Origin of the sequence: Paracoccus onchidii (assembly GCF_028294535.1) — a bacterium.
GTDB lineage: Bacteria > Pseudomonadota > Alphaproteobacteria > Rhodobacterales > Rhodobacteraceae > Paracoccus > Paracoccus onchidii.
The window spans coordinates 56,907-112,717 of the sequence record NZ_JAQBIE010000013.1 but is presented as its reverse complement, the minus strand read 5'-3'; the positions used below and the strand labels follow the sequence as shown (position 1 = coordinate 112,717).

Sequence of the window (55,811 nt, the reverse complement as noted above, 5' to 3'; positions counted from 1 at the left end):
GTCCGACAGGGCCGAAAAATATCGGGGCCGCGACTCTTGTGTCACAGAATCGCCGAACTTTCTGACTTCGCGTGATGGCGGTTGTATCGTGAACGGCCTTTTGCCAAGACCATCGACAGGCAATCGGGCAAGAACATCGGCCCGCCCCAACAAAGGCAATGACATTTGGCACGACATAACCCCCCTTCGGACACATCGCTGCGCATTGCGGCCATTGTCGTGACTTATCGGCGGCTGGACAAGCTGCGCGACACGGTGACACGCCTGTTGTCCGAGCCGATCGACCACCTGATCGTTTTTGACAACGCATCCGGTGATGGAACGGCGGAATGGCTGGCCCAGGTGGATGATCCGCGGCTGATTTTCCGATGCAGCGATCGCAACCTGGGCGGAGCGGGCGGTTTTTCCGCCGCGATGCAGGAAGCCCGCGATCTGATCGATGCCGACTGGACGGTTGTCATGGATGACGACGGACGGCCCTTGCCCGGCGCAATATCGGCATTTCGAAAAATGGATCTGGCCGGTTGGGATGCACTGGGTGCCGCCGTGTTTCATCCCGACGGCACGGTCTGCGAAATGAACCGCCCCTATCGCAATCCCTTCTGGCGTGGCCATGAATTTCTGCGCACACTTGGCGGCAAGGGCCGCGCGGGTTTTCATCTGCAGGATGATGCCTATGCAGCGAATGCACCCATGATCGAGGTCGACATGTCCTCATTCGTGGGCCTGTTCCTGTCACGCCACGCGCTTGATGTTGCGGGTGTGCCGGATCCCCGGCTGTTCATCTATGGCGATGACCAGCTGTATACGCTGAACATGCGGCGCAAGGGGCTGAAGATCGGTTTTGCCCCCCGGATCAGATTCGAACATGACACCGAGGCCAAGCAAGGATCGTCCGGCCTGATCCTGTCTCCGCTGTGGAAGGTGTATTACATGTATCGCAACGCACTGATTGCCTATCGGGTCGCGGCCGGGGCCTTGTTCTGGCCGCTGGTGCCGGTGCTCTTGATCAAATGGCGGCGCAAGGCGCGCGATTATGGCGCCGAGGGAACCAGATTTCGCAAGATTTTGTCGGTTGCTGTCCGGGACGGTCTGGCCGGACGGTTAAACCGCAGCCATGATGAGGTTCTTGCCCTGTCGCAGCAACCTTGCGACCCGGCGGATCGCTGAACGAAATTCTTGGGCCGTGGATCGGGGCGGATGCAGATTTTACTTGTCGGAGCAGGACTGTCGGGCGCGGTAATCGGGCGCTTTCTGGCCGAGGCGGGGCATCAATGCCGCATCATAGACCGGCGCCCCCATATCGGCGGAAACTGTCATACCCGGCGTGACGACGAAACCGGCGTGATGATGCATGTCTATGGCCCGCACATCTTTCACACCGACGACCGGCAGGTCTGGGATTACGTCAATCGCTTCGCCGAATTCCTGCCCTATCGAAACCGCGTCAAGACGACGGTCGGGAACAAGGTCTTTTCGCTGCCAATCAACCTGCTGACCATCAACCAGTTCTTTGGCAAGGCACTGCGCCCGGACGAAGCGCGCGACTTTATCGCATCGCGGGCCGACCACAGCATCACCGATCCCGTCAGCTTCGAAGAACAGGCGCTTCGATTTGTAGGGGCGGATCTCTATGAGGCGTTCTTCAAGGGCTATACGGAAAAGCAATGGGGCTGTTCGCCCAGGGATCTGCCTGCCTCGATCCTCAAACGCCTGCCGGTCCGCTTCAACTATGACGACAACTACTTTTTCCACCGGTATCAAGGTATGCCGCGTCAGGGCTATACGCAGATGATCCAGGCGATACTGGATCATCCGGGGATCACGGTTGAACTGAACACCGATTTTTCGCCGGACATGAGCAGACAGGCCGACCATGTCTTCTGGTCCGGGCCTCTTGATGGCTTTTTCGATTACCGCCTGGGGCGGCTGGGATACCGGACACTCGATTTCGAGCGTTTCACCTATGACGGCGACTATCAGGGATGTGCGGTGATGAACTATGGCGACCGCGCCGTGCCCTATACCCGCATTACCGAACACAAGCATTTCAGCCCCTGGGAAGACCACAGGCATAGCGTCTGCTATCGTGAATACAGCCGTGCTGCCGGCCCGGACGACATTCCCTATTACCCGATCCGGCTGGTGCGCGAAAAAGCCCTGCTGGAAGAATATCTGACCAAAGCCCGCCAGACGCGTGGGGTCACATTCGTCGGGCGTCTTGGCACCTATCGCTATCTGGATATGGACGTGACCATCCGCGAGTCGATGGATACGGCGCAGATGTTCCTGACCCACCTGAAAAATGGCAAGGCCATACCCGCATTCCTGACCGACGCATGACCCTGCCCCTGCGTGCCTTATTCGAGATGGCTGGCAATCGCACGCGCAAGCGCGAAGGCGCGTTGTTCCAGAATGACCGGTGTTTCACAAACATAGGTCAGCGATTTCTGCCTTTCGACAAAGACCCGCTGATCCCAGTCCAGCGCCTCTTCTTCGGCGTCGATCGCATCGAAATCAGGTGATGCGGCCGCCTCGAGCCGGGCCATGGCCTCTCGTCGTTCTTCGATCTTGCGGGCAAGCTGCACCTGCTTGCGGCCATATCGTGCGATCCCGCGGATCAAGGCCGTCCGGTCCGGCTCGATCCGTTCGAGAACCGCAACCATCAAGGCGGTCAGCCCGTCATTGTCGGATGTATCGGCAAAGCTGGCGATTTCGCTTTCTGCGGTTTCGATGGGCATCCTGCGCTGTTCCAGCCGGTCGGCCAGATTGCCGATCAGATCATCCTGCGCCAGTTGATTGATACGATCATCGGGTATCGGGCCGCTCCACATCTGACCCAGGGAAAGATGCGGCTGCTTGCGCTGAATGCAGGGCCAGTCAGGATCCGTCCCATCCGCCGCCATGGCCTGACCTGCAAACAGGGCCACGCATATAACCAGTGCCGTTCTCATGCCGTTCCCCCTTGTTTCCTCCAACGTCCCTTGCCGGGATCATACATGAATATCGCCAGACCAAAAAACAGCACCAGACACCCCAGAACCACCGCCAGAGACAGCCAGTTCACCTGACAATACAATGCGAAACGGATCAGCTCGACGGCATGGGTGAACGGGTTGAACGCGCAAATATCATGAAGCAGGGTCGAACTTTCACGCATGCGCCACAGAGGATAGAGCGCCGAAGATGCGAAGAACATCGGGAAGATCACAAAGTTCATCACGCCGGCAAAATTCTCCAGCTGCCTGATCGCCGATGACAGGAACAAACCCATCGCCCCCAGCATCAATCCCGCCAACATCAACGCGGGAAGAACGGCCACATATCCCAATAGCGGCGGGCGTATATCCCACAGCCAGGCGATCGCCAGAAAGGCATAGACCTGGATGATCGACACAACGACACCGGCCACCAATTTTGACCCCAACAGGAACCAACGCGGAAACGGGCTGACCAAAAGGGTTCGCATCGCCCCTGTTTCGCGGTCATAGACCATCGACAGCGACGACTGCATCCCGTTGAACAACTGGATCATCGCGCACAGGCCCGGCGTCACATAAACCTCGTATAGCACATAGGTTTCATAGGGCGCGGTGATCGACAGGCCCAGAACCGCGCGAAACCCGGCCGCGAAGATGAACAGCCACACCAGCGGGCGCACAAGCGCCGCAAGAAAACGGCCGCGCTGATTAATGAAACGCAGGGCCTCGCGGCGGGTTATTCCGCAAAATGCAATCAGCCAGGCCCGCACGGAAAACCCGTTCATGCCGCAATCCCGGTCAGGTCCAGAAACGCCTGCGTCAAACCCCGTGAGCCCGCGATCTCCGCCGCAGGACCTTGCCGCAGAACCTGCCCCTCATGCAGGATCACCAGCCCGTCATCCGGTTGAATTTCATCCAGGATATGCGTCGCCCAAAGAACTGATACCTGGCCCTGCCGAACCAGACGGCGCGTCAGCGAAAGAACCTCGGCGCGCGACTTCACGTCCAGCCCGACCGTCGCCTCATCCAGCAACAACACATCAGGACGGTGAATAAGTGCGCGGGCAATTTCGGCGCGGCGCTGCTGACCGCCCGACAATGACGACACACGATGCCCCAGTCTTTCGCCCAACCCGACCTGGCCTGCCAGTTCGACGATGCGCGAGCGTGCGTCGGAGCGCGCAATACCATGTAGGCTGGCATGATAGGCGAGGTTTTGCATGACGGTCAGGTCCGCATCCAGCGCCCGGCTTTGAAACACCACGCCCAGCCGCGCCAAAGCCCGGGATGGCTGACGGCGCAGGTCATGACCCGCGACCCTGATCCTGCCCGAATTGTTGTCGTAAAGTCGGGTAATCAGCGAAAACAACGTGGTCTTTCCGGCGCCATTCACCCCCAAAAGCGCGGCAAAGCTGCTTTTGGGGATGGTGAAGGAAACCTCCTTCAGCGCCTGAACCGGACCAAAACTATGGCTGACCCGATCAATGTCCAGCGCGTTGTCGGACATTTCAGCGGATGTTGAAGACAGCTTGCTGGGTTTCACCCGATGATCCCGGGATCGACAGGGTATACCGCCCCGGAACGACCGCCACAAAGCTCATCGTGGCGGTGCCTGCATCGTCGAACTCAAGGCTGTGCACGCCCATCGGGCGGATCTCTATATCTTCAATGACGATTTCATTCACCCAGATTGCCCGAAAGAAATCCCCGCCCGACAGTGCAAGTTCCTGGCTGCCATCGGCATTGATGTCCAGCCGGTAATACCCACCGGATTTCAGGCTGTATTCCGCCGTTGCAACCGGCTGGCCGGCAGCAAGGGTCAGGGGCGCCAATTGGGTGCGGTTGTCACGCGCCAGAACACCGGGAAAACCGTAGTCGAATTTCGCTCCGGCCTCGTGAACCCCGGCATCCTCCCCGCCCTCGTCGTCGTCATCATCGTCGTCATCCTCTTGCGAGGCTTCGACTGCGGTTGCGGCCATGTCGTCGTCGGTGGACTCGGCAATGGCTTGTTGGGCAGTTGCGGCACCAGCCATGAATGCCATCAGCATAATGTAACGGATCACTTTATTCCTCCTCTTCGGTAAGGCTTCAGTCCGGCGCGACAACAACCCCCCAGGGCTGTTGGCCAACGGCGACCGATTTTACGACCTTTGCTGCCTCGACATCGATCACCGAAACATCGTTCGAATTTCCGTTTGTCGTGAACAGGTATTTCTCATCCGGCGTGAAGGCCATCTGCCAGACACGTTGCCCCACCAGCAGATAATCCTGCACCTCGTCGGTTGCGCCATCGATCACCGCCACCCGGTTCGCGGGACCCAATGCAACAAAAACCCTGGCGCCATCGCTGCTGACCCTGACACCGACCGGTTGGATCGCCTCGGGCAGCACGCCGGGGATCTCGAATTCGATCTTGTGTGAAATCTGCTGTGTGGACGGGTCTATCACACTGATCGTTCCGCCGATTTCAGAACTGACATACAGCTTGCTGCCGTCATGGTTGTATTCGGCGAAACGCGGACGGGAATCGACAAGCACATTCCCAAAGATCTCAAGCGTATCCGTATCAATGAAATGCGCCATATTGGTCGTTTCCGACGTATTGATGACAACCTTTCCATCGGGGCTGACCCCCATCCCTTCGGGTTCGACACCGACCGGTATTTCAGCCAGAACCTGATGGGTCCTGGTATCGACAACGGTCACAAGGTTGTCGTCTTCATTGGCCACATACAGCGGATTTCCGGATGGATGCAGCACGAACAGCTCGGGGTCCGGCCCCGAAGGCAATGTGTGCAGTTCTTCCATCGTCTGCGGGTCGAACACGCGCACGATATCATCATCGGACACGCAGACATACAATTCGGACCCATTGGGGCTGATCGTGATCCCGCGCGGGCGGTTTCCGACCGGATAGGTTCCGATCACCTCCAGGGTATCGCTGTCCAGCACCGTGACGTCATTGCCTTTTTCATTGCTGACAAACACCCGGTTGGCAAAGGCCGGGGTCACTGACAAACAAAGCCCGATCACGATCAACGGTTTCATTTCGCCTCCGCAAAGCTGCATTCGGTTTCGGGCCGGTCGATGCCCAATGTATCCAGCCGGCTCGTTTGGTGAAGATACTGCTCTTGCGGGCTGACCGAAGTCATCAGCAAGCCCGTGCTCAGCAAGATCGGCTGACGCAACTGATGGTCCCAATCACGCAGGGTCAGCTTTTGGCCCTTGAACCCGGCCACCTCGAATTGCTCCGACAACAGATAGTCGCGCAATTCCCCTGTCTCGCTGGACCCGCTGCGGGTCGCAGCCTCGCCCAGCATGCGCAGGGCCAGCCATGTCTGATAGTCAAGTTCACGCATCGGCCGGTTGGCCAGCGCTTCGAACCGGTTCTGGAACTGGGATGCGCCCCATGCTTCCATGGCAGGATGCCAGCTGCGCGGCACCAACCCCGCCGAGCCGGTGATCGGCCGCGGATCCCAGACCTGATAGGGCAGATAGGCCGCGAAAACATCCGCGTCATCTGCCGCCACGACAACATCATGTTCCGCCGCGCGCTGGGTAAAGACGGGCATTTGCTTTTGCACCTGCACATGCCCCGAATCCGTGCGCCTGGCCCCGCCTGTATCCTCGTATAACCGTTCCTCGACAATCCTGGCGCCGAACTTGGCCGCTGAACGGCGATAGGCATTCGCCAGATCGATGTCGCTCTGGTGGCTGCCCTCGATCAGGAACCAGCGTGTCCAGTTCTTCCACATCAGGAACTGCGCCAGCGCGTCGGCCAGCATCGCATGACTGGGCGCGACGTGAATGGTGTTGAACCGGCAATCGCGACCGCGAAGATTGTCGCCCCGCGCCGCCGCATTCAACACAGTCACGCGATCGCCTGCCTGATCGGCCAAAGACAAGGTCAGGCCGTCATCCGCCAACAGGACGACAAAACCGATATCGTCCTCGATCAGACGTTCCAGTTCGTCTGCGGCCGTATCGGGGGTGGCGACAACCTCTTGAGCTGTGAATTTCTGACCCATGAAGCGCCCGGTCGTGTCATTGTCCTCGATCGCCAGACGCGCACCCGCAAAGCCCAGATCCTCGGTCGCCAGTTCCAGGCGCGAGGTCGGCGGCAATTCCTGCCGGTCAACGCGCAGCACCGCCGCGCGAATGACCTCGGGCGTGGCTTGCTGTGCCATTGCCGGCAACGCCAGCATCCCGGCACCTGCCAGAAAAGCTATGATTCCCCTGAACATTTTTCCTCACTCCCTGTTTCATGTTGGGGTGCGTCGCCACGTGGAACAAGACGGTTTTTCTTCCCGACATCACCGGGAATTTTTCCCTCAGTCTTTGGTCGTATGGACGATTTCGCCCCGGACGATCATGGTCAGAGGCAAAATGCGGGGAGAAAGGGTTTACATGTTCAAAGCGATATTCAGCATGGCGCTTGCTGCCGGACTGGCCTTGGCAACGGGCGCGGCGGCCCACGGACCGTCACGCCAGAAAACCCAGATGACCATCACACTGGATGCCAGCCCCGCCGAGGTTTGGGACGCGATCGGAAAATTCGACGATATGGGATGGCACCCTGCCGTGGCTTCGACGGAAATCACGCCCGAAGGCGCCCCGATCGATGTTCCGGATGAATCGACCCGTATTCTGCATCTCAAATCCGAAAGCGGCGATCCGACGATCACCGAGCAATTGATGAAGATCGACCCCGACAAGATGATGTATAAATACATGATCACCGAGGTTGCCGTCGAGGTGCTGCCCGTCACCAATTACTCGGCAACCATTCAGGTCAGCGACAATGACGGCAAGGCCGAGGTCATGTGGAAGGGCGGCTATTATCGCGGCTATCCCAATAACGATCCCCCTGAAAACCTGAATGACGAAGCCGCAATCGCTGCTGTAACTGCCATCTACCAGGCCGGTTTCGATGCATTGGCAGAACGGTTCGGCAAGGTCGAATAGGCTGCCATGCGGCTTTGGTTATGGGCATGGCTGGTGATCGCGTCCCCGGCACAGGCCGGGGATCTTGCCTTCATAACCTCGCAGAACGGCAATCAGGTTTCGATCATCGATCTGCAAACCCGGACGATCATCGCCAAAACGATACTGGCCGATGCCCCCGCACCGGTTGCCTATGATCCTGCCAGCGCACGGGCCTATGTCATCGCAGCGGATAGCGGACGGCTGTCCGTGATCGATGAAACCGGCACGCTGATTGACCACAGGGATCTTGGTTCCGGTGCCTTCGGTATTGCGGCGATCCCCGATGCGGGCCTGTTGGTCACCGATTGGTATGGCGACCGCGTGATGCGCCTGGACATGAATCTGGCCGAAATCTGGGTCGCGCGAACCGGACGCATACCTTCAGGCGTTGCGATCAGTGAAGACGGCGCCCTTGTCGCCACGGCCGACCGGGATGACAACGCGATCAGCCTGTTCGCCGCCGAAACAGGCAGGTTCATTCGCAAGATTTCCACCTTCGGCGAACATCCGTTCGCGGTGACCTTTCACGACGGCAAGCTGTTCAGCGCGGATGTTCTGGGTGACGCGGTATCGGTCATGGACCCCGGATCCGGTGCCTTGCTGGGGCATGTAGACACCGGCAAGCGCCCCTATGGCATCGCATTTTCCAGCGGGTTGGGCTTTGTGACCAATCAGTATTCCGGCACTGTCACGGTGTTCGACCCCGAAACCCTGACAGCGGTCGCCAGCATCGATGTCGGCGACTATCCCGAAGGCATCGCACCAATGCCCGATGGAAGCGGCGTTGTCTTGGCCAATTGGGATTCCGATACGGTCATGGTGATCGACGGTGATGATCTGGCTGTTGCCGCCGAAATCGAGGTTCCCGCCGGGCCGCGGGCATTTGGCCGGTTCACGGGACGGCAGGTTCTGCCCTGACCAGATCCGGCCCCAAATTGGCCTGCCAATCATCGATTCCACCCGGAAACCAGTTGACCCGTTGGTATCCCAGTTCAACGGCACGCTTGGCGGCATTCCAGCTCATCCAGCAATCGGCCCGGCAAAATATGACCAATGCCCTGTCGGGATCATCCCGCGTCAGATCGGCAAGCCCATCTGCCAACCGCTGCGCCTCGGCCGGGGTCAGTTTTTCATATCCGGTGTTCCACAGCCAGACGGCGCCGGGAATGGTGTCGTGGCGCGGCTCTTTCCAGATCGTGCCCTCGGGCAGACCATCAGGCTTGACCGTTCTTGGATAGACATCCACGAAACCCGCGCCGTCATTCCATAGCACAAGCGCCTCTTCGGCACCGATCACCTGCGCCCCGCTCAGGCTGTCGGGAACGGCGGCAAGATAAGGCTCGCCCCTGAATGTATCAGGTTCGGGCACCTGCCCCGCGACCGGGCTGACAATTGCGACACATAGCGCAATTGCCAGCCGGATCACGGCAACATCTCCTTGCCGTAATCATCGACCAGGGGAACACCGGCATCGCGCAACAGCGCATTGATGTCTTCCTGATGGCGCCGGATCAGGCTGTTCAGCTGACGCTTCCATTCCTGTTCGCCCGGCCGCACCCCCATGGTGATCCGATAGAACATTTTCGGGCCGCCCTGTTCCTTGAGCAAGGGGGTGAATTGCAGCTGTGGATCATCCTTGATCCGCGGACCGGCCAATGGTCCCCACAACACCGCCGCATCCAGATCGCCATCGCGAACCCCCGCGATCATCTGCCCGACCGGATCCTTGACCCGACGGTCCACGAACAGATCCCCGCCGCGCATATCCTTGGCCAGCCCGGCACGCGCCATGATCGTGGCCGGTGGACTGCCTGCAATGACCCCGATCGGATGGCCAGCCAGCGCCGGATCGTCCAGATGATCGATTTCGGCAAGCGGGCTGTCCTTTCGTGTGATGATGCCGAATACCGATGTGTAGTAATGATTGGTGTTCTGCACCAGCTCATCACCCTGAGCATATCCCATCACCACATCACAGCTTCCGGCACGAAGGGTCTTGGTGATGAACCCCATTCCCGACGGGAACCAGCTATAGGTTACGGGCAGGTCCAGCCACCCCCCGAACTGATCGGCAAGGCGGTTCTCGAAACCGCTGCCGTCACGCATCGACATCGGAGCATTGGCCGGATCGGCACAAACACGGAAACTGGTGGTCGAGCGCAGATCGGCCACTTGCGCCAGGGCGGGCTGCCCCGCGCTAAACAGGCCGATCAGCGCGCCGGTGATCAATCGCAACATGTCACATCGACATGCAGGAATCTTCCTGCTCGCGGAACTCATCCGATTTCGGTCCTTTCTTGGCCGGTCGCCCGCGCGGCAAGTCATCAGTGCCGCGTGCCAGAAGGTAAGCATAGATATCGTCGATGTAACACCAGACATTCTTGTTGGTGCCAAAGGCCGGCATCACCTGGTTCTGCGCGGTATTCACCTCTTGCTTGCCCGATGCGACAACCTGCTGGAAATCATAGTAATCCATGCGCAGAACCGATTCCTTCAATGCCGGCGCATAGGTCGACCCCTCGCCATCGGGGCCGTGGCAAACATGGCATTCCGCAGAATAGCGCCGATAGCCGTTGAAGGTGGCAAAATCGATGGCACCTTCATCATCGAACTTGTAGGTCGGAATCCCCTCGGCATTATACCAGCGGCCGTATTCCTGATAATCGGGCGTGATATCCATGCCATTTGGCAGGGTCGTGGTCTCGGACTGCGCGGCGGCCTGTCCGGCCAGCAGCACGGCAAATGCCAGCGCCGCAAGGCTGGTGGTGGCGTTCATTATTGATTTCCTCCCTAGGTTCGGACCTGTCTGCTCTCCTCAGGCAGAACCGCCCCAGTTTATCGCTGGGGCGGTCCCTTCACAGATCACTTTTGTCTTTGCGAAACGAAAGTATTAGCCTTCGCTGGGTGCATCACCGGGCAGTTCGAACACGGTCAGCTGACCACCAAGCTCGGTGTAATCGCTCAGTGAGGCATAGCCGCCGACCGCACCCAGGCCGTCATTGGGATTGGTCAGGCCCGCCGCCAGACCGATCCCGGCCCAGCCACCGACACCAGACAGGATGCCGATATACTGCTTGCCGCCCTGCACATAGGTCATGACATTGCCGATGATCCCCGAAGGGGTCTTGAACTTGTACAGTTCCTCACCCGTTTCGGCATCCACGGCCTTCAGATAGCCTTCCAGCGTGCCATAGAACACAATGTCGCCCGCGGTTGCCAGCGCCCCGGACCAGACCGAGAACTGTTCGGGCAGCGACCATTTGATCTCGCCCGCGACATTATCCCATGCGATGAAATTCCCCATGCCACCATGACTTTCAGGTGCGGGGAACATCGACAGGGTGGCGCCGACATAGGGCTGACCTGCGGTATAGGCCACGCGGAACGGTTCGTAATCCATGCAGACATGGTTCGTCGGCACGTAGAACAGGTTTGTCTTGGGCGAGAACGCCGCCGGTTGCTGGTCCTTTGATCCCAGCGCCGCAGGGCAGATGCCGGTTGTGTTGGTGTCTTCGCCATTTTGGGCGGTGGAATATTCCTCGACCACGGCCGGACGGCCATAGTTTTCGGATTCCGGGTCCATATCGACGCCGGTGGTCCAGTTCACCGCCGGATCGAATTTCTCGGCCACCAGCAATTCACCGGTCTCGCGATCAAGCGTATAGCCCAGACCGTTGCGGTCGAAATGGGTCAGCAGCTTGCGCGATTCACCATCGATTTCCTGATCGGTCAGGATCATTTCATTGACGCCGTCGAAGTCCCATTCGTCATGGGGCGTCATCTGATAGAACCATTTGGCCATGCCGGTATCGGCATCGCGGGCCATGATCGTCATCGACCATTTGTTGTCGCCGGGACGCTGCGACGGGTTCCAGGTCGAGGGGTTGCCGGTTCCGTAATAGACGAGGTTCAGGTCCGGATCATAGGAATACCAGCCCCAGGTCGTGCCGCCGCCAATCTTCCACTGATCGCCTTCCCAGCTGTTCAGGCTGCTGTCAGGGCCGACGGGCTTGCCCAGATGCATGGTGTTTTCGGGGTCAACCAGCATTTCATCATCCGGGCCGGTCGAATACGCTTTCCACGCCTCGGAGCCGTCGGCCAGATTATAGGCCGTGACGCGCCCACGCACGCCGTATTCACCACCCGAAACGCCGACGATCACCTTGTCCTTGACCGGCAGAACCGTGGCAGTGTTGGTTTCACCGATGGCGGGATCGCCCGTAACGATCTTCCATTTTTCCTCGCCCGTCATCGCATCCAGCGCAACCAGCGTCGTATCGGCCTGATGCATCAGGATCATGCCATCGGCATAGGCCACGCCGCGATTGACGGTATCACAGCACATCACCGCAATGACTTCGGGATCCTGCTGTGGTTCATACCGCCAGACGATCTTGCCGTCATTGGCCAGATCCAGCGCAAATACCTTGTTCGGGAATGGTGTATGCACATACATCATGTCGCCGATCACCAGCGGGCTGCCCTCGTGGCCGCGCAACACACCGGTCGAGAATGTCCAGGCAACGCGCAGGTCCTTGACGTTGTCCTTGTTGATCTGGTCCAGCTCGGAATAACGCGTATTGGCGTAATCGCCGGTCTGGATTGCCCATTGTTCGGATTTGGCCATTTCGGCCATGACGCTGTCATTTGCATAGGCCGTGGCACTACTCAGCAGCAGCGCCGCCGCGGCACTGTTCAGCAGGTATTTCATCGATGTGCTCCTCCGCTCTTGGATCGAACGCCGCGGGTTCTCCTCCGGCCACGGCTCTCCATTTCATCAGTGTTGGCCGCACATCTGCCTGCGTCAATCCGCCGCCCTGCCACTTACCCCTAAAGTCTGATGGGCAATTCGGCAGAGCGGACGGGAACTATTGGCAAAATTACTCAGGCCAGCCGTTCGGCATGCCAAAGCACGTGATCGGCCATGAAGGTCTGCACGAAGAAATAGCTGTGGTCATAGCCGGGCTGCATCCGGAACTGGCCCGGCTGGCGGCGCGCCATCATCGCCTGTGCCAATGCCTCGGGCTTGAGCAGGTCAAGAAACTGGTCGCTGCTGCCCTGATCTATCAGGACTTCGCCCGGATAGCCCTTTTCGGTCATCAGGATTGTCGCGTCATGCGCCCGCCAGGCAGCCTTGTCATCGCCCAGATAGGCCGAAAGCTGTTTCCTGCCCCAATCCGATTCCGTCGGGTTGGCAATGGGCGCAAAAGCCGAAACGGATCTGTAGCGATCGGGATGGGTCATCGCGATTGTCAGCGCGCCGTGGCCGCCCATTGAATGTCCGGTAATTCCCATCGCATCGCGATCAATCGGAAAGTTGTCGCCAACCAGTTCGGGCAATTCATGAACGATATACTGCCACATCTGGAAATGCGGCTTCCACGGATCCTGGGTCGCGTTCACATAGAACCCGGCGCCCTTGCCCAGATCATAGGCGTCATCGTCGGCAACATCGTCGCCGCGCGGCGACGTGTCGGGAAACACGATGGCAATGCCTGCCTCGGCACACCATTCCTGTGCGGCAGCCTTGGTCATGGCGTTTTCATGCGTGCAGGTCAGCCCCGACAGATACCACAGCACCGGAACACGGCCATGCTGTGCCTCTTCGGGCAGGAACAGGGCGAATGTCATCTCGGTGCCCGTGGTTTGCGATTTGTGGCGATAGACGCCCTGCGTCCCGCCAAAGCTGCGGTTTTCGGAAACTGTCTCGATGCTCACGCGATGCCCCTTTCAGAAAATCTAAATCCCTATCTGCGCCCCACAAAACCCGTGACCCGCACCAAGAGCAACGCGAAAACACCAGATGCCACACAAAGGGACGAGGGCAATCGTGTCCGTGGCGACACGAAAACGACAGAGGGGCAGATTTGCAGGCAACCCGACGGCGAAATCTTTTGCTTTGACGCGCCGTGCTGGAATGATGGCCACATGACCCAACATATGCACCAACGCGTTCCCCTGGGCGGCCTTTTGGCCGTGATCTTGTCCTTCGGCCCATATCAACAGGCCGAGGCATTCGAGTTCTCACAATTCATCGACCCGCAGGATGGCCGGCTTGATGCATCCGAATTTCTTGAGAAAGGCGGGTTCATTCCCGTGCCGGTCATCATTACCGAACCGGCTGTGGACGGTGGTTTCGGCATAATCGGGCAATTCATCCGAAACCCCGATACGCCGGGCGATCAACCCACCCGCACCATGTTCGGCATTGCACGCACCGGAAACGAGTCCACCGCCGGAGGTATCCTGCGCAGCGGCAGCATGTTTGACGGCGATGTGCGATACAAACTGGGCTTCGGGGCCGCCGATATCACCTTGCCGATCTTTCCTTTCGGCCTCAGTCAGCCAATCAACTATGAAAACATGACCTATGGTCTGTTCGGAACGGCACGGATGCGCTTGGGCGATAGTGACTTCTGGGCCGGCCCGCGCCTTATCTATCGCCAGGCGGACCTGTCACTGTCCTCAAGCCGAGGATTGACGCCCGAATTCGAAAGGTTACGCGACAGGGTCGATGATCTTCTTGATGTCAAACGCTATGCCGCGGTGGGGGCATCGCTGCACTATGACACACGCAACAACCCGTTCACCCCGACCGATGGCGTGAACGCGGTCCTGAAATTCGACGCCTATGGCAAGGCGATCGGAAGCGACGCGAATTTCACCAACACGCAGTTTGCAATTTCCAGCTTTGCCGATCTGGGCGCTAAGTGGGGCATGGGGATTCTGGGCACGGTCAACATGGTCGACGGAGATTCACCGTTCTTCATTGCGCCCTCCGTCGATTTGCGCGGCGTTCAGGCCGGACGATATGCCGGCGATGCCGCATTCAGCACCGAAGTCGAATTCCGTCGCCAGCTGACATCGCGATGGGCTGGCGTCGCCTTTGGCGGCTATGGCGAAACGACGGTCAGCAGTTCCGATATATTCGAGGCAGAAGACGGAATCTGGACCTATGGGGCGGGTATCCGGTATCGGATTGCGCGCAAGCTGGGACTGGATGTCGGACTGGATATCGCCAAGGGGCCGGAAGAGCATATCGTCTATATTCAGTTCGGCCACGCCTGGTCGCGCAGCATGGATTGAGCGCAACCTTGCCAATGAAGATGGCAGGGCCATCCGGCCCCGCCACCCCAAGGATCACTTCAGTTCATCGACCGAACGGATGACCTGACCCAAAAGACCGTAATCCAGCGCCTCTTGCGTGTTCAGCCAGAAATCGCGCTGCGTGTCCTGTTCGATCCTGTCGAGCTTCTGCCCCGTCGCATCGGCAAAGATCTGGTTCAGGCGGTCGCGCATCAGGCGGACCTGTTCGGCCTGAATCATCATGTCCGAGGACGTGCCGCCAATACCACCCGAGGGCTGGTGGATCAGGAAGCGCGTGTTGGGCAGGCAGTAGCGGTTTTCCTTTTCCGCGCCGACAAAGATCAGCGCGCCGGCACTGGCCACCCAGCCCGAGCCGATGGTGCGGACGGTCGGACGGATGAACTTGATCACGTCATGGATCATGTCGCCCGATTCCACATGCCCGCCAGGCGAGGAAATCAGCATGTTGATCGGATCATCGCTTTCTTCGGCCAGGGCCAGAAGATGGGCAACCGTGCGCTGCGCCAGCTTGTCATTGATTGCGCCGGCAACGATCACCGTGCGCGATTTGAAATACAGCTTGCCGATATTGTCGCCTTCGGGAAGGCCCAGGCCACCATCCTTGCCGCCCTGTTCGGGGCGATCATCGTCATCATTGTCGTCATCATCGTCCAGCCACTGATGGCGCATGGGCCTGCTCCTTGCCTTTTTCTCATAGCGACGGCGGGACCAGCGGCCCCGCCGTTCTTTTACCTAAGCAGCCGTGAAGGATCAGTAAAGCACGACCGAACGAATCGATTCACCATGATGCATCAGATCGAAGCCCTTGTTGATGTCATCAAGCCCCATGGTGTGGGTGATCATCGGGTCGATCTCGATCTTGCCGTCCATATACCAATCGACGATTTTCGGCACGTCGGTGCGCCCGCGCGCGCCGCCAAATGCCGTGCCCTTCCAGACCCGGCCGGTGACCAGCTGGAACGGGCGGGTGCTGATTTCGGCACCCGCAGGCGCGACGCCGATAACGACCGATTGCCCCCAGCCGCGATGGGTGCATTCCAGCGCATCGCGCATGACCTTGACGTTGCCCGTCGCATCAAAGCTGTAATCCGCGCCACCAATGTCGTCGAACGGGGTTTTCGTCATCTCGACGATTTCCTGAACGACATTCTCGACATTCTTCGGATTGACGAAATGGGTCATGCCGAAACGCTCGGCCATTTCCTTCTTGTCGTCGTTCAGATCGACACCGATGATCATGTCGGCACCGGCCATGCGCAGGCCCTGAATGACGTTCAGGCCGATCCCGCCCAGACCGAAGACAACGGCCTTGGCGCCGATCTCGACCTTGGCGGTGTTGATGACGGCGCCGATCCCGGTGGTCACGCCACAGCCGATATAACAGATCTTGTCGAAAGGCGCGTCCTCTCGGACCTTGGCAAGCGCAATCTCGGGCAGGACGGTGTGGTTGGCGAAGGTCGAGCAGCCCATGTAGTGATAGATCGGCGTGCCATCCAGCATCGAAAAGCGGGTGGTGCCATCGGGCATCAGGCCCTGACCCTGCGTCGCGCGGATCCGCGTGCACAGGTTGGTCTTGCCCGACAGGCAGGACGCGCATTCGCGGCATTCCGGGGTGTATAGCGGAATGACGTGATCGCCCGGCTTCAACGAGGTCACGCCGGGGCCGACCTCCAGCACGACGCCCGCGCCCTCATGTCCCAGAATTGCCGGAAAGATGCCCTCGGGGTCGGCACCCGAACGGGTGAACTCATCGGTATGGCAGATACCGGTCGCCTTGATCTCGATCAGGACCTCGCCAGCCTTGGGCCCTTCCAGATTGACCTCCATCACCTCAAGCGGTTTGCCGGCCTCTACGGCCACTGCAGCGCGGGTTCTCATTTGCTGTCTCCTGTCATTCAAGTTCGTCAGATTCCGTTGGCCAGAAGGGCGTTGGGTTTGATCCCCAAGGGCCGCGTTTCGATTGATATGCCTGCTTCGTCAAGCGGGAATGGTTCCTGTCCGTTTCGCGACATGCGTCGCGATAGCGTCCATCAATGCAGGGGAAAGCACGTCATAGGGTTCAAGGCCCAGTTCGCGCAACCGCGCCCGGATCGCGCCCATCCGGGAAGGATCGACACCCGTTTCAATCACCGAGCTGACATAGGCGGCGAATTCCGGTGCCGACCATCCCCGGTCCGGTGACAATTCGGTGTGAACAAAGTCCAGACCGTAGAACGGGTGCTGCTTGTCTTCGATCCGACCATACATGTGCACACCGCAATCACGGCAGCGATGTCGCTGAATGGCGGCCGCAGAATCGATGACCTCCAGTTTATCGGCGTTTTGCAGAATCTGGATACTGTCACGCGCCACCACGGCCACCTGACTGAACAGCGCGCCAACCGGCTTCCAGCATTTGCTGCAACCGCAGATATGGTTATGCGAGGTCTGGGCGTTGATGCGGATTGCCACCGGGTCGGTTGTGCAATGACACGACAGCACACCACCGCCAAAGGACGGGTTGCCCGGCCTGACACCACCGTCGACTGCGGGGTGAATTTTCACCCCTTCCGTTGCTGCCATGGTCCCCTCCTGCGTTGACCGAATCCCCTAAAGTTCGCGCGGGCGGGAAAAATCGGCAAGTCAGAGGAAGGTTGTAGCGCCGCGCGTGATCCGCACGGCGCAGGGGCAGAAATCAGCTGGCCGGGGTCGAGCTGACACCAACCTTTGCCGGGCGCAACAGGCGGTCATGCAGGCGGAAACCGTTATCCATGACCTGAATGATTTCGCCAGCCACGGTGCCTGGAACGGCGGCTTCGAACATTGCTTCGTGCCAGGTCGGGTCGAATTTTTCACCATGTTCAGGGCGAATCACCGTGATGCCGTGCTTGGCAAAAACATTCGACAACTCGCGCAGCGTCAGTTCGACACCTTCGATCAAGGCACCGGCAGCTTCGCGTTGTTCATCGGTTGCGGCATCAAGCGCGCGCGTCAGGGCGTCATGAACCGGCAGCAGGTCGCGCGCCAGGCGCGAACCGCCATATTGCTCGGCGTCGCGGCGATCCTTGTCGGCACGCTTGCGCGAATTCTCGGCATCGGCCAAGGCCCGCATCCATTTGTCGCGGAACTCGTCGCGCTCGGCCCGGACCGCTTCGATCTCGTCCGAAGGATCGGCCAGCGGGTCTTCGATGATGTCGTCTAGCGGCTGTTCGTTCTGTTCGGTCATTCTCAACTTATCCTTTCCGGCCGGACAACACGCGCCCGACCAGTTGGGCGGTGTAGTCGACAATCGGTACGATACGGCCATAGTTCAACCGCGTCGGACCGATGACGCCCACCGCGCCTACAATCTTTCGGTCGGCATTCATATAGGGTGAAACCACCAGAGCGGAACCCGAAAGTGAAAAAAGCTTGTTCTCGGAGCCAATGAAAATGCGCACACCATCACCCTGTTCGGTCAGTTCCAGAAACTCGACGATGTCGCGTTTGCGTTCCAGATCGTCAAACAGCACGCGTATCCGGTCCAGATCCGCCGCCTCACTATCCAGCAGGTTGGCGCGGCCGCGCACGATCAGGCGCGGATCCGTCGCCTCCGTATCCCACAGCGCCAGACCCGATTCCACCAGCTCGGCGGCCAATACGTCCAGTTCGCGCCGCCGGGCCGCGATTTCGCGGGCCATGTGACTGCGCAATTCCGGGACGGTCTTGCCCTCGGCCATGGCATTCAGGAAATTCCCGGCCTCGCGCATGGATGACGGCGTTTGCCCCGGCGGCGGCGTAAAGATCCGGTTCTCGACATGCCCATCGGCAAAGACCAGCACGACCAGCGCCCGATCCTGCGCGAGACTGACGAATTCGATATGGCGGATAGGCGCTTCATGTTTGGGCATCAGGACCAGTGACGCCCCATGCGTCAGCGAACTGAGCGTCGTGCTGACACGATCAAGAAGCATGCCCGTATCGGGATCATCATTGCCCAGGGTCTGGTCGATGGCGGCCCGGTCGGTCGGTGTGACATTGTCTATCTCCATCATGCCGTCGACGAACAGCCGCAGCCCCAATTGTGATGGCAAACGCCCCGCCGAAACATGCGGGCTGTCCAGGAGGCCCAGAAATTCCAGATCCTGCATCACATTTCTGACAGTGGCCGCGCTGACCTTTTCGGACAGTTCACGCGTCAAGCTGCGCGAACCGATCGGCTCGCCGGTTTCAAGATAGGTCTGGACCACCCGGCGAAACACTTCGCGGGACCGGTCGTTCAGTTCAGAGAGCAGCGTTTCCTGGTTCATATCCTACACGGGCTTGCGTGATGCCGGCGCAGACCTGTATTGGGCAGCCAATCTTCACCGAAAGGAATACCCATGCGCCCTTCAGGCCGGAATCTAAGCCAAATGCGCCCAATTTCAATCGAAACCGGTGTGATGCGCCATGCCGAGGGATCATGCCTGATCCGTTGTGGCAACACCCATGTTCTGTGCAGCGCCTCGATCGAGGATAATCCGCCCCGTTTTCTCAAGGGCACCGGCCTTGGCTGGGTGACGGCAGAATACGGAATGCTGCCCCGCGCCACCAACACCCGCAACCGCCGAGAGGCCGCGCAGGGCAAGCAATCGGGCCGCACTCAGGAAATCCAACGCCTGATCGGGCGCAGCCTCCGCGCCGGCGTCGATCGTGTTGCGCTGGGTGAACGTCAGATCACCATCGACTGCGATGTCATTCAGGCCGACGGCGGCACGCGCTGCGCGTCGATCACCGGTGGCTGGGTCGCATTGCGCCTTGCCGTGAACAAGCTGATGTCCGCAGGCGTTCTGCACAGCGATCCCATCGTCGATCACGTCGCCGCTGTCAGCTGCGGAATCTATGCCGGTCAGCCGGTGCTGGATCTGGATTACGCCGAAGACAGCGAAGCGGGCACCGACGGCAACTTTGTCCTGACCGGTTCAGGCAAGTTGATCGAAGTGCAGATGTCCGCCGAGGGGGCAACCTTTTCGCGCGATGAAATGAACCAGTTGCTGGATCTGGCCGATGCCGGCATGCAGGAACTTGTCGCCGCCCAGAAGGCCGCGATCGCATGAGGAAGTTCACCGAAAAGAAACTTTTGGTGGCGACCCACAATGCCGGAAAGCTGGCCGAGATGCGCGCCTTGTTGACCCCGTATGGCGTCGAGGTTATCGGCGCCGCCGAAACCGCCCTGGCCGAACCCGTCGAAACCGAGGACAATTTCGTCGGCAATGCGCGTATCAAGGCGCGCTCTGCCGTCGAGGCCACCGGCCTGCCTGCCCTGTCAGACGACAGCGGCATCAGCGTCGACGCCCTGAATGGTGCCCCCGGTGTCTATACTGCCGATTGGGCGGAAACCGGCAACGGGCGCGATTTCGCAATGGCCATGCAGCGCACCTGGAACGAGCTGGAGGCCGTTCAGGCGGCTGAACCCCGCAACGCCCAGTTTCGCTGCACTCTTGTCCTGATGTGGCCTGATGGTCATGACGAAGTGTTCGAGGGGGTGTTGCCGGGTCGCGTCGTCTGGCCCCCTCGTGGTGCCGAAGGGCATGGCTATGACCCTATCTTCATGCCGGACGGGCATGAAGTGACCCTGGGCGAAATGAGCGCCGATCAAAAGAACAGCCTCAGCCATCGTGCTCTGGCTGTCAGCCAGATGATCGAGACCTGTTTTGCATAGGATATCGACCGGCTCGCCATTCGAAAGTCAAATGGCCTATAGCCGCGCAATCGTCCGGGACAAATGGTGTTTTGTCTCGGGCGTCACCGGCTATGATTACAAAACCATGGTCATGCCGCAGGATGTGGGCCAGCAGGCCCGCAACTGCTTTGCCACGATCTTCGATGTTCTGGAGCAGGCGGGGTTCAGCCCCACCGACATCATGCGCGTCCAATATACAATCACGGATGCCGCAATGGTTCCCGACCTTGCCCCCGCCCTGCAAGAAGCATTGGGTGATATTCGACCGGCCGCAACGATGATTGTTGCGGGGCTGATCCGTCCGGAAATGAAAATCGAGATTGAAGCTACGGCGCTACGCGAATGACGGAAAACGCCCCTCAATTGACCGATGACTGGCGCGCAGGCGGGTTCGGACTATATGTTCATTGGCCCTTCTGCGCCGCCAAATGCCCCTATTGCGATTTCAACAGCCATGTTGTCGATCACATCGACCAGACCCGATGGGCTGCTGCGCTGGCTCGGGAAATCGACCGTCTTGCAGCCGAGTTGCCCGGCAGGCATCTGAACAGCATCTTCTTTGGCGGCGGCACCCCGTCGCTGATGCAACCCGAAACCGTCGATCACGTCATCCGCGCCGCAAGACGGGGCTGGGGCTTTGCAAATGATATCGAGATCTCGCTCGAGGCAAATCCGACCAGCGTCGAAATGGGCCGCTTTCGCGGCTATGCTCAGGCCGGCGTGAATCGTCTGTCCATGGGCATACAGGCTCTGGACGATCAGGATCTTCGGCGCCTAGGGCGCCTGCATTCCGTGGCCGAGGCCCGCGCGGCCTTTGACGTGGCCCGCGACTGCTTTGACCGGGTCAGCTTTGACCTGATTTACGCACGCCAGAACCAAAGCATCGACCAATGGCGCAACGAACTGCGCGAAGCCATCGCCATGGCGGTCGACCACCTCTCGCTCTATCAACTGACCGTAGAGCCCGGCACAGCCTTTGGCGCGCGCGCAGCGGCAGGAAAGCTGCGCGACCTGCCTACCGACGATCTGGCCGCAGATATGTATCTTGAAACGCAAGAGATCTGCGCGGCGGCCGGAATGCCCGGCTATGAAACATCGAACCATGCTGCACCGGGATCGGAAAGCCGCCACAACCTGATCTATTGGCGTCAAGGAGACTGGGTCGCCGTCGGACCCGGTGCCCATGGCAGGATCACCCTGCCCCATGGACGCTATGCAACCGAAGCGTATCGCGCCCCCGGAGAATGGCTGGCAGCGGTCACCCAGAATGGCACCGGCGACAAGGACAGATCCCTGGTGCCGACCGAAGAGATGGCATTGGAATATCTGCTCATGTCGATGCGGCTGCACGAGGGTATGGATATAGCCCGCTACGAACGTCTGGTCGGACACGAACTTGTGCCCGGGACAATCGCCCATCTAACCGATATGGGTATGATCACACGATCTGACGGGCGTCTGGCCACGACAGCCGAAGGCAGGCCCGTCCTGAATGCGATATTGCGCGAATTGGCGGATTGACATGCGATTGTTCTGGTATGCGTTCGGGGCGTTTTTTCTGGGCTTGGCCATTATCGGCATCGCCCTGCCCGTCATGCCGACGGTACCGTTCCTGTTGGTTGCCGCATGGGCCTTTGCAAAAAGTTCGCCCGAGTTGCGGCGCAAGATCCAGGAACATCCGACATACGGCCCCTCAGTTCGTGCCTGGCAGGAACGCGGTGCCATAAGCAGAAACGCCAAGATCTGGGCTGTTGGCGCAATGACATTCGGAATTGCCATTTCCTTCTGGGTCGGAATGCCCGTCTGGGTGGTCGCCACGCAGGCAAGTATCTGCGCCGTTGTCGGTGTCTATGTCACCACCCGTCCGGACCTATAATCGCTTATATGGTGCGCCGAGTGCTGGATTCTACAATATCAGCGGTGCCCGCCTAGAATTTGGCAAAGTTGATCCAGCTGCTCCAGATCCTTGTAGGCGATGGCGATCGTTCCGCCCTTTGTGCCACCGTGATCGATCGAAACCTTCATGCTCAGCTGAGCGGAAAGGTCCGATTCCAAGGCGCGCGTATCGGCATCTTTCTCTCGTTGCCGGCGGGCCGGTTTTTTGCCTTGCTCATCAGGATTGATCTGTTTGCGCACCAGTTCCTCGGTTTCGCGCACTGACAACCCTTTTTCCATCACCTTTCGGGCAAGCAGAGCCGGATTGGGCGCTGTGATCAACGCACGCGCGTGACCGGCCGACAATTTGCCTTCCTTGACGAAATCCTGAACTTGATCCGGAAGGTTCAACAGGCGCAGCAGATTTGCGATATGACTGCGGCTTTTGTTCAGGGCATCTGCCAAACGCTCTTGCGTGTGACCAAAGCGATCCATAAGCTGGCGGAAGGACGCCGCTTCCTCGATCGCGTTCAGATCAGCGCGTTGAATATTCTCGATAATCGCGACTTCCAATACTTCTGTATCGGACAGTTGGCGAACAATCACGGGCAATTCATGCAGCTGCGCCATTTGCGCAGCGCGCCAACGCCGCTCACCTGCAACGATCTGGAAAATTCCATCGTCCTGTGGATGCGGACGCACGATCAACGGCTGAAGAACCCCGCGGTTTTTCAGTGAATCGGCCAGTTCCCGCAATGCTTCCGGCTCAAAACTGCGCCGTGGCTGATCTGGATTGGCCGTAATCTGTTCAATCGGGATCATGGTCCGATCGCGTGTCGGATTTGCGGGTTCCGCAGTCGACAGATCCATATCGGCCATCAATGCAGAAAGGCCGCGTCCCAGCCCCCGTTTTGCCAGCTTGTTATCCCCCATTTTACGCCACCTCCCTGGCAATTCTCGCGCGTGTGGCGAATTCTTCCGCAAATTTTATATAAGACAAGCTGCCCTTCGAGGCAGGATCGTAGACCAATACGGGCTGGGCATGCGACGGCGCCTCGGACACACGGACATTCCGAGGGATCACGGTTTGATAAACAAGCTCTCCCAAGGTTTCGCGGGCATCAGCTTCGACTTGCTGGGACAAGTTGTTTCGATAATCAGACATTGTCAAAAGAACGCCGTTAATTCGAAGATCTGGGTTGGCGGTTTGACGAACGTGCTGCACAGTCGAAAGCAGTTGGGACAGCCCTTCCAAAGCATAAAATTCGGCTTGCAATGGAACCAATACACTGTCTGCCGCAACCATTGCATTCAATGTCAGCAAACCAAGCGCGGGCGGACAGTCAATCAGAACAATCTTCCCCTGCGATGAATCCGTCAGCTTTCTCCGCAAAAGCCGAATGCGGTCCTGTACTTGCGAAAGCTGGACATCCGCTGACGCCAGATCAGATGTCGCGGGAACGACTTTGAGGTTGTCAATATCTGTGCCGAGGGCACATTCTTCCAGAGACTCATCGCCGGCAAGAAGATCGTAAACATTCAACTCTCGCTGCTCGAGATCGATACCCAAACCGGTTGACGCATTCCCCTGAGGATCCAAATCTACCAGGATCGTCTGATGACCCAGCTTGGCAAGAGCGGCACCAAGATTGATCGCGGTCGTAGTTTTTCCCACCCCGCCTTTCTGATTGGCGATAGCCACAATACAGGTCTCAGACATGGGAAACCTCGCTCACCTTCAGTACAGCTGCCTCATCACTTGTCTTACTTGGAAAAGTCTCAAGATTGAATGCCCAATTTTCTCTGGCCTCATCAACTTCTGCTTGCCAGTTCCGACCTTTGAGAAGCCAGGCTTCTCCGGAAGCTCTCAGGTGCAGATCCAGAAACGTCAGTAGAACCGGTAAGCCCGCCAAAGCGCGTGCCGAAACATAATCAGCATTCAACGAAGGTATGCGCTCAATCCGATCACATTTCACTTTTGCGTTAGTGAGTGATAATTCCCGAATAGCTGTGCGCAGAAATGTTGCTTTACGCTGATCGCTTTCAACAAGCGTAAAAGAAAGATCTGTTTCGCGGAATGCAACCGCAAGAACGATTCCTGGAAACCCACCTCCAGAACCTAAATCAGCCCAATGACCAGAAAAAGGCGCGGCATTCTCAAAAATTTGAAGTGAATCAGAGATATGTCGGTCCCAAAATGCTGGCAGAGTGGATCCAGAAACCAAGTTTATTCTCGAATTCCACTTTTCCGCGAGTGCCTGAAATTCTTTCAGGAGGTCCATTGTTTCACGTGAAACATCAACCTTCATGCAGTTTTCCTGGACTTGGTTCGTGTGATTGCAACAATAAGCGAAAGCGCGGCAGGTGTTATCCCTTCGATCTTCGCAGCCGCGGCTAATGTTCTAGGCTTTACATCTACCAACTTCGCAGTCAACTCGGCGGAAAGTCCTGATATCTTTGCATAATCTAGGTCTTCTGGTAGATAGACCGCTTCATCTGAACGGAGCGCCGCAGCATCCTGAGCCTGCCTATCGCTATATTGTGCATATAGCGCATCGTTCTGAAGCTGCGCTAAGGTTTCCGAAGAAAATTCAGTCAATCTCGGTTCAAGATCAAGAATCGTACTTCTATCTATGGTCCCTAAGCCCAGAAGCGCAAATGCCGAGCGTTTCTGCCCATCCATTCGCACTTTAAGACCTGCGCGCGATAGCTCTGTTGGTGAAAACAAGCTAGATTGACCAATTTCACGCGCCTTTTCATAGCGTTCTTGGCGATCAAGGAAAAATTCTTTTCTCTGACTAGAAACGCAGCCCAAGTCAATTCCAAGAGGTGTAAGACGTTGGTCTGCATTGTCTGCGCGCAGGGTTAGCCGGAATTCCGCGCGCGACGTAAACATTCGATACGGCTCGGTCACCCCTCGAGTTGTCAGATCATCAATCATGACACCGAGGTAACTATTTGTTCTACTGAACCGGATCATCTCTTCGTTGCGCGCCAATTTTGCGGCATTTAAACCGGCCACCAAGCCCTGTGCCGCGGCCTCTTCGTATCCAGTAGTGCCGTTGATTTGCCCGGCAAGAAACAATCCTTCAACCGAACGCATTGCCAACGTCGCGTCCAGAGATCGCGGATCCACATAATCATACTCTACGGCATAGCCAGGCTGAAGGATTTGTACAGATTCAAGCCCATTTATTGACCTGACATATGCCTCTTGTACATCCAATGGAAGCGAAGTGGAGATACCATTGGGATAAACGGTGTCGTCATTCAGGCCCTCTGGTTCTAGAAATATTTGATGCGAGGTTTTGTCATGAAAACGAACAATTTTATCTTCAATTGACGGGCAATACCTGGGTCCTCGCCCGGAAATATGCCCGCCATACATGGCAGAGCGAGATAGATTTTCCCGAATAATATTATGGGTATGCTCATTTGTATGTGTGACACCGCACGAAATCTGCTCAGCTGCCGGTGCCTCACTCAGATAAGAAAACATCGTTGGAACGTCATCACCTGGCTGCACTTCCAACCCTGCCCAGTTGATAGTCTTTCCCTTGAGTCTTGGTGGTGTACCCGTTTTCAACCGGCCGAAAGAAACGCCGAAGTCCCGTATTGAATCGGCCAAACGATTTGATGGTTGATTTCCCCAACGCCCGGCGGACCGGCTTTCTTCACCAATATGGATAACGCCATTTAGAAAAGTGCCGGTCGTGAGAATAACGGCAGCAGCTGACAGTTTGGTTCCGTCCGCAAGCTCGATACCTACAATTTTGCCAGATTTTTCAGTCAATCCAGCCACTTCGCCCAACAACAAAGAAAGATTCGTTTGCCGGGTGACGAGTTCTCCAGCCGCCTCCCGATAGAGCGACCGATCCATTTGTGCGCGCGGGCCTTGAACCGCCGGTCCCTTCCGACGATTTAACAGCCGAAATTGAATACCGGCACGATCCGCCAATCGCCCCATGACACCGTCAAGTGCATCGATTTCACGGACAAGATGGCCTTTTCCCAATCCACCAATGGCGGGATTACACGACAGTGAACCGAGATCTGACTTTTGCATTGTAACCAGCGCAGTAGCGACACCCATGCGCGCTGCTGCGCAAGCCGCTTCCAATCCTGCGTGGCCTGCCCCGATAACAATGACGTCAAATTGTTTCACGTGAAACACCCTCTATTTCCCGATGCAAAAAGACGAGAAGATTACATCTAGATACTCTTCCGCACCGATTCGGCCAAGCAATCGATCCAACGAAACCGCTGTTTGACGAATCGACTCCGCCACAATTTCAGCCGGTAGGTCCGTATCAACATCAAGTGAAGCCGCCGCAGTTCGAAGTGCTGATGCCTGCCGCTCGTGACTGATAATAGAGGCGCCTGAAATACGTTCTTGAAGAATTGAGTACAGCCTCTGCAGGAGATCATCAAATCCGTTCCCATTCAAAGCTGAAACAGACATCCCATCTTCACCGGTAGAAAGATCAGATTTGCTGCGCACCACAATATCCCCAGGAACAAACAGCTCGGTATCCGCATCGCCGAACTCGGATAGGTGAATTCTAAGATCCGCAGCCTCGGCTCTTATTCTTGCGGCGTCAACACCAAGACTTTCGACAACATCATCGGTCTCACGCAAACCAGCCGTATCGAGAAGCGTTACCGCAATACCTTTCAGATCAATCCGCAGTTCAATAATATCTCTTGTTGTTCCCGCGATATCTGAAACAAGTGCAACGTTTCTCTTTGCTATACGATTGATAAAGCTTGATTTTCCTGTGTTTGGGGGACCGACAATGGCCACTTCGAATCCGGTCCGCAACCTTTCTGCCGCCGGAAAACCTGAAATCTCGGCATCAATTTCCTGACGCAGCTGCTGCAATAGATCGAATACTTCGCTTGGAATGTCATCGGGCACTTCTTCATCGGCGAAATCGACACTGACCTCTACAAGCGCACCCGCCCTGATCAGCAACTCTCGCCAAGCAGCAACCTTTGTCCCCAGTTCACCGCCGCTACTGCGCAGTGCAAGTCGCCGTTGAAGCTCTGTTTCCGCTTCAAGAAGATCGCCAAGCCCTTCAACTTCGGCCAGATCCATACGGCCATTAAGAAAGGCCCTTCGGGTAAATTCACCTGCTTCAGCCTGGCGTGCACCCGACATAGCAAGAACAGCCTGGACCCGACGAGAAATTACTGGCGCCCCATGCAGGTGAAGTTCTGCGACCTCTTCCCCCGTGAAGCTTGATCCATCTTCAAACCAGATGGCCAATGCATGATCGAGTTCCTCGCCTTTATAGCGAAGAGTCCGAAAATATGCATGGCGCGGATCTGGCATAGACCCGCAGAGAAGCTCGGCAAGATCGCGAGCTCCATCTCCACTAATCCGAATGACCGAAACGCCCCCCCGCCCTGGCGGGGTGGCCTCGGAATAAATCAGGTCCATCTCAGCCTCGTCAGGCGTTCATCGAATCGAAGAACTCGGAATTGCTCTTGGTTTGTTTCAGCTTGGAAATAAGGAACTCGACCGCATCCGTCGTTCCCATCGGGTTCAGGATCCGACGAAGCAAATAGGTCTTTTGCAGATCCTTGGCATCGACCAGAAGTTCTTCCTTCCGGGTTCCGGATTTCAGGATGTCCATCGCCGGGAACACCCGCTTGTCCGCAACCTTGCGATCAAGCACGATCTCGCTGTTGCCGGTACCCTTGAACTCTTCAAAGATGACTTCATCCATACGCGAACCGGTGTCGATCAACGCGGTCGCAATGATTGTCAGACTGCCACCTTCTTCGATATTCCGGGCCGCACCAAAGAACCGTTTCGGACGCTGCAAGGCGTTGGCATCGACGCCACCAGTTAAAACCTTGCCCGAACTAGGCACCACGGTATTGAAGGCTCTACCAAGTCTTGTGATCGAATCAAGCAAGATAACAACATCTCGCTTATGCTCGACCAGGCGCTTTGCCTTTTCAATGACCATTTCAGACACAGCAACATGCCTGCTGGCCGGTTCGTCGAAGGTCGAAGAGATCACTTCACCATGCACGCTGCGCTGCATATCGGTGACCTCTTCGGGGCGTTCATCGATCAACAGAACGATCAGGTAGCATTCCGGATGATTGCGTTCGATCGAATGCGCGATGTTTTGCAGCAAAACCGTCTTACCCGTCCGAGGAGGCGCAACGATCAAAGACCGCTGGCCCTTGCCGATCGGTGAGACAAGATCGATGATCCGGGCACTGCGATCCTTGATCGTCGGATCCTCGATCTCCATTTTCAGGCGATCATTCGGATAAAGCGGCGTCAGGTTGTCAAAGGCAACCTTGTGACGGGCTTTTTCGGGGCTTTCAAAATTGATCCTCTCGACCTTGGTCAGCGCAAAATAGCGCTCATTCTCGCCAGGTGCGCGAATAACGCCTTCGACCGTGTCACCAGTGCGCAGGCTGTGCTGACGGATCATGTCGGGACTGACATAGATATCATCCGGACCGGGAAGATAGTTCGCCTCGGTTGACCGCAAAAAACCGAAACCGTCCTGAACCACCTCGAGAACACCTTCCCCGCCGATGTCCCAGCCTTCATCGGCATGCTCTTTGAGGATCGAGAACATCATCTCGCCCTTGCGCATGGTTGATGCGTTCTCGATTTCCCATTCTTCGGCCATCGCCAGAAGATCCGCCGGGCTTTTGGCCTTGAGGTCGGACAGGTTCAATCGTTCTTCGGTCATAGGTAATCACCAGATCGCCACGCCTGCATCGGCTGGCAGCTAATTCGTTCGTCGGGGAATCCCGTGCCGGATGGACGGGTTTGACCGCGCAGATAAGCGCCATCAGGCCACGAGTCAATCTTTGCGTTCAGAATTTCACAATAACCGACAGAACAATGACCAACATCAGCAGCGTCGGAACCTCATTCATCATCCGGTATTGCCGCCCGCTCAGCGATGATCCTTGCAGCAATTTGACATGTTGTCCTGCACACCAGTGATGAAATCCGGTCATGGCAATGACGCTGGCGGCCTTGGTCCAGGGCCAAATCATCGTCCAGTCAACGATACCGGGTGTCAGGACAAGGCAAATACCGCTGATCCAGGTCGCAATCATTGCGGGACGCATGATCACGCCCAGTAATTTGCGTTCCATGATCTCGAAGCTTGCTGTGGGTTCGCCATCAGGGCCGCCTCGTTCGGCATGATAGACAAACAATCGCGGCAGATAGAACAGTCCGGCCATCCAGGAAATGACGGCCATGACGTGAAACGCCTTCGCGTAGGGATAGATCGTTGCAAGCATGACAGGTCCAGGAAATCCGATCTCCCTCACTTAAAATATAAAAGTATAGAAAGAAATGTTGTTGTTGTAGGGCCTGTGGACATTGGGATCGGCGGCTTATCCGACGTGATTTCCCCTGATTTCAGCTTTGTGGACAAGGATTCTGAATTCGGGCAAAAAAAGGAAAAAATTCTTTTTTAACAAAACGATGACTTGTGGATAATTCTGTGACTAAATGTCAGAGACACGGTTTATCCACAAGAAGCCGAAAGCAGCTTTTCAACTTATCCACTTGTGGATCAAGTGCCTTCGTTCTTGTTTCGTCCAAAGTGGAATCCGCGTGGTTTTTGTCTGACCACAATTCAAACACATACGACAAGGACTCTTCTCCATAGGGTTATCCACAAGCATTCCTGCCTCAACGTGAAGTCGTGGTGCGAAACACAAGATCCTGCCCCTTTTTTCCGGATGCCTGTCGGCATAGTCTGGGCCACCCATAGAAAGTGACGACATATCGCCATGACTGACGAACCTTCTTCTTCGACCGAGATCAGGCACGCGCCATTGGCCGGGGTTATCGGGTTGCCGATCGCCCATTCGCGATCGCCGCGTCTGCATGGGCATTGGCTTAAGCGTTATGGCATCGAAGGAAGCTATCTGGCGATGCCGGTGCGGCCCGAACATCTGGCAGATGTTCTGCGTGTCTTGCCGCGTGCGGGTTTCGTTGGCCTCAATGTCACCATTCCACACAAGGAAGCGGTTTTGACGCTGGCCGATGTGGTAACTGATCGCGCGGCATTGATCGGTGCCGCGAATACGCTGATCTTTCGCCCGGACGGCAAGATCCATGCGGACAATACCGACGGATATGGCTTCATTGCAAATTTGCGCCAGAATGCGCCTGACTGGGATCCTCAGGCGGGTCCTGCCGCGGTGATCGGGGCGGGCGGCGCGGCGCGCGCCGTTGTGGCCTCGTTGCTTGACAGTGGTGTTCGTGAGCTGAGGATCACGAACAGAACGCGGATCAGGTCAGAACAGATCAAGGCAGAATTTGGCGCACGTCTTGTCGTCTATGACTGGGCGCAAGCCGGCAATATGCTTGAAGGGGCGGCGACCGTCGTGAACGCCACCTCTTTGGGCATGACTGGAAAGCAGGCTTTGCGTGTGCCCCTGGACGCACTGTCATCGGATGCGTTGGTCACGGATCTGGTTTATACGCCGCTGATGACCCCATTGCTCATCGAGGCCCGACAGCGGGGTTGCCGCGTTGTGGATGGGCTTGGGATGTTGTTGCATCAGGCGGCGCCGGGTTTTGAACGCTGGTTCGGGCAACGACCGGAGGTCGATGAAGAAACACGGCAGGTCCTTCTGGAATGAGCTTTGTTCTTGGCCTGACCGGCAGCATCGGGATGGGGAAATCGACCACGGCACAGATGTTTCGCGATCGCGGGTATCCCGTATGGGACGCGGATCGTGTCGTACACGATCTGTATGAGCCGGGCGGTGCCGCGGTGGACGCAGTTTCAGCATTGTTCCCGGCGGCCCTGATCGAGAATGCCATTGACCGGGATGTGCTGAAATCCTGTATCGCCAAGGATCCGACGGCATTGACGCGGCTGGAACAGGTCGTTCATCCGATGGTATCTGAAAATCGCCAGGGCTTTCTTGGCGCGAATCGTGATGCCTTGCTTGTGGTGCTGGATATTCCGCTGTTGTTCGAAGGAAACATGGAGCCGGACCTGGACGGCGTTGCCGTGGTTTCGACCAATCGCGAAACCCAGAGGGCGCGGGTTCTGGCCCGGCCGGGCATGACGGAAAGCACGTTCGAGATGATCCTGTCGCGTCAGGTTCCAGATGCTGAAAAGCGGGCGCGGGCAAATTGGGTCATCCCCACCGATACGTTGGATGCCGCCAACGCCGCCGTTGACGCAATTTGCCAAGAGATCGAAGAAAAATGCGTGAGATAGTCCTCGATACGGAAACCACCGGCTTCTATGCGGACAAGGATGATCGGATCGTCGAGATTGGCGCGATCGAACTGGTTGGGCACTTGCCTACTGGGCGCACCTTTCATGTCTATATCAATCCTGAACGCTCGATGCCCCAAGAGGCGTTCGACGTGCATGGGCTGGGTGATGAATTCCTGCGCGACCAACCTAAATTCGCCGAGATTGCGCAGGATTTCGTCGATTTCGTGGCCGAGGATTCCAAGCTGGTCATTCACAATGCCAGCTTTGACATGAAATTCCTGAATGCCGAATTGCAGCGTGCCGGATATGCGCCGCTTGCCTGGAACCGGGCCTTGGACACGCTGGCCATGGCGCGAGACAAGTTTCCCGGTGCGGGTAATTCTCTGGACGCGTTGTGCCGGCGCTTTGGGGTCGACAACTCGGGGCGCGAACTGCATGGCGCGCTGCTGGATTCCGAACTGCTAGCCGAGGTTTATCTGCAGCTGATCGGCGGGCGGCAGCCGGATCTGGTGCTGGACCAACCCGATGACGACGGCGACCAGTCTTCGGGTCAAGATCGGTCGATGACGCGCCGTGCACAGCGCCCGAACCCGTTGCCGCCGCGATTGACGGCCGCCGAGGAACAGGCCCATGCCGTCTTTGTTGAAAAACTGGGCGAAGATTCCGTCTGGGCGCGATACCGGGAATAGAGCGCGGGGTTGCGCCATATCCTGATGCAGCCCATGCTGAGCGAGAATCTGGCAGGAGGTCCGCTCTGGGTCTGTTTCACGAATTTCGCGATTTCTGGTCCGCCATCTTCGAGCGGATGCACAAGATCCATATGGGCCTGATCGCCGCCGGAGTGGCGTTTTATGCGATGTTCGCGGTCTTTCCCGGTCTGGCCGCCATTCTGGCGCTTTGGAGCCTGTGGTTCGACCCGACGGTCATCATGGCCTATGTCGATGTGGCGCATGAATTTCTGCCCGATGGTGCGCAGGAGATCATCGACGCACAGATCCAGTCCATGACGTCGACAGGGCGCACCTCGATCGGTTGGGCGTCGTTTCTGTCGTTCATGGTTGCGACTGTTGCGGCACGGGCCGGTGTCGATGGGCTGGTGCGGGGGTTGAACGCCGCCTATGGCGTCCGCGGTCATTCGACGATCTTTGGCTTTGTCTTGGCCTATGCCTTGACCCTGGCCATTGTCGGTATCTCGCTGGCCGGGCTTGCGACCATCGTGATCGTGCCGGTGATGCTGAATTTCGTGGTGGATGCGCAGGTCCGAATCTGGCTGGTTACCGCCCTGCCATGGGCGGCGATGTTCACATTGGTGATCCTGGGGATCGGAATCCTGTATCGCTATGGACCGAATGTGAAAACGCCACGTACCCCGTTGTTTACCTGGGGGGCATTTTTCGCCACCATTCTTTGGGGCGTCGCTTCGGTGGCGTTTTCAGCCTATCTGGGCAGCTTCAACAGCTATAACCGCATCTACGGATCGATTGGCACGGTGATTGCACTGTTGATGTGGTTCTATCTGGCTGGATTTTCGGTCCTGCTGGGGGCGTTGATCAATGTAGAACTGGCCCGCAGAAGGCGGCTGCACGCGGTCAGGCGTGCAGCCAGATCCGACCGCCTGCCCGATTAAACGGCAAGCCCTTCGGTCGAGGCAAAGAACATTGCCTGACTGACCGCCGACCGGACCTGTTCCTCGCTATATGGTTTCGAGATCAGGAAGGCCGGTTCGGGGCGATCGCCCGTCAACAGGCGTTCCGGGAACGCGGTGATGAAGATCACCGGTATGTCGCCCAGATCGGCCAGCAATTCGTTGACCGCATCAATGCCAGACGATCCGTCGGCCAACTGAATATCAGCAAGAATCAGGTCGGGCCGTGCCTGGCCGGCCAGCTCAATGGCCTGACTGTGGGTTCGTGCAACGCCGGTCACATCGTGGCCCATCGCCTGCACGATGCCCTTCAGATCCATCGCGATGATCATCTCATCCTCGATCACCATGACCTTTCCGCGCAGGGATTGGCCCATTTCCGTCAGCGCGATCTGCACCAGTTCTTCTGCTTCGGGCTGGTCGATCTGCATGACGGTTGCGATCTGATCATAGCGCAGTTCTTCGATGGTGCGCAGCAACAGCGCCTCGCGGGAATTCGGCGTCAGGTCGCGCAGATGGCTTTGGGCGCGTTTTTCGCGCGCACTCTGATCGGCTTCGGCAACCGGCTGACCCGAACTTTGCCAGATCGCGTGAAAGGCGCGGAACAGTCCGACACGGGTGTCATCGGTTTCCGCCATTACCGAACGATCGGTCAGAATCGCCTCCAGCGTGGCGGCGGCATAGTTGTCTCCGGCGCTTTGACTTCCGGTCAGGGCACGTGCGTAACGACGCAGAAACGGAAGCTCGCGCGCGATGGATTGGGCCAGGTCGGCAGACGCCATGATTGTTTCCTCGGTTTTTCTTAATCCAAGCGGAACTTTTATAAGGGCCTAATGGTTGCATCGCGTGCGCACAAGATTTTCGGGATTAACAAAAACATGACTTCGAAACAGGACGACGGTCGCCGCGCGGCGGTCGAAAAGCAGATCGATGAGAACCTGCGGCGCGTCTATGAACAGGACGTGACCGAACAGGTGCCCGATCGCTTTCTTGATTTGCTAAAGAAACTGCGAGAGCAGGAATGAAACAACCAATCAGGCACGCAGGTGCCACGGTGACAGCATGAAAAATACCGTGACGACGGATCCGCGCGATCAATTGGTCGATCACCTCCCTGCGCTACGGGCATTTGCGCTGTCTCTGACGCGAGAGGGTGCCTCGGCGGATGATCTGGTGCAGGACACGATCGTCAAGGCATGGACCAACATGGACAAGTTTCAGGCCGGCACGAATTTGCGCGCCTGGTTGTTCACGATCCTGCGCAACACGTTTTATTCCGCCCGCCGCAAGACCAAGCGGGAGGTCAGCGATACTGATGGCATCCATGCCGCGCGCCAGGCGGCCAAGCCTGACCACGACGGCAAGCTGGCGATGCGCGATTTTCGCCATGCGTTCCAACAGCTTCCGGATGAACAGCGCGAGGCGCTGATCCTGGTTGGCGCATCAGGGTTTTCATACGAAGAAGCCGCCGAGATGACCGGCGTTGCTGTCGGAACCGTGAAATCGCGCGCCAATCGCGGACGCAAGAAGCTGGCGGAGCTGTTGGATTTGAGCGGCACGGATGAACTGGATTTGACCGATCAGGCAACGCGGGCGGTGATCGCCAACAACTATACCGGTTCGCGGTAGGCGGACGGTCCGGTGCTGCGACGGTTTCGGGACAGGTTGGATTTCACGCGACGGCTTGGCTTTCGACTGGCTGCGCTGTTGTCGATGGCGATCCTGCCGATCGGGCTGATGTCCCTGGTCCAGAACCTGCATTTGTCGCGCGATGCACAGGACAGTGCGGAAATCGCGTTGCTTGGGCGCACGGCTTCGGCCGCGGCGGGCGAACGGGCTTTGCTGATCAGCGCATTGGGGTCGGCGGATGCGCTGGGGCCGGCGGTATTGGAAACCATGGACCGGCCCGGCGATTGCTCGGACCTGATGCAGAATTTCATCGAACGCAGCGCAACCTATCTGAATGCAGTCTTCGTGCCGCTGAACGGGATCAGCAAATGCTCGTCCAATCTCGGCGCGGGGGGCAGCGTGGATCTGCGCGACAATGGCGTTTACAAGCAATTCCTGTCCGAGCCGGGAACCATGATCAAATCCGTGCGGCACGGGGCGCTCAGCGGGCAATCGGTGGTGGTGGTGCTGCACCCACTCTATCGTGATCAGCAACTGCTGGGCTATATCGCCCTGTCGTTGACACAGGAATTGCTGCGCTCGACCCATGCCATCAGTTTCGGAACCGAGGGTGCGCGGATCGTGACCTTCAACAACCGGGGTGAAATTCTGACTTCGGACAGCGCCGATCAGGGGCTTGCCGAGGACATATTGCCTGCCGATACCCCGCTGCTCAGTCTTTTGTCGCGCAAGCAGACGACGTTCAGTGCGCAATCGAACGGCGGCGAGATGCGGGTGTTTACCGTGGTTCCGGTCGTTCCCGGTCTTGTCTATGCGCTTGGCAGCTGGAGCCCGAAGATCGCCGGGATCGGGCTTTTGCAACTGTCCAGTTTCGGGGCACTGATGTTTCCGATCGTGCTTTGGCTGGTATCGCTTGGCGTTGCCTATTTCGCGGTGTTCCGGCTGGTCCTGCGTCATATTTCGGTGCTGCGCGGGCAGATGCGCCGTTTCGCCATCGGTAATCGCGACACCCCGCCCGAGGTGCTGCGCGATGCACCGACCGAGATTCGCGATGTCAGTCAGACCTTTCACAACATGGCGCGAATCCTGATCCGGGATGAAGAGGCGATGGAAGAGGCGGTCACCGAAAAAACCGTATTGCTGAAAGAGGTTCACCACCGGGTAAAGAACAACCTTCAGCTGATTGCCTCGATCATCAATATGCAAAGCCGGATGATTGACGATGATGATGCCAAGCGCGTCTTGCGTTCGGTTCAGGATCGTGTCGCCGCCCTGGCTACGATCTATCGCAATCTCTATCAGGCTGAACATCTGGACGCGGTAGAGGCCGATCGCCTGATTGGCGATATCATCAACCAGATGGTCAATGCTTCGGTTGGTCCGGGCAGCAATCTTCGGGTCGACACATCGATCGAACCCTTGACCTTGCTGCCGGATCAGGCCGTGCCACTGTCTTTGCTGGCGACCGAGGCATTCACCAACGCACTGAAATATGCCGGCACCCCGCCGGGCGCGGACGGGCCTTGGGTGCGGGTGGTGCTGCGGGCGGACAGCGATGGGCACGGATTGCTTGAGATCGAGAACTCGACCGGCGCAGGTCAGGGTGAAAACGAAAGCACGGGTCTGGGCAGCCAGTTGATCGAGGCGTTTTCGACCCAGCTTGAAGGGGCCGCTGAAACCCTGGCACAAGATAACAGCTTCGCCCTGCGCCTGCATTTCAAGATCGAGGCACCCGCCTTCATTTCTGGCGACGATCCGCGAAACGTGGTGCTGACATCCGCCGCGCGTGACGGCGCAATTCACTGATATGCGTCTTGTCTGGCCGCGCGCATGCTCTATCTTTGGGGCATGATGTCGCAGAACCCCTTTGATCTGAAAACCGGTGCGGGGCTTCTTGCCTGTCCGCGTTGTGACGCCCTGCATGTCGAAGAGGAACTGGACAGCGGCGAGACCGCGCGTTGCATCCGTTGTGGAACCGTGCTTGCCAAACCGCGCGGCGGGGCGTTCAGTCAGCTGATCGCTCTGGCTTTCACCTCGATGGTGTTGCTGATCGGCGCGGTATTCTTTCCTTTTCTGGAAATCAGCCGCATGGGCTTTGGCAACGCGACGTCATTGTTCGGGGTTGCACTGGCTTTTGCCGATGGCGTTCTTTTGCCGCTGGTTGCCGCCTTGCTGATCATGATTGTCGGCCTGCCGGTCGCGCGGTCCTTTCTGCTGGTCTATACGCTGGCACCCCTTGCCAAGGGCAAGCCGCCAAACCGCCATGCGGCAACGGCATTTCGCTGGTCCGAAGCGATGCGCCCCTGGTCCATGGCCGAGATCTTTATCATTGGCACCGCGGTTGCGCTGGTGAAGGTTGCGGGACTTGCGACGGTTCATCTGGGCCCGGCATTCTGGGCCTTTTGCGGCCTGATCCTGGTGAATTTGGCGTCGCGGGGCTTCATGTGCCATACGACGATATGGGATGCGATCGAGGATGCGGGCCTGCATACCGATGGCCGTGAAATGGTCGAGGGGCGCAATTCATGAGTGAGCAGTCGACGGGTCATCCGATCCTGACGGCCCATCGTGCCGGGCTTGTGGGTTGCCACAGCTGTGGCCGCGTCTGGCCCGAAGATCAGCGCCGTTGCAAACGATGTGGCGCCCGGCTGCACAAGCCGGACCGCCGCGGGTTGCAGGCGGTCTGGGCGTGGTGGTTTGCCGGTCTGATCATGTATATCCCGGCGAATATCTTTCCGATGATGAGCACGCAGACCTTCGCGGGTCTGGCCGGCAATTCCGAGGCGACCATAGCTGAAGGTGTGCTGGAGCTGATCCACCATGGCAGCTATGATATCGCGGCCATCGTCTTTATCGCGTCGATCGTGGTGCCGATTGCGAAATTCCTGTCCATCGCATGGCTTGCGATGGTTGCCGGAAAGCCCGCGACGACGGATCAGGCGCATTCGCGCCTCAAGGTCTTTGAGGTGGTCGAGTTCGTCGGCCGCTGGTCCATGATCGACGTTTTTGTTGTCGCCATTCTGTCCGCGCTTGTGCAGCTTGGCTTTGTTGCATCCATCCATCCGGGATCGGCTGCCGTTTGTTTCGCCCTGTCAGTTGCCTTCACGATGCTTTCTGCGCAAAGCTTTGATCCGCGGCTGATCTGGCGTGGCCTACCGCTGCGCAGCCGCACCAGGGACTGACGGGCAGGGAACATATACTGGAATGACCAACACTCCACCGCCGTTGAAGCCGGCAAGCCCCGTAAGAAAAACGGCCGTACGCGCCGCACAGGCAGGTGTGAACGTGATCTGGCTGGTGCCGATCATCGCCTTGATCGTCACGCTGGCCATCGCCTGGAATGCCTATTCCGATCGCGGCGCCCTGATCGAGGTCGAATTCGCGGATGCCACCGGTATCGTGCCCGGTTCGACCGCATTGCGGTTTCGCGAGATCACTGTCGGGCAGGTCGAAGGTGTCCAGTTTACCGAAGACCTGTCGCGGGTCGAGGTGCAGATCCGGGTCGACAAGGATGTCGCGTCCTATATCGATGCCGACGCGGCCTTCTGGATCGTTCGACCGCAGGTGACCGCGCAGGGGGTCAGCCGTCTTGATACGGTGCTGACGGGTTCGTTTATCGAAGGTTATTGGGACGCCGAGGTCAGCGAACCGCAGCGTCGCTTTGTCGGTGTTGATCGTCCACCGCTTGTGCGCGAAGACGCAAAGGGCACATGGGTAAAGCTGTCCTATGAAAGCGGCGAAGGCCTGACCGAAGGCGCGCCGATCCTTTATCGTGGCATCCAGGTCGGCCGCATGGAAAACCTGCGTCTGGCCGAAGATGGCAATTCTGTGGTGGTGGACGGGTTCATCCAGGCACCACATGATCGCCGCCTGACCAGCGCCACGGTGTTCTGGGACAGTTCGGGTTTTTCGGTGTCCCTGGGCGCGCAGGGGGTGTCGCTGAACGTCAATTCCCTGACCAGCCTGCTGCAGGGCGGGGTGTCGTTTGATACGCCGGTCAGCGGCGGCAAGCCGGTCGATACCGTCGAAGCCTTTCCCGTTCAGCCGGATGAGGCCACCGCACGCAGCAATGTGTTCGTGGCCGATGAAGCGGGGCAATTGCAGCTGACGATGCTGATCGACGAGGCCGTGACCGGTCTGAACAAGGGCGCAGATGTCCAGTTTCAGGGGCTGAATGTCGGCCAGGTCGCCGATCTGGCGGTTCGCGCGACCAGCGATGAAACGACCGGAGCCGGTATCAGCGAAGAGGTGACCCTGGCGATTTCACCCACGCGCCTTGGTCTCGACCCAGACGCCACGCCCGAAGATGCGCTGGATTTCCTGCAACGCGCCGTCGCCGATGGTTTGCGTGCGCGGGTGGCAAGCTCGGGCCTGTTCGGCACCCAATTGGTGATCGAGCTGGTTGAAATTCCCGATGCTCAGGCGGCCGAGATCGACATGGCCGGTGAACCCTTCCCGTTGATCCCGACCGCGCCCGCTGATGTGACCGATTTCACCTCGACGGCACAGGGCGTTCTGACCAAGGTGGGCGATCTGCCCATCGAAGAGGTCATGAACTCGGCGACCGAAATGCTGAACAGCGTGACGGCCTTTGTCCGCTCCGAGGACACCCGCGCAATCCCCGGCAGCTTGCGACAAACCATCGAAGAAGCACAGGCTGCCGCCACGGATTTGCGCGGTGTCCTGCAAGAGCTTCGCGAAAGCGATGCCGCAATCAACGCCGGTGAGGCGATGGCCGCGGCCAGCGAACTGGTCGCCAAGGTGAACGATGCGGCGGATCGCCTGCCGGAATTGCTGGATTCGCTGAATGCCACTGCGGGATCGGTGCGCAATATCGACTTTACCTCGATCGGCGCGGAACTGGATGCCACCCTGCAGGAATTGCGCGATGTCGTCGGCACACAGGCTGCGGCCAACCTGCCTGCGCAGCTTTCGTCGCTGATCAAAACGCTGGAAGGCGCCGCATCCGAGATTTCCGTCGTTGCAGGGGAAATTCGCGATTCAGGTGCGGGCAGCGGCATGGGACGGATGATTCAAGAGGCCACGGCCGCCTTTGAATCGGTTCAGGCCGCGGCGGTTGATGTGCCCGATATGGTCAACCAGATCGATGCCGCCGCCGCCAAGGTCGATGAGGTGAACTTTGCGGCCATAAGCGCGCAAGCCGAAGGAATTCTGGCCGATCTGCGTGCCATGCTGGGCAGCGAGGATGCCGAACGCCTGCCGCGCAACCTGTCCAACACACTCGAGGCCGCTGCCGGTCTGCTGAACGATCTGCGCGATGGGAATGCCGCGGGCAGCCTGAACAACGCGCTCAGTTCGGCAAGTGTCGCAGCGGATGAGGTCGCCAAATCGGTCGAGGAACTGCCCGCGCTGATCCAGCGCTTGCAGGCGACGGCGGCACGTGCGGATTCCGTCATGGCCGCCTATGGCGATCGCTCGGCCTTCAATACCGAAACCATCAACATGCTGCGCGAATTGCGCCGGGCAACCGAATCCTTCGGATCGCTGGCCCGGATGATCGAACGGAATCCGCGTGCATTCATCCTGGGACGATAAAGATGAAAACGACCCGTATTCTTGCTGTGACCTTGCTGGGCGCGACGGTTCTTTCGGCCTGTTCCAACCCCGAAAAGACGGGGCGGTTTCTGATCGACCCGCCTGCGGCACAAACGCGTGTGCCCGACCGGCTGGGGACTGCGGAACTGAAAGACGTATCGTTGCCTGAATACGCGTCGGATCAAGAGGTGATGTGGCAAACGGCGGACGGGGCGGTTCGATCGAACCCCGACAGTCTTTGGGCCGACAATCCTCAGCGTGCGTTTTCCCTGGCGCTTGCGCGCGCCATTTCGGACATGTCGGGGGCAACGGTTGTCAATGAACCCTGGCCCCTGGCCGAGCCACCCAAGCGGGAAATCGAGGTCAGGGTGACGCGTGCGCTGGCACAGTCAAACGGTGTTTATCGCCTGACCGGACGGTATTTCGTGTCCGATGAGGGCAGCGGCGGCACCAATCACGCGCGCAGCTTTGATATTTCGGTGCCCTTGGCCAGCGACCAGCCTGCGTCAATTGCCGCAGCACTGTCGCAGGCAATCGGGCAGCTTGCCGGCCAGATCGCGACGCTTTCGGGGCCGGGCCGCACCGTCGTGACGCGCCGTTCGGTGGCGAATGATCCCTTTGGGCTGGACCCGATTTTCTGACGCGTCATCTTGAAAAGATTGGCGGGCGGCGTTTTTCGCCACCCGCCAAGCCACCCATGGACAAACTGGGAAAGAGAACTTTTTAAACGAACTGTCCATGCAGTGTTCCTGCCCGATGCATTACTGCATGGGAAGGATTCCGTCGCTGACCCGATGTCCCATGACGCGGGCAATCACAGGCAGAACGAACTGATCGAAACATTTCTTGTCCGGCGCAAAGGTGCCGGGTTTTCCGATGCCGCCGCAATCTTCGCAATCGGGGATGGTGCCCCAACAATTCGGGCACGCCCCCAGCGCGCAGGCCATCATTTCGGCATGGTCGATCAGCAAACGGTTTTCCCGTTCCAGCAATCGATATGCGGCCCAGGTGGGGCGGTCAGGTCCGGGCAGAGGAAATCCCTGACCCGACCGCCCCTCGTCCGCCTCCTGCATGATCCTGAGGGCACTGCAGAACGGTTCATTCTTTGCACCCCCCGTCTGGGCACCCCATTGCTGCAGGGCGGCGACAACGTTGTCCAGATGGGATATTTTTTGCGCACACATGGCGAAACACCCTTTCTGTTGATCGGATTCGGGATCAGGGGTGATCCGCAAGGCCCGATGCTTGTGTAAGGGCAGATTGGCGCAACCGGCGTGAAAGCGGCGTGAATCCGGGGCGGGAAAAAGCGTAAAATTGGCCGAAAAACGCGATTCCGGCAAATTTTTTCTTAAAATGGCGGGAATTTATCCGAATGTGGCAACACCGGCGTCGGAAAAGGCGTCGCCGATTGCGTGACCGCCAATGCGCGAATCGCGGCACGGTCATTCACCGGCTGACCCTGCGCCAACTGGCGGGCAAGCCATTTGGTCAATTGCGGGGCCGCCATGGATGTCCCCGACATCACGCCAAAGCTGCCGCTGTTGCGGCCACGGACCAGCATTCCGGCTTGGGTCAGGGCGCGGTCGACGACGGCAAGGCAATCTCCGCCCGCGTCGTCATGCAGCAGCGAACAATAGGGTGACGGGTGCATGCGTTGCCCATCGACCGCCCCGGCACGCAGGCTGTGTTTCCCGCCGGCATAGGCATTCATGGTGCCGCGGCGCAGAACCCGGGGCGCACCGCCATTCTGCGCATCAGTTTCGATCAAGCGTCCGGCCTCGTCATGAATGCGATATTCCGGATCGTGCAGCCAGCTTTGCCGCGCTTCACGGTGAAAACCCCGGATCACCTCATCGCGCTGGACGCCGATCTGGTATTCTGCATCGACCGAGCTTTCGGATATGCCGATCCGCCATTCACCGGCCGGCGCATATGGCTCGTGCAATCTCTCGGGGCAGGTGGGCATCACGATAACCGTCACCCCCTCGCGCCATTGATCGTTCCCAAGATAGCGGGGCGTGTAATAGGCGCGCGCGATTTCCTGACCCGTTGCATCATGCATGACGGTGAACTGCCAGGGCGCGGAAAAAGCGGTCGTGGCCCCCGCCATCCCCGGAGGCGTCAAGGTGATCTGCAGCTTGTTATCGGGCAGACCCTCGCGCACCGGTCCCCAGACCTCAAGCCCGGTGATGGTCCGGTCATCGGGCGGCAAGCGCCAGCCAAGATCCTGACCGGGGTTCAGATGCCCATGCAGACGCGACAGCCGGTGATTGCCGGTGGGCAACACGAAATGAATTGGCCCCAGATCATCGGATCCGGACACCGAAACCGCATCCATGAACTGTTCCAGCAGGCTCGACCCGTCACGTGCGCCAGCGGTCAGCCCGAAGCTGAGATTGACCACCACCGGCAACCTGACCGAGCCGGCCATCAGGCCGCGGCGCTTTTCGATGAACCTGCACAACCGGCGCGCACGGGTGATAATGAACAGCATCGAGGCCAGGATCGACACCGGGGCCAGTGTCCCCATGGAATCCTCGGTGATCTTTGCGGGCAGGTTCACGGCAATTACCGGATGATTGCGCGCCGACGGATCTTCAGGTGAAAACCCTGCCGCCAGCGCGGCGACGGCGGCCCCATGGCCATATGCATATGCCGCGGATGGCGTGGTTGGGCGGCCCATGTCGACCGTGCCGCTTTGACGATAGATCGAGTCTTCTCCCGGGATGTGGCCGCTTGCGGCGGATGTCAGCCATTCATCAATTGCCGTGCCACGCAATTCAATGCCCGAGGGCAGGTCGGCGCCGGTTCCGCCGGGCTGGTGGCGCGCATCCTGAACCCAGATCGACGCGACGCGGCTGTGGCCGTTTTTCAGCCGCAGCGTTTCATGGGCAAAGGGGATCGCATCGTCGATAATGGCGATGATGCAACCGCTTTCCGGGTCGGGCAGCGCATCGTCGGACAGATAGCCGAGCGCGGGGTCGGTCAGGTCAGAGTCGTCGAATTCCTGGGGGGCGGGATTGATCGCATCAGCGGGCAGGATTCCTGCCGGATCATCCAGGAATTGCTCGAAAGCGGAAATCATCGCCTGCGCTATCATGACCCAAAGCTCCTGCGGATCAGATCCTCCAGCGTCTCTTGCATCTGGCCGGGCAGTTCGCTGCCGGCATCCGGGTCGTAATCCGGCAGCGGTTCGGTTTCCTTGCGGCTGGCGCGCAGCCCGTGCCAGTAATGCAGATAGGGAGAAAGGCCCGGGCGATAGCTGCCATAGGCGGCTTGCGGTGAATCCCAGGTCGCCGATGGGCGGGATGGGTGTTCTTCGTCCTTTCCCTTGCATTTCAGCTCCACCGTTGCCCCCATTCATTCATTGCACGCATGACCAGCGACCCCCACATCGGCGCAGGGCGAACCGCTGTGGCCGCGCCGGTGAAATCCGCCGAAGGATCGGTGCCGTTCGTCATTTCATTCAGGATGGCATAGTGGAAATCGCGGGCCTGACCGCCATTGGTGAACTGGGTGCCGTCAAAGCTGGCATTGCCGACCTTGCCAGAGCCGTTGATCTGTGCGCCGGCGCGGGCAGCCAGATACCGGCCCAACTGGATCCCAAGCACGGCCCCCGCGGCGCTGTCGGCGGGGAAATGGACGCCGGCGACGGTGCGGTTTATCGCGATACGACAGGCCAGGCGATAAAGCTGGCTGTCTGGTGCGACCGTCGCGGCGGGGTTTTCAAGCAGGCTGAGAACCGTCGCCAGTGTAAAGGCCTGTGTCGCGTGCCCGCTTGGCAGGGTGGCGTGGCTTGGGCAGGTGATCATCGGCTGGATGCGGTTGCTGAACTGTGTCGGACGCGGGCAACCAAGCGCCAGCTTGACCCGCATGACCACGAAAGTGGCCACGTCCAGGGCGGTGAACAGCGCCTCGCGGATGGCCGGCGAACGGCTGGCCTCGATCGGCATGATACTGGCGAAGAAGGGCACAAGATGCTGGGTTTGAACCTGAATTTCGGCCGAACGGTCGGCGCGAAGCTCGGCATAATTGGCGACCATCTGCGTGGCCTCGCTGAACTCGGCCAGACCGGGGCGGGTGATCTGGGCCAGCGATACATAGCTGGCGTTCAGGGCATCGCCATCCGTCGTCCGGCGCAACACCGTGACCGTTTGGCTGGTGTTTTCAGCAGGGGCGTAATCGGTGAAGGAAAAGGAAATATCCTCCAGCAACTCGCCTGCCATGACGGCGGCGCGATGGTCCCCGTCCAGCCGTTCCAGGCGCGCGGCCATATCCAGTGACGACGCCGTGCCGGCATCGGGCGAAATCAGCTCTGCACCCGCGATGGCATCTCGGGCGCGCATCAGTGCCATTGTCATCAGGGAAGACCCTTCGCCGCCCCCTACACCCTGGGCATTTTGTGCGTTTTGCGCATTCTGTGCGTTCTGAGCATTTTGTGCATTTTGCGCATTCAACAACGACATAGCGGCCTACCCTCCTGCCAACCTGCGGAATTTTGATCCGGGTTGTTTTTCTGTGTCATTCTGGCTGATTGAAGATTAACACAATGTCTTGAACACAGCGACGGATAAGTTCCGTGAGCCAATTGGTACTGCGCCTTGCCGGGCCTGTTTCGTTGACAGGACCCGAGAACGAGAACCTGACCCCGCGCGGGATGAAGGCGCGCGGGGCCTTGGCCGTTATCGGGTCATCGACCGGTATGCGCATCGCCCGGCCCAAGCTTCAGGATCTGCTGTTCAGCGAACGCGATGCCGAACACGGATCAGCAAGTCTGCGGCAGTTGCTGCGTGAAATCCGGATCGCTCTCGGGCCGCATCGGGCCGCGATGATCACCGGACCCGGATGGGTCGGGTTTGACAATGCGCTTGTGCGGCTGGACATGGCAGGTCACGTCGGGGTGGATGGGCGCAGGGCGGAATTTGCGGCTGATCTTGATATCGCGGATCCCGAGTTCGAGGATTGGCTACGCGATGCCCGGATCCATTACGAGGATCAGGCCGATCAGGTTCTGGCGGAAACCGTCACCGATGATGCCGTTCCCACCCTGATCGTGCAGGTTCCGGTGACCTCGGATGCGCAATCTGCGGTCGCATCGGCAATGGTCTTGCAAGAGGCTGCTTCGCGTGTTGCGGACATGCTGCCGATTCAGGTCTTGAATGGTGATCCCGGAATTGGCCGTATCGCCGTGGGAATCGAGCTTGGCGCGATGGCGAGCCGCATGGGCAATGATATTGTCCTGCTGTTTACTGCCAGGCTTCGAAGCGATGGCCGGATGTTGTGGACACGGCGCTTTGCCCTGCCATCGGACGACATGAACGCTGCGTTGCGCCGGATTGCCGGAGGTGTTGCCGTCGCCATCATGCACGGGCTGGAACATCTGCGTGACGTGGTGCCCGATGCGTCGGTCCGACGCATGCCTTTGCAGGATGTCTTCAGCTATTCCGCATCGCGCCTGAGCCGCGCTGACGAACAGCTTTCGCAGATCGATCCCAATGGCGATCGGGCCGTTATCCTGGCGCTACGATCCTATATCCGCCACACCATGCTGCTGGAACGGCTGTCGCGCGACCCTGATGCCGATTCCGAACTGGCCGCTGAAATGGCCGGACGGGCCCGCGAATTGTCGCCGGGCAACCCGACCGCCCTTGGGGTCAACGCCATGGTGGCCGCCTGGAAGGGGCAGTTTGAAACCTCGTTCGACATGGCAAGGCATGCGATCGCGATCGATGATGAAAACCCGATTGCGCGTCTTGCCTATTCCAGCGCCCTGACCAGCATGGGGTACCACCGCGAAGCCGAAGCCGAGGCCAGCGCCGCACATCTCAGTGCGTTGTCCGAGTTGGGTCCGGCGGCGTGGGTTCTGCGCCGGGCGATTGCCGCGACGCGGGTCGGTGACCTGAAATCCGCGGAACGTTATTTCGCGACAACGCATGGATATGCACCGCAGAATCGGCCGGCTTTGCGGTTTCTAAGCGCAATCAGGTATCAGTTGGGCGATGAAACCGGCGCGATAGACGCGCTTCGGAAACTGAAGAAGCTGGAGCCGGATTTTACCTTGGAGCTGATGGCCAGCGATCAGTATCCGGTGGAATCCCTGCGTCGTGCCGGGTTGCTGCGCGTAACGAAATCGGGGCTGATCTAGGGGCGCAACCGGGCGATGATCTGGCCATGCAGGCGGGGCCCGGCAACGACAAGGCCGTCAACCATTGCGCGGGGGCTGTTGAAGCGCATCGGCTTGCCGCGCCGGTCGGTGGCCAGCGCCCCTGCCCGTTCGGCAATCAGGCTGCCCGCGGCGATATCCCATTCCCAGGCCATGCGCAGCGACAATGCCGCGTCAAAGCGCCCTTCCCCGGCAAGGCACAGACGCCATGCCAACGAGGGGCGAAATTCCCGTTGGAAGGCCGGGGGCTGGTCGTCGCGCCACCAATGCGGTTCGGATACCGCACGATAGGTCAGAATGTGCGCTTCGTCCAGATTCTGGTCGCTGGGGCCGATGGGCTGCCCGTTCTTCAGGGCTGGCCCATCAGCATGGGCCACATAGCAACAATCGCTGACCGGCAGATAGACCACCGCGGCCACGATCCTGTCGCCATCTGCCACCGCCAGAGAATGGGAAAACCCTTCTTGTCCGGCGATAAAGGCGCGGGTGCCGTCAATCGGGTCGATGATAAAGCATTTGCGCGCGTCCAGCCGCGACGGATCCGCCTCGCTTTCCTCGGACAGCCAGCCATAATCGGGACGGGTCGATGCCAGAATACCCTGCACTTCTTCGTTGACGGCCAGATCGGCCTCGGTCACGGGGCCGGCCCCGTCGGGTTTTTCCCAACTGCGCGGTTGTTTCTGCCAATATTGCAAGGCCACACGGCCCGCCGCGCGCGCCGCCTGTTCCAGCAAGGCCAGATCCTGTTCATGCTCCGGCAACGGTCATCCCCCTGACAAGCAGGCTTGGAACCTCGGCGCCGCGCCATGGCGGGGCATCATTGGCCGCAGTCAGCGACAACAGCATATCCTTCAGGTTGCCCGCAATCGTGCATTCATTGACAGCATAGGCGATCTGGCCGTTTTCAACCCAGAATCCTGCCGCGCCACGCGAATAATCCCCCGTGGTGCCATTGATCGACGCCCCCAGCATCGAGGTGACGACAAGGCCGGTCCCCATCTCTGCGATCAGATCGTCGCGACTGCGCGTGCCGGGCGTCAGAATCACGTTGCTGTTCGTCGGTGACGGTGCCGAGGCCAGGCCGCGCGCCGCGGATGCGGTGCTGTCCATGCCCAGTTTTCGTGCATTGGCCAGATCCAGTGTCCAGCCCCGCAAGATGCCGTCTGCGATTATGTCGCGGGGGCTCGTTGCCAGACCTTCGGCGTCAAAAGGGCGCGAAGACGGAAAGCGAGTCCGCAGCGGGTCTTCGTGCAAGGTCATTCCCGCCGGCAGCACCTGTTCGTCCAGCGACTTGCGCAGCCAGCTGGCCCCGCGTGCAACGGCAGAGCCATTCACCGCCGACAACAGATGACCGATCAGCGAAGATGAGACCCGCTGATCATACAGGATCGGAAATGCCCCGGTTGGCGGTTTGCGAGATCCGGTCCGTGCCAGCGTGCGTTCGGCGGCCAGCCGGCCGATATCTTCGGGAGCGGGCAGATCCGCCGCCCAGACACGCGCTTCGGCGGCATAATCACGTTCCATCGACAGGCCTTCGCCGGTGATCGCGACCGCCGAGATGACATGGGTCGTGCGTCCATAGCCCCCCGAGAACCCGTTGCTTGCCGCCATCCAGATCTGACGGCGGCTGAAGCTGGCATTCGCGCTTTCGACCTGCGAAATGCCCCGGCTTTGCAATGCCGCCGCCTCGGCGCGCAGCGCCAGATCCTGCAAATGCGCCGGAGAAGGATCGGGAAGGTTGTCGCATATTTCCAGATCCTGCGCGTCACGCCGGGCCGCCAATTGGCCGGGTTCGGCCAGTCCAAGCGCGTCATCCACCGGGGCCTCGCGCGCCATTGCAACGGCACGGGCCGCCATTTCGTCGATGCTGGCGGCGCTGTGATCCGAAGCCGAAACACATGCCTGCCGGCCACCGATCAGGACGCGCAGCCCGATTTCGATCGCTTCGGCGCGATCGGCATGTTCCAGAGCGCCGGCTCTTACGTCTATGCTGGTCGACTGACCGGCCACGGCCATTGCGTCGGCCTCGTCGGCGCCTGCCTTTCTGGCGGCCGCGATCAGGGTCTCGGCCAGATTGCCGAGATCGGCGGTGTCGTTCTTCGCGGTTGTGTTGCTGGCCATCATACCCTCGCTTGGATTTGCCCCCTTTTCCCGCGACAGAGTGACGGGCGCAAATGAAAAGGGCCGGACAGATGCCCGGCCCCGTATCAATATCGCATGTTCAGATCACTTGACCTGTTGGCCATTTGCAAAGATCGAGCCGTCCTCGCGGAACTCGATCGCGGTTTGCAGCTGGTCGGGATTGCCTTCTGCGGGGCGGGCAAACATGGCGATCATCATGCGCGCACCCATCAGCTGTTCCTGAGGCATCACGCCCATATTGGCCAGAACCTCAAGCAGCCCGTTCAGGCCGGTAAAGGTGCCGGTCACCTCGCCCACCGGCTGCGCGGCACCTTCGGGGATGGTCAGGTCGCCGGACACGTTGGCCTGGGCGCCGACAGCGTCCAGGGCCAGCTTGTTGATCTTGACGGTTTGGGGTTGGAACGGAACAGGCATTTGCGCGGGCGGCGCGGCGCCTTCCTCGATGGCGGCCATTTCCTCGGACATGCGCTGACCGAATTCCGGGTCCAGCAGGTCCTCGCGCATCTGTGCCAGGCCCTCCAGGTCGATCATCAGGCTGGCCGGTTCGCGTGACAGCTGGCCTTCCGGATCGAACAGGTTCCAGATGCCCTCTGCCAGGGTCAGGCCGGACAGTTCATAGGTCAGGTGATAGGGCTGCGGTTCATCGGATTTACTGACCGGGAACACCACATTCGCGGATGCGTTTTCAATGGCATAGCTGATCGGGAACGGCAGATCGTCCGAGGTCAGCTCGGCGGTCGATCCCTGGGCGCTGCCGCCATAACTGATGCCTTCCTGCGACATGCGCAGGGCGATTTCGCTTTTCTCGGTCTGGATTGCGGCGGCACCGGATTGAGGATTGCCATCGGCATCGGTTCCCGCGAACTGCATGTCACCGGTTATGGCGCCCATGGTCACCTTGCCTTCGACGCTCATGCCCGATTTCAGCGCCTCATGCGCCTGATCGGCCATGTTGAACTGTCCTGTCGGCGCGATCATCAGACCGGCCATTTCCAGGCCGTCAATATGCGCCTTGGCATTGACCGAACCGGCGCCGGTTTCCTCGGTTCCGTTATCGGCAAGGCTGAGAACAAGGTCGAGGCCGGCAACGGCCATGTCATAGGTGGATTCGGCGCCGTCACCCGCGCGGCTGCGGTATTCGCCGGTCATGTCGTTCAAGGTGACGGTGACGGGCATTTCCGCGGCGTCGGGATCATCCACCTCGTCAAACCGGGCGGTGATCGTGACCGACGGATAGGTCAGTTCATGCAGCATGTCATCGGCGTCACCAGAGGACAGCATCTCGTTCGAGGGCATCGCGATGACCGCCTGCGCGCTGACATCATCCTGACCTTCGATATGCGTCGTCATATTGGCGGTCACCTCGCCTTCGATGACGGTTCTGACCTTCGCATCGCCCGTTTCCTGCAAGGTCATCTTGGGAATTGCGATGGTGACTTCTTCCGCCTCGCCCTTGGAGGCGACCTCGACATCGGTCAGGGTCAGCGTGCTGCCGGCCTCATCGCGGCTGCCGGTGGTGACCTGATATCCCATATCCGAATAATAACGGTCCAGATTTTCCCAGACCTCGGCGGGCGAAACCTCGGCCAGCAGGGGCGATGCGCCCGCAATCAGGGCAAGAGACGAGGTTGCAAGCGATCGGAACATGCCGGATACCTTTCAAAAGCTGCAATTTGCCCGATGTCTGACACAGCACCGGGATCAGGGAAAGGGAACAATCCGTGATCAGGACAGAACGCCACGGCTCTTTGGGCAAATTGATCATCTCGCGACCAGACAAGGCCAATTCCCTGACGGCGGATATGTTGCGGCAGCTGACGCGCGCGCTTGAAGACATGGCTGCACAAAATTGCGCAGCGTTGATCCTGACGGGAGAAGGACGGGTGTTTTCCGCCGGTGCCGATCTTGATGAGGCGCGGGCCGGGCTTGCGACCTCGCCTGAATGGGAGCGGCTTTCGACCCGGCTGGCCTCTATGCCCTGTCTGACCATCGCGGCACTGAACGGCACGCTTGCGGGGGGCGCGTTCGGCATGGCTCTTGCCTGCGATCTGCGCATCGCCGTGCCGGAGGCCAGATTTTTCTATCCGGTGATGAAGCTGGGCTTTCTGCCCCAACCAAGCGATCCGCGCCGTCTTGCCGGTCTGATCGGACCGGCCCGCGCCAAGATGATCCTGATGGGCGGACAGAAAATCGACGCCCACGAGGCATTGAATTGGGGGTTGATCGACCGGGTCCTGCCGGCCGCAGAGCTGATGGCCGGCGCCGAGACGCTGGCGGGCGATTGTCTGGCCGCTGATCCCGGTCACGTGTCGGCCATCAAGGCGATGGTCGGTCAGCTGTAAACCGCTTCCTTGTTGAAATGGCGGCACAGCAGGTAATAGACGACCGCGCGATACTTGGTTCGGTTGGAACGACCATAGGCGTCGATGACAGCGTTGATCCCGTCCATCAGCGCGGGGCCATCGGGCAAGCCGAGCTTCTTCATCAGATAGCTTTGACGAATACGGTCCAGTTCTTCCTGATCGCTGGAAGCGACGGTCGAGGCATCGTCGTTATAGATTGAAGGGCCGCAGCCGATGGTCACCTTGGTCAACAGGTCCATATCGGGCGTTTGACCCAGCTTTTCCTTGATGTCCGCAGCATATTTTTCGATCAGATCGTCGCGCTTTCCCATGTCCCTCTTCTCCCTGTTGTTGAGACTTTGGAAAAGAATGCGGTCCCTGCCCCGTTTTGGCAAGTCAGCCGGCATCAGACATATAGGGTCAGGTCGGAAATGCGCGATGTAATCGCCGGAAGTGCAGAACCGTGTCCCAGATGTAACAGTGATCTCGGGGCTTTCGCGAACCTTGTTCTGCGGTTGAGTTGTGTTTTGGATATATTTCCCTGCACGGTTCGAAACGCTTGCCAAGGCGTTCTTTTTTCGCCCTGTTTGGTTCATGTCGGTTGTCGGCGCGGGGTCAAGCCCGCATCTAGGGGGCAACGAATTCTAGGAGTTTTCCATGCGCAAGACGATCCTGACCGCAATCCTTGCCCTGTCCACCGCAGTTCCGGCGGCTGCCGAAACGATCCGTGTGGGCATGTCGGGCGGGTATTTTCCGTTCACCTTCACCAAGGCCGACGAGCTTCAGGGCTTCGAGGTCGATTTTCTGAACGCTATCGGCGAGGAAACCGGCGATGACATCGAATTCGTGACGATGTCGTTCTCGGGGCTGATCGGTGCCCTGGAATCCGGGCGTATCGATACGGTTGCAAACCAGATTACCATCACCCCCGAACGTGAAGCCAAGTTCGCCTTTTCCCAGCCCTATGTCTATGACGGTGTGCAGGTGGTTGTGAAAGCGGGCAACGAAACCGAGATTACCGGGCCTGAAAGCCTGAAGGGACGCTCGGTCGCGGTGAATCTGGGGTCGAATTTCGAAGAGGTTCTGCGCCATCTGCCATATGCGGATGAAATCGACATCCGCACCTATGAAAGCAATATCGCCCAGGATACGGCGCTGGGGCGGGTCGACGCCTTTGTGATGGATCGCGTGTCTTCGGCGCAGGTGATCAAGGAAAGCCCGCTGCCGCTGGCGCTGGCGGGCGCGCCTTTCGACGGTATCGAAAATGCACTGCCGTTCCGTAATGATGAAGAAGGCAAGGCGATGCGTGATCGCGTGAACGAGGCGATCTCGACCCTGAAGGAAAACGGCAAACTGACCGAGATTTCGGAAAAGTGGCTTGATATCGACGTGACCAAGCCGCTGGCTGACTAAGATGAACGCTTTGGATATCGCCTATATGTGGGATCTGGTTCCGGTGATCGCCGGCTATATCCCGCTGACCCTGTTCATGGCCCTGGTGTCGATGGTTCTGGCGCTGATTCTGTCGGCGATGCTGGCGATCGTGCGGGTGCTGAAGCTGCCGGTCATCGACAGGGGCGTGGCGATATTCATCAGTTTCTTTCGGGGTACGCCGTTGCTGGTTCAGTTGTTCCTGTTCTACTACGGCCTGCCCCAACTGTTCAGCTTCATGACCAATATCAATGGCGTGACGGCGGCAATCATCGGGCTGACCCTGCATTTTTCGGCCTATATGGCCGAAAGCATCAGGGGTGCCATTCTGGGCGTCGATCGCAGTCAATGGGAGGCGGCGGCCTCGATCGGGATGACGCAGGGGCAGTTGTTGCGCCGGATCATTCTGCCCCAGGCCGCGCGCACGGCCGCGCCGACATTGATGAATTACTTCATCGATATGATCAAAGGCACGTCCCTGGCTTTCACCCTGGGCGTCACGGAAATGATGGGTGCTGCACAGAAGGAAGCCGCCGGCAGCTTTCTGTATCTTGAGGCGTTTCTGGTGGTCGCACTGTTTTATTGGGGCATCGTCGAGATCCTGTCAGTTGGACAGCGCCGAATGGAGCAATATCTGGGCAAGGCGGTGGCAAGATGAGCTGCAACATCGAGATTTCCGGCCTGACCAAGCGTTTCGGGCAGAATACGGTTCTGAACAATATCGACCTGTGCCTGAAGCCCGGCGAACGCGTGGCCATCATCGGGCCGTCGGGCACTGGTAAATCCACCCTGCTCCGTTGCCTGAATTTTCTGGATGCACCGGATGAGGGTCGTATCACTCTGGGTGATCTGAAGGTGGATGCCGCGCGCGCCAGCAAGGCCGATATTCTTGCACTGCGCCGCCGCACGGGCTTTGTGTTCCAGAATTATGCGTTGTTCGCCAATAAATCCGCACGCCAGAATATCATGGAAGGGCTGACCACCGTTCGGGGCTGGCCGGCTGCCAAGGCCACCGATCGCGCGAACCAGATCCTGACGAGGATTGGTCTCGCGGATCGCGGTGACAGCTTTCCTTCCGCCTTGTCGGGCGGGCAACAGCAACGTGTCGGTATCGGTCGGGCCATGGCGCTGGATGCGGATCTGATGTTGTTTGACGAACCGACCAGCGCGCTGGACCCCGAATGGGTTGGTGAGGTGCTGGACCTGATCCGCGCGATTGCCGATGGTCGCCAGACCATGCTGATCGTGACACATGAAATGCAGTTCGCGCGCGAAATCGCGGATCGCGTCGTTTTCATGGAGGGTGGCCGGATCGTCGAGCAAGGGCCCCCGGACCAGATTTTCGGCAATGCCCGCGATGAACGGACCCGCGCCTTCCTGCGCAGGGTTGGTTAATCGGTCAATCCGGCTGTCTCGAAGTAGATTTCGGCCTTGCGGTCGGCATCATACCCGATCCCCGAGGCGATGATGCAGCTTGTCTGGTCCTGGCGTTCTGCGACCAGAGTCCACGTGCCCATTTGGTCTGATCCCCAAAGGCGCGCGATGTCGTGCCCTGCGTTTTCGACGGGAGATTCGTTGAAATCGTGACGCAATGTCCGGTCGATCTCATCATTTGGTGCACAATAAGGTTGATCGCTGGTGGTCATGCCCCCTTGTGGCAGTGTTTCGGCGTGGCGCAGCAGGTCGGCGCTGTCGATGCCGTGATGCGCGGACCATCCTTGAACTTGCTGGTCATCTGCGCGGCTGGCAAGAACGGGCATCGCGACCAACAGAGCGACGCTGCCGGCCGATATCAGGCGGGCGGTGCGATGGGCATTGCGGGTCATGTGACATAGCCTCTTGAATTGCGGTTTATGTCAGAAAAACAAAAGCGTCGCGGGACTGGTTCCCTCACATGCATGTCAGTTGGGCACGGTATGGTGCATGGGCGCCGCCACAACACCCAGGTGTCGAATACCCGGCACCAGATCGCACCCAAAAGCGATCGCCCGGTTTCCGATCCCGCGAAACTGTCTTAGCGTGTCAGCCGAAAAGCCGAACATTGGACGAGGTAGATTGATGGCGATGCTATTGGCGGATGTGGGCGGCACGAATGCCCGGCTGGCCATCGCGCGGAACGGGGTGATCGATGCGGCGACCGTGACCCGGTTTCGAGGCGACGATTTCGACAGTTTCGATGATGTGGTGCGGCGGTTCCTGCGCGAACAGCAGCATCCCCATATCAGCAAGGTCTGCGTTGCGGTGGCGGGGCCTGTCAGTGGCGGGTCGGCACGCCTGACCAATCGCGATTGGGATTTCGAGGAAAACCGGCTGGCGCGGCTGACCGATGCCGACCATGTTCGCCTGATCAACGATCTGACTGCGCTGGGATATGCGACCCCGGCCCTGAAAGATGGCGGCGTGATGCCCTTGCGCTCTGCCCCCGGCGATCGGTCGCGCAATGGCCAAAGCCTTGTTGTCGGATTGGGCACGGGGTTCAATGTCTGCGCTGTCCGGGCGTTACCCGGCGATACGATCACCGCGATGGAGGCCGAAGAGGGCCACACCAACCTGCCGGCGAATATCTATCGCAGGCTGGTCGACGAGATCGGCGCGACAGATGCGGCGGCATTTGATTCGACCGAGGAAACCTTTGCCGGGCGTGGTTTGGCGCGCCTTCACGGGCTGCGCACGGGTCAGGCCTCGGTTCGTGGCGAAGAGATTGCCCGGGCGGCGGAAGCCGGGGATCCGCAGGCCAACGCGACCTATGACCTGTTTGCCGAGCTGGTCGGCCTGTTGTGCCGTGAACTTACGCTGCGCTTCATGCCGCTGGAAGGTTTGTTCCTGGCCGGCAGCGTCGGGCGCAGCATTGCAGACCGGATCGAGTGTTTCGAGGCCGGGTTTCTTAACGACCCGTTCATGCGTCACATTCCCGGCAACACGCCGGTCCTGCTGATCCGCGACGACATGGCCGCCCTGCATGGATGCCTTGCCGCGCTGACATAGTTGCCTATTCGCGACGGTTCGTCCGGTTACTCGGGGTTTCCAGTGAATTT

The 55,811-nt window shown here is 59.0% G+C and carries 60 protein-coding genes; 27 read left to right on the top strand and 33 right to left on the bottom strand.

The features are described from left to right. The first annotated feature begins 165 nt into the window (after positions 1-165). On the top strand, positions 166-1,170 hold the full coding sequence (locus PAF17_RS11850; protein WP_271889307.1) for a glycosyltransferase: 1,005 nt from the start codon (positions 166-168) through the stop codon (positions 1,168-1,170). Between the two features lie 30 nt (positions 1,171-1,200). Further along, a complete protein-coding gene (glf, locus tag PAF17_RS11845; protein WP_271889306.1) occupies positions 1,201-2,343 on the top strand; it encodes a UDP-galactopyranose mutase in 1,143 nt (380 codons plus the stop codon). Between the two features lie 17 nt (positions 2,344-2,360). On the opposite strand, the gene PAF17_RS11840 is transcribed toward glf, so the two are convergent. The 6 genes from PAF17_RS11840 to PAF17_RS11815 are packed head-to-tail and all read right to left on the bottom strand — an operon-like array spanning position 2,361 to position 7,225. Beyond that, entirely contained in the window at positions 2,361-2,954 is a 594-nt protein-coding gene (locus PAF17_RS11840; protein WP_271889305.1) for a hypothetical protein, read from the bottom strand. Next, positions 2,951-3,766 (bottom strand): ABC transporter permease, encoded by an 816-nt coding sequence (locus PAF17_RS11835; RefSeq protein WP_271889304.1) that lies wholly within the window; start codon positions 3,764-3,766, stop codon positions 2,951-2,953. The genes PAF17_RS11840 and PAF17_RS11835 overlap by 4 nt, the downstream gene beginning before the upstream one ends. Beyond that, the gene (locus tag PAF17_RS11830; RefSeq protein WP_271889314.1) at positions 3,763-4,488 is read right to left on the bottom strand and encodes an ABC transporter ATP-binding protein; all 726 of its coding nucleotides are present in this window, start codon (positions 4,486-4,488) and stop codon (positions 3,763-3,765) included. The genes PAF17_RS11835 and PAF17_RS11830 overlap by 4 nt, the downstream gene beginning before the upstream one ends. Before the next feature lies 1 nt (position 4,489). After that, complete coding sequence (locus PAF17_RS11825) at positions 4,490-5,044, bottom strand: cupredoxin domain-containing protein (protein WP_271889303.1); 555 nt, start codon at positions 5,042-5,044, stop codon at positions 4,490-4,492. 25 nt (positions 5,045-5,069) lie between these two features. Next, positions 5,070-6,029: a YVTN family beta-propeller repeat protein gene (locus tag PAF17_RS11820; RefSeq protein WP_271889302.1), complete on the bottom strand. Its 960-nt coding sequence runs from the start codon at positions 6,027-6,029 to the stop codon at positions 5,070-5,072. Continuing rightward, positions 6,026-7,225: an ABC transporter substrate-binding protein gene (locus PAF17_RS11815; RefSeq protein WP_408636415.1), complete on the bottom strand. Its 1,200-nt coding sequence runs from the start codon at positions 7,223-7,225 to the stop codon at positions 6,026-6,028. Before PAF17_RS11815 ends, PAF17_RS11820 begins: the two co-directional genes overlap by 4 nt. A 163-nt stretch (positions 7,226-7,388) precedes the next feature. On the opposite strand from PAF17_RS11815, the gene PAF17_RS11810 reads away from it, so the two are divergent. Together PAF17_RS11810 and PAF17_RS11805 are read left to right on the top strand one after the other, a co-directional pair. Beyond that, a complete protein-coding gene (locus PAF17_RS11810; RefSeq protein ID WP_271889301.1) occupies positions 7,389-7,946 on the top strand; it encodes an SRPBCC family protein in 558 nt (185 codons plus the stop codon). Between the two features lie 6 nt (positions 7,947-7,952). Then, positions 7,953-8,885: a YncE family protein gene (locus tag PAF17_RS11805; protein WP_271889300.1), complete on the top strand. Its 933-nt coding sequence runs from the start codon at positions 7,953-7,955 to the stop codon at positions 8,883-8,885. Here PAF17_RS11805 and PAF17_RS11800 read toward each other — a convergent pair. The 5 genes from PAF17_RS11800 to fghA all read right to left on the bottom strand — a co-directional run bounded on the left by PAF17_RS11800 (position 8,860) and on the right by fghA (position 13,685). Then, positions 8,860-9,393 (bottom strand): rhodanese-like domain-containing protein, encoded by a 534-nt coding sequence (locus PAF17_RS11800; protein ID WP_334223667.1) that lies wholly within the window; start codon positions 9,391-9,393, stop codon positions 8,860-8,862. The genes PAF17_RS11805 and PAF17_RS11800 overlap by 26 nt on opposite strands. Further along, on the bottom strand, positions 9,390-10,205 hold the full coding sequence (locus PAF17_RS11795; protein WP_271889299.1) for a quinoprotein dehydrogenase-associated putative ABC transporter substrate-binding protein: 816 nt from the start codon (positions 10,203-10,205) through the stop codon (positions 9,390-9,392). The genes PAF17_RS11800 and PAF17_RS11795 overlap by 4 nt, the downstream gene beginning before the upstream one ends. A gap of 1 nt (position 10,206) precedes the next feature. Beyond that, positions 10,207-10,743 carry a c-type cytochrome, methanol metabolism-related gene (locus tag PAF17_RS11790; protein ID WP_271889298.1) on the bottom strand — a complete coding sequence of 179 codons (537 nt, stop codon included), beginning with the start codon at positions 10,741-10,743 and terminating at the stop codon, positions 10,207-10,209. A gap of 114 nt (positions 10,744-10,857) precedes the next feature. Next, complete coding sequence (locus PAF17_RS11785; protein WP_271889297.1) at positions 10,858-12,678, bottom strand: methanol/ethanol family PQQ-dependent dehydrogenase; 1,821 nt, start codon at positions 12,676-12,678, stop codon at positions 10,858-10,860. Between the two features lie 173 nt (positions 12,679-12,851). Further along, complete coding sequence (gene fghA / locus PAF17_RS11780; RefSeq protein ID WP_271889296.1) at positions 12,852-13,685, bottom strand: S-formylglutathione hydrolase; 834 nt, start codon at positions 13,683-13,685, stop codon at positions 12,852-12,854. 210 nt (positions 13,686-13,895) lie between these two features. Here fghA and PAF17_RS11775 point away from each other — a divergent pair, with 210 nt between their 5' ends. Further along, complete coding sequence (locus PAF17_RS11775; RefSeq protein WP_271889295.1) at positions 13,896-15,053, top strand: BamA/TamA family outer membrane protein; 1,158 nt, start codon at positions 13,896-13,898, stop codon at positions 15,051-15,053. A 54-nt stretch (positions 15,054-15,107) separates the two neighbouring features. Here the strand turns inward: PAF17_RS11775 and PAF17_RS11770 are convergent, their stop codons facing one another. The 5 genes from PAF17_RS11770 to hrcA form a co-directional block, all read right to left on the bottom strand. Beyond that, a complete protein-coding gene (locus PAF17_RS11770; protein WP_271889294.1) occupies positions 15,108-15,743 on the bottom strand; it encodes an ATP-dependent Clp protease proteolytic subunit in 636 nt (211 codons plus the stop codon). Positions 15,744-15,824: 81 nt separating this feature from the next. After that, positions 15,825-16,952 carry an S-(hydroxymethyl)glutathione dehydrogenase/class III alcohol dehydrogenase gene (locus PAF17_RS11765; protein WP_271889293.1) on the bottom strand — a complete coding sequence of 376 codons (1,128 nt, stop codon included), beginning with the start codon at positions 16,950-16,952 and terminating at the stop codon, positions 15,825-15,827. 99 nt (positions 16,953-17,051) lie between these two features. Next, positions 17,052-17,636 (bottom strand): S-(hydroxymethyl)glutathione synthase, encoded by a 585-nt coding sequence (gfa, locus tag PAF17_RS11760; protein ID WP_271889292.1) that lies wholly within the window; start codon positions 17,634-17,636, stop codon positions 17,052-17,054. 112 nt (positions 17,637-17,748) lie between these two features. Beyond that, a complete protein-coding gene (locus PAF17_RS11755) occupies positions 17,749-18,279 on the bottom strand; it encodes a nucleotide exchange factor GrpE (protein ID WP_271889291.1) in 531 nt (176 codons plus the stop codon). Positions 18,280-18,286: 7 nt separating this feature from the next. Beyond that, positions 18,287-19,342, bottom strand: a complete 1,056-nt coding sequence (gene hrcA, locus PAF17_RS11750) for a heat-inducible transcriptional repressor HrcA (RefSeq protein WP_271889290.1) — start codon at positions 19,340-19,342, stop codon at positions 18,287-18,289. A 72-nt stretch (positions 19,343-19,414) separates the two neighbouring features. Here hrcA and rph point away from each other — a divergent pair, with 72 nt between their 5' ends. The 5 genes from rph to PAF17_RS11725 are packed head-to-tail and all read left to right on the top strand — an operon-like array spanning position 19,415 to position 22,630. Beyond that, entirely contained in the window at positions 19,415-20,128 is a 714-nt protein-coding gene (gene rph / locus PAF17_RS11745; RefSeq protein ID WP_271889289.1) for a ribonuclease PH, read from the top strand. Then, a complete protein-coding gene (rdgB, locus tag PAF17_RS11740; RefSeq protein ID WP_271889288.1) occupies positions 20,125-20,733 on the top strand; it encodes an RdgB/HAM1 family non-canonical purine NTP pyrophosphatase in 609 nt (202 codons plus the stop codon). The genes rph and rdgB overlap by 4 nt, the downstream gene beginning before the upstream one ends. Next, positions 20,726-21,100 (top strand): RidA family protein, encoded by a 375-nt coding sequence (locus PAF17_RS11735; RefSeq protein WP_271889287.1) that lies wholly within the window; start codon positions 20,726-20,728, stop codon positions 21,098-21,100. Before rdgB ends, PAF17_RS11735 begins: the two co-directional genes overlap by 8 nt. Beyond that, positions 21,097-22,275, top strand: coding sequence for a radical SAM family heme chaperone HemW (gene hemW, locus PAF17_RS11730; protein ID WP_271889286.1), 1,179 nt, complete (start codon positions 21,097-21,099; stop codon positions 22,273-22,275). Before PAF17_RS11735 ends, hemW begins: the two co-directional genes overlap by 4 nt. A 1-nt stretch (position 22,276) precedes the next feature. Continuing rightward, complete coding sequence (locus PAF17_RS11725; protein ID WP_271889285.1) at positions 22,277-22,630, top strand: YbaN family protein; 354 nt, start codon at positions 22,277-22,279, stop codon at positions 22,628-22,630. 38 nt (positions 22,631-22,668) lie between these two features. On the opposite strand, the gene PAF17_RS11720 is transcribed toward PAF17_RS11725, so the two are convergent. From PAF17_RS11720 to PAF17_RS11690, 7 genes are all read right to left on the bottom strand, one after another. Then, positions 22,669-23,562 (bottom strand): ParB/RepB/Spo0J family partition protein, encoded by an 894-nt coding sequence (locus tag PAF17_RS11720; RefSeq protein WP_271889284.1) that lies wholly within the window; start codon positions 23,560-23,562, stop codon positions 22,669-22,671. A 1-nt stretch (position 23,563) separates the two neighbouring features. Beyond that, positions 23,564-24,349, bottom strand: coding sequence for a ParA family protein (locus PAF17_RS11715; protein WP_271889283.1), 786 nt, complete (start codon positions 24,347-24,349; stop codon positions 23,564-23,566). Further along, positions 24,342-24,938 (bottom strand): 16S rRNA (guanine(527)-N(7))-methyltransferase RsmG, encoded by a 597-nt coding sequence (gene rsmG / locus PAF17_RS11710; protein WP_271889282.1) that lies wholly within the window; start codon positions 24,936-24,938, stop codon positions 24,342-24,344. The genes PAF17_RS11715 and rsmG overlap by 8 nt, the downstream gene beginning before the upstream one ends. After that, positions 24,935-26,794: a tRNA uridine-5-carboxymethylaminomethyl(34) synthesis enzyme MnmG gene (gene mnmG / locus PAF17_RS11705; RefSeq protein WP_271889281.1), complete on the bottom strand. Its 1,860-nt coding sequence runs from the start codon at positions 26,792-26,794 to the stop codon at positions 24,935-24,937. The genes rsmG and mnmG overlap by 4 nt, the downstream gene beginning before the upstream one ends. 12 nt (positions 26,795-26,806) lie before the next feature. Next, positions 26,807-28,072 (bottom strand): tRNA uridine-5-carboxymethylaminomethyl(34) synthesis GTPase MnmE, encoded by a 1,266-nt coding sequence (gene mnmE / locus PAF17_RS11700; protein WP_271889280.1) that lies wholly within the window; start codon positions 28,070-28,072, stop codon positions 26,807-26,809. A gap of 10 nt (positions 28,073-28,082) precedes the next feature. Then, on the bottom strand, positions 28,083-29,354 hold the full coding sequence (gene rho / locus PAF17_RS11695) for a transcription termination factor Rho (RefSeq protein WP_271889279.1): 1,272 nt from the start codon (positions 29,352-29,354) through the stop codon (positions 28,083-28,085). Between the two features lie 127 nt (positions 29,355-29,481). Then, positions 29,482-29,919: a CopD family protein gene (locus PAF17_RS11690; protein ID WP_271889278.1), complete on the bottom strand. Its 438-nt coding sequence runs from the start codon at positions 29,917-29,919 to the stop codon at positions 29,482-29,484. 498 nt (positions 29,920-30,417) lie between these two features. Here PAF17_RS11690 and PAF17_RS11685 point away from each other — a divergent pair, with 498 nt between their 5' ends. The 4 genes from PAF17_RS11685 (at position 30,418) to PAF17_RS11670 (ending at position 33,495) form a co-directional block, all read left to right on the top strand. Further along, positions 30,418-31,275 (top strand): shikimate dehydrogenase, encoded by an 858-nt coding sequence (locus tag PAF17_RS11685; protein WP_271889277.1) that lies wholly within the window; start codon positions 30,418-30,420, stop codon positions 31,273-31,275. Beyond that, a complete protein-coding gene (gene coaE, locus PAF17_RS11680) occupies positions 31,272-31,865 on the top strand; it encodes a dephospho-CoA kinase (protein ID WP_271889276.1) in 594 nt (197 codons plus the stop codon). Before PAF17_RS11685 ends, coaE begins: the two co-directional genes overlap by 4 nt. Beyond that, positions 31,853-32,557: a DNA polymerase III subunit epsilon gene (gene dnaQ / locus PAF17_RS11675; protein WP_271889275.1), complete on the top strand. Its 705-nt coding sequence runs from the start codon at positions 31,853-31,855 to the stop codon at positions 32,555-32,557. Before coaE ends, dnaQ begins: the two co-directional genes overlap by 13 nt. 65 nt (positions 32,558-32,622) lie before the next feature. Then, entirely contained in the window at positions 32,623-33,495 is an 873-nt protein-coding gene (locus PAF17_RS11670) for a YihY/virulence factor BrkB family protein (protein ID WP_334223668.1), read from the top strand. Here PAF17_RS11670 and PAF17_RS11665 read toward each other — a convergent pair. Continuing rightward, entirely contained in the window at positions 33,492-34,295 is an 804-nt protein-coding gene (locus PAF17_RS11665; RefSeq protein WP_271889274.1) for a response regulator, read from the bottom strand. The genes PAF17_RS11670 and PAF17_RS11665 overlap by 4 nt on opposite strands. 96 nt (positions 34,296-34,391) lie before the next feature. On the opposite strand from PAF17_RS11665, the gene PAF17_RS11660 reads away from it, so the two are divergent. The 7 genes from PAF17_RS11660 to PAF17_RS11630 are packed head-to-tail and all read left to right on the top strand — an operon-like array spanning position 34,392 to position 41,339. Continuing rightward, positions 34,392-34,538, top strand: a complete 147-nt coding sequence (locus tag PAF17_RS11660) for a NepR family anti-sigma factor (protein WP_271889273.1) — start codon at positions 34,392-34,394, stop codon at positions 34,536-34,538. A gap of 37 nt (positions 34,539-34,575) precedes the next feature. Continuing rightward, positions 34,576-35,142 carry an RNA polymerase sigma factor gene (locus PAF17_RS11655; RefSeq protein ID WP_271889272.1) on the top strand — a complete coding sequence of 189 codons (567 nt, stop codon included), beginning with the start codon at positions 34,576-34,578 and terminating at the stop codon, positions 35,140-35,142. Positions 35,143-35,154: 12 nt separating this feature from the next. Next, positions 35,155-36,948 (top strand): sensor histidine kinase, encoded by a 1,794-nt coding sequence (locus tag PAF17_RS11650; RefSeq protein ID WP_271889271.1) that lies wholly within the window; start codon positions 35,155-35,157, stop codon positions 36,946-36,948. A gap of 24 nt (positions 36,949-36,972) precedes the next feature. Next, complete coding sequence (locus PAF17_RS11645; protein ID WP_271889270.1) at positions 36,973-37,671, top strand: paraquat-inducible protein A; 699 nt, start codon at positions 36,973-36,975, stop codon at positions 37,669-37,671. Then, positions 37,668-38,324 (top strand): paraquat-inducible protein A, encoded by a 657-nt coding sequence (locus tag PAF17_RS11640; protein ID WP_271889269.1) that lies wholly within the window; start codon positions 37,668-37,670, stop codon positions 38,322-38,324. The genes PAF17_RS11645 and PAF17_RS11640 overlap by 4 nt, the downstream gene beginning before the upstream one ends. Positions 38,325-38,346: 22 nt before the next feature. Beyond that, positions 38,347-40,698 (top strand): MlaD family protein, encoded by a 2,352-nt coding sequence (locus PAF17_RS11635; protein ID WP_271889268.1) that lies wholly within the window; start codon positions 38,347-38,349, stop codon positions 40,696-40,698. A 2-nt stretch (positions 40,699-40,700) separates the two neighbouring features. Beyond that, the gene (locus tag PAF17_RS11630; protein WP_271889267.1) at positions 40,701-41,339 is read left to right on the top strand and encodes a PqiC family protein; all 639 of its coding nucleotides are present in this window, start codon (positions 40,701-40,703) and stop codon (positions 41,337-41,339) included. A 120-nt stretch (positions 41,340-41,459) separates the two neighbouring features. Here the strand turns inward: PAF17_RS11630 and PAF17_RS11625 are convergent, their stop codons facing one another. The 4 genes from PAF17_RS11625 to PAF17_RS11610 all read right to left on the bottom strand — a co-directional run bounded on the left by PAF17_RS11625 (position 41,460) and on the right by PAF17_RS11610 (position 45,059). Then, a complete protein-coding gene (locus tag PAF17_RS11625; RefSeq protein WP_271889266.1) occupies positions 41,460-41,882 on the bottom strand; it encodes a hypothetical protein in 423 nt (140 codons plus the stop codon). A gap of 164 nt (positions 41,883-42,046) precedes the next feature. Beyond that, positions 42,047-43,798 carry a S8/S53 family peptidase gene (locus tag PAF17_RS11620; RefSeq protein ID WP_271889265.1) on the bottom strand — a complete coding sequence of 584 codons (1,752 nt, stop codon included), beginning with the start codon at positions 43,796-43,798 and terminating at the stop codon, positions 42,047-42,049. Beyond that, positions 43,795-44,046 carry a hypothetical protein gene (locus tag PAF17_RS11615; protein ID WP_271889264.1) on the bottom strand — a complete coding sequence of 84 codons (252 nt, stop codon included), beginning with the start codon at positions 44,044-44,046 and terminating at the stop codon, positions 43,795-43,797. The genes PAF17_RS11620 and PAF17_RS11615 overlap by 4 nt, the downstream gene beginning before the upstream one ends. Beyond that, positions 44,037-45,059 carry a phosphatase PAP2 family protein gene (locus PAF17_RS11610; protein WP_271889263.1) on the bottom strand — a complete coding sequence of 341 codons (1,023 nt, stop codon included), beginning with the start codon at positions 45,057-45,059 and terminating at the stop codon, positions 44,037-44,039. The genes PAF17_RS11615 and PAF17_RS11610 overlap by 10 nt, the downstream gene beginning before the upstream one ends. A 218-nt stretch (positions 45,060-45,277) precedes the next feature. Here PAF17_RS11610 and PAF17_RS11605 point away from each other — a divergent pair, with 218 nt between their 5' ends. Continuing rightward, entirely contained in the window at positions 45,278-46,843 is a 1,566-nt protein-coding gene (locus PAF17_RS11605; RefSeq protein WP_271889262.1) for a tetratricopeptide repeat protein, read from the top strand. Here PAF17_RS11605 and PAF17_RS11600 read toward each other — a convergent pair. From PAF17_RS11600 to PAF17_RS11590, 3 genes are all read right to left on the bottom strand, one after another. Further along, the gene (locus PAF17_RS11600; protein ID WP_271889261.1) at positions 46,840-47,622 is read right to left on the bottom strand and encodes an inositol monophosphatase family protein; all 783 of its coding nucleotides are present in this window, start codon (positions 47,620-47,622) and stop codon (positions 46,840-46,842) included. The two genes, PAF17_RS11605 and PAF17_RS11600, sit on opposite strands and share 4 nt — an antisense overlap. Then, the gene (locus PAF17_RS11595; protein ID WP_271889260.1) at positions 47,609-48,982 is read right to left on the bottom strand and encodes a TldD/PmbA family protein; all 1,374 of its coding nucleotides are present in this window, start codon (positions 48,980-48,982) and stop codon (positions 47,609-47,611) included. Before PAF17_RS11595 ends, PAF17_RS11600 begins: the two co-directional genes overlap by 14 nt. Before the next feature lie 105 nt (positions 48,983-49,087). Beyond that, positions 49,088-50,650, bottom strand: a complete 1,563-nt coding sequence (locus PAF17_RS11590) for a DUF2125 domain-containing protein (protein ID WP_271889259.1) — start codon at positions 50,648-50,650, stop codon at positions 49,088-49,090. Between the two features lie 74 nt (positions 50,651-50,724). Here PAF17_RS11590 and PAF17_RS11585 point away from each other — a divergent pair, with 74 nt between their 5' ends. Next, entirely contained in the window at positions 50,725-51,345 is a 621-nt protein-coding gene (locus PAF17_RS11585; RefSeq protein ID WP_271889258.1) for an enoyl-CoA hydratase/isomerase family protein, read from the top strand. Here the strand turns inward: PAF17_RS11585 and PAF17_RS11580 are convergent. Continuing rightward, on the bottom strand, positions 51,336-51,677 hold the full coding sequence (locus PAF17_RS11580) for a DUF2853 family protein (protein WP_271889257.1): 342 nt from the start codon (positions 51,675-51,677) through the stop codon (positions 51,336-51,338). The genes PAF17_RS11585 and PAF17_RS11580 overlap by 10 nt on opposite strands. Before the next feature lie 325 nt (positions 51,678-52,002). On the opposite strand from PAF17_RS11580, the gene PAF17_RS11575 reads away from it, so the two are divergent. The 3 genes from PAF17_RS11575 to PAF17_RS11565 are packed head-to-tail and all read left to right on the top strand — an operon-like array spanning position 52,003 to position 54,171. Beyond that, positions 52,003-52,758, top strand: coding sequence for an amino acid ABC transporter substrate-binding protein (locus tag PAF17_RS11575; protein WP_271889256.1), 756 nt, complete (start codon positions 52,003-52,005; stop codon positions 52,756-52,758). Between the two features lies 1 nt (position 52,759). Further along, positions 52,760-53,434, top strand: coding sequence for an amino acid ABC transporter permease (locus PAF17_RS11570; protein WP_271889255.1), 675 nt, complete (start codon positions 52,760-52,762; stop codon positions 53,432-53,434). Further along, the gene (locus PAF17_RS11565; protein ID WP_271889254.1) at positions 53,431-54,171 is read left to right on the top strand and encodes an amino acid ABC transporter ATP-binding protein; all 741 of its coding nucleotides are present in this window, start codon (positions 53,431-53,433) and stop codon (positions 54,169-54,171) included. The genes PAF17_RS11570 and PAF17_RS11565 overlap by 4 nt, the downstream gene beginning before the upstream one ends. Here the strand turns inward: PAF17_RS11565 and PAF17_RS11560 are convergent. Continuing rightward, positions 54,168-54,602 (bottom strand): hypothetical protein, encoded by a 435-nt coding sequence (locus tag PAF17_RS11560; RefSeq protein ID WP_271889253.1) that lies wholly within the window; start codon positions 54,600-54,602, stop codon positions 54,168-54,170. The genes PAF17_RS11565 and PAF17_RS11560 overlap by 4 nt on opposite strands. Before the next feature lie 232 nt (positions 54,603-54,834). Here PAF17_RS11560 and PAF17_RS11555 point away from each other — a divergent pair, with 232 nt between their 5' ends. Further along, positions 54,835-55,761 carry a glucokinase gene (locus PAF17_RS11555; protein WP_271889252.1) on the top strand — a complete coding sequence of 309 codons (927 nt, stop codon included), beginning with the start codon at positions 54,835-54,837 and terminating at the stop codon, positions 55,759-55,761. Positions 55,762-55,811 lie beyond the last annotated feature (50 nt).

What these genes read in the sequence shown, in the direction of transcription:
- glf (WP_271889306.1), top strand. Translation starts at nt 1,201, where the DNA reads ATGCAGATTTTACTTGTCGGAGCAGGACTGTCGGGCGCGGTAATCGGG.
- PAF17_RS11840 (WP_271889305.1), bottom strand. Translation starts at nt 2,954, where the DNA reads ATGAGAACGGCACTGGTTATATGCGTGGCCCTGTTTGCAGGTCAGGCC.
- PAF17_RS11835 (WP_271889304.1), bottom strand. Translation starts at nt 3,766, where the DNA reads ATGAACGGGTTTTCCGTGCGGGCCTGGCTGATTGCATTTTGCGGAATA.
- PAF17_RS11830 (WP_271889314.1), bottom strand. Translation starts at nt 4,488, where the DNA reads ATGTCCGACAACGCGCTGGACATTGATCGGGTCAGCCATAGTTTTGGT.
- PAF17_RS11820 (WP_271889302.1), bottom strand. Translation starts at nt 6,029, where the DNA reads ATGAAACCGTTGATCGTGATCGGGCTTTGTTTGTCAGTGACCCCGGCC.
- PAF17_RS11815 (WP_408636415.1), bottom strand. Translation starts at nt 7,225, where the DNA reads ATGTTCAGGGGAATCATAGCTTTTCTGGCAGGTGCCGGGATGCTGGCG.
- PAF17_RS11810 (WP_271889301.1), top strand. Translation starts at nt 7,389, where the DNA reads ATGTTCAAAGCGATATTCAGCATGGCGCTTGCTGCCGGACTGGCCTTG.
- PAF17_RS11805 (WP_271889300.1), top strand. Translation starts at nt 7,953, where the DNA reads ATGCGGCTTTGGTTATGGGCATGGCTGGTGATCGCGTCCCCGGCACAG.
- PAF17_RS11795 (WP_271889299.1), bottom strand. Translation starts at nt 10,205, where the DNA reads ATGTTGCGATTGATCACCGGCGCGCTGATCGGCCTGTTTAGCGCGGGG.
- PAF17_RS11790 (WP_271889298.1), bottom strand. Translation starts at nt 10,743, where the DNA reads ATGAACGCCACCACCAGCCTTGCGGCGCTGGCATTTGCCGTGCTGCTG.
- PAF17_RS11785 (WP_271889297.1), bottom strand. Translation starts at nt 12,678, where the DNA reads ATGAAATACCTGCTGAACAGTGCCGCGGCGGCGCTGCTGCTGAGTAGT.
- PAF17_RS11775 (WP_271889295.1), top strand. Translation starts at nt 13,896, where the DNA reads ATGACCCAACATATGCACCAACGCGTTCCCCTGGGCGGCCTTTTGGCC.
- PAF17_RS11770 (WP_271889294.1), bottom strand. Translation starts at nt 15,743, where the DNA reads ATGCGCCATCAGTGGCTGGACGATGATGACGACAATGATGACGATGAT.
- PAF17_RS11765 (WP_271889293.1), bottom strand. Translation starts at nt 16,952, where the DNA reads ATGAGAACCCGCGCTGCAGTGGCCGTAGAGGCCGGCAAACCGCTTGAG.
- gfa (WP_271889292.1), bottom strand. Translation starts at nt 17,636, where the DNA reads ATGGCAGCAACGGAAGGGGTGAAAATTCACCCCGCAGTCGACGGTGGT.
- PAF17_RS11755 (WP_271889291.1), bottom strand. Translation starts at nt 18,279, where the DNA reads ATGACCGAACAGAACGAACAGCCGCTAGACGACATCATCGAAGACCCG.
- hrcA (WP_271889290.1), bottom strand. Translation starts at nt 19,342, where the DNA reads ATGAACCAGGAAACGCTGCTCTCTGAACTGAACGACCGGTCCCGCGAA.
- rph (WP_271889289.1), top strand. Translation starts at nt 19,415, where the DNA reads ATGCGCCCTTCAGGCCGGAATCTAAGCCAAATGCGCCCAATTTCAATC.
- rdgB (WP_271889288.1), top strand. Translation starts at nt 20,125, where the DNA reads ATGAGGAAGTTCACCGAAAAGAAACTTTTGGTGGCGACCCACAATGCC.
- hemW (WP_271889286.1), top strand. Translation starts at nt 21,097, where the DNA reads ATGACGGAAAACGCCCCTCAATTGACCGATGACTGGCGCGCAGGCGGG.
- PAF17_RS11725 (WP_271889285.1), top strand. Translation starts at nt 22,277, where the DNA reads ATGCGATTGTTCTGGTATGCGTTCGGGGCGTTTTTTCTGGGCTTGGCC.
- PAF17_RS11720 (WP_271889284.1), bottom strand. Translation starts at nt 23,562, where the DNA reads ATGGGGGATAACAAGCTGGCAAAACGGGGGCTGGGACGCGGCCTTTCT.
- PAF17_RS11715 (WP_271889283.1), bottom strand. Translation starts at nt 24,349, where the DNA reads ATGTCTGAGACCTGTATTGTGGCTATCGCCAATCAGAAAGGCGGGGTG.
- rsmG (WP_271889282.1), bottom strand. Translation starts at nt 24,938, where the DNA reads ATGAAGGTTGATGTTTCACGTGAAACAATGGACCTCCTGAAAGAATTT.
- mnmE (WP_271889280.1), bottom strand. Translation starts at nt 28,072, where the DNA reads ATGGACCTGATTTATTCCGAGGCCACCCCGCCAGGGCGGGGGGGCGTT.
- rho (WP_271889279.1), bottom strand. Translation starts at nt 29,354, where the DNA reads ATGACCGAAGAACGATTGAACCTGTCCGACCTCAAGGCCAAAAGCCCG.
- PAF17_RS11690 (WP_271889278.1), bottom strand. Translation starts at nt 29,919, where the DNA reads ATGCTTGCAACGATCTATCCCTACGCGAAGGCGTTTCACGTCATGGCC.
- PAF17_RS11685 (WP_271889277.1), top strand. Translation starts at nt 30,418, where the DNA reads ATGACTGACGAACCTTCTTCTTCGACCGAGATCAGGCACGCGCCATTG.
- coaE (WP_271889276.1), top strand. Translation starts at nt 31,272, where the DNA reads ATGAGCTTTGTTCTTGGCCTGACCGGCAGCATCGGGATGGGGAAATCG.
- dnaQ (WP_271889275.1), top strand. Translation starts at nt 31,853, where the DNA reads ATGCGTGAGATAGTCCTCGATACGGAAACCACCGGCTTCTATGCGGAC.
- PAF17_RS11665 (WP_271889274.1), bottom strand. Translation starts at nt 34,295, where the DNA reads ATGGCGTCTGCCGACCTGGCCCAATCCATCGCGCGCGAGCTTCCGTTT.
- PAF17_RS11660 (WP_271889273.1), top strand. Translation starts at nt 34,392, where the DNA reads ATGACTTCGAAACAGGACGACGGTCGCCGCGCGGCGGTCGAAAAGCAG.
- PAF17_RS11655 (WP_271889272.1), top strand. Translation starts at nt 34,576, where the DNA reads ATGAAAAATACCGTGACGACGGATCCGCGCGATCAATTGGTCGATCAC.
- PAF17_RS11645 (WP_271889270.1), top strand. Translation starts at nt 36,973, where the DNA reads ATGCTCTATCTTTGGGGCATGATGTCGCAGAACCCCTTTGATCTGAAA.
- PAF17_RS11640 (WP_271889269.1), top strand. Translation starts at nt 37,668, where the DNA reads ATGAGTGAGCAGTCGACGGGTCATCCGATCCTGACGGCCCATCGTGCC.
- PAF17_RS11635 (WP_271889268.1), top strand. Translation starts at nt 38,347, where the DNA reads ATGACCAACACTCCACCGCCGTTGAAGCCGGCAAGCCCCGTAAGAAAA.
- PAF17_RS11630 (WP_271889267.1), top strand. Translation starts at nt 40,701, where the DNA reads ATGAAAACGACCCGTATTCTTGCTGTGACCTTGCTGGGCGCGACGGTT.
- PAF17_RS11625 (WP_271889266.1), bottom strand. Translation starts at nt 41,882, where the DNA reads ATGTGTGCGCAAAAAATATCCCATCTGGACAACGTTGTCGCCGCCCTG.
- PAF17_RS11620 (WP_271889265.1), bottom strand. Translation starts at nt 43,798, where the DNA reads ATGATAGCGCAGGCGATGATTTCCGCTTTCGAGCAATTCCTGGATGAT.
- PAF17_RS11610 (WP_271889263.1), bottom strand. Translation starts at nt 45,059, where the DNA reads ATGACAATGGCACTGATGCGCGCCCGAGATGCCATCGCGGGTGCAGAG.
- PAF17_RS11595 (WP_271889260.1), bottom strand. Translation starts at nt 48,982, where the DNA reads ATGGCCAGCAACACAACCGCGAAGAACGACACCGCCGATCTCGGCAAT.
- PAF17_RS11590 (WP_271889259.1), bottom strand. Translation starts at nt 50,650, where the DNA reads ATGTTCCGATCGCTTGCAACCTCGTCTCTTGCCCTGATTGCGGGCGCA.
- PAF17_RS11580 (WP_271889257.1), bottom strand. Translation starts at nt 51,677, where the DNA reads ATGGGAAAGCGCGACGATCTGATCGAAAAATATGCTGCGGACATCAAG.
- PAF17_RS11575 (WP_271889256.1), top strand. Translation starts at nt 52,003, where the DNA reads ATGCGCAAGACGATCCTGACCGCAATCCTTGCCCTGTCCACCGCAGTT.
- PAF17_RS11570 (WP_271889255.1), top strand. Translation starts at nt 52,760, where the DNA reads ATGAACGCTTTGGATATCGCCTATATGTGGGATCTGGTTCCGGTGATC.
- PAF17_RS11565 (WP_271889254.1), top strand. Translation starts at nt 53,431, where the DNA reads ATGAGCTGCAACATCGAGATTTCCGGCCTGACCAAGCGTTTCGGGCAG.
- PAF17_RS11560 (WP_271889253.1), bottom strand. Translation starts at nt 54,602, where the DNA reads ATGACCCGCAATGCCCATCGCACCGCCCGCCTGATATCGGCCGGCAGC.
- PAF17_RS11555 (WP_271889252.1), top strand. Translation starts at nt 54,835, where the DNA reads ATGGCGATGCTATTGGCGGATGTGGGCGGCACGAATGCCCGGCTGGCC.